42 protein-coding genes and 1 tRNA gene (1 of these 43 running past the window's edge) are annotated in these 57,671 nt (G+C 41.7%); 26 read left to right on the top strand and 17 right to left on the bottom strand.

Annotated elements, in window-relative coordinates:
* On the bottom strand, positions 1-203 hold the 5' end (the start) of the coding sequence (gene glgA, locus I8748_RS33045) for a glycogen synthase GlgA (protein ID WP_198128698.1). Its footprint begins 1,276 nt before the window's first position; 203 of the gene's 1,479 nt are visible here — the first part of the coding sequence; it begins with the start codon at positions 201-203; its stop codon lies off the left edge, out of view.
* A 557-nt stretch (positions 204-760) separates the two neighbouring features.
* Between glgA and I8748_RS33040 the strand changes: the two genes are divergently transcribed.
* Complete coding sequence (locus I8748_RS33040) at positions 761-3,028, top strand: DUF1796 family putative cysteine peptidase (RefSeq protein ID WP_198128697.1); 2,268 nt, start codon at positions 761-763, stop codon at positions 3,026-3,028.
* 108 nt (positions 3,029-3,136) lie between these two features.
* On the opposite strand, the gene I8748_RS33035 is transcribed toward I8748_RS33040, so the two are convergent.
* Positions 3,137-3,511: a DUF433 domain-containing protein gene (locus I8748_RS33035; RefSeq protein WP_198128696.1), complete on the bottom strand. Its 375-nt coding sequence runs from the start codon at positions 3,509-3,511 to the stop codon at positions 3,137-3,139.
* Positions 3,512-3,672: 161 nt separating this feature from the next.
* Here I8748_RS33035 and I8748_RS33030 point away from each other — a divergent pair, with 161 nt between their 5' ends.
* Entirely contained in the window at positions 3,673-4,551 is an 879-nt protein-coding gene (locus tag I8748_RS33030; RefSeq protein ID WP_198128695.1) for a DUF6615 family protein, read from the top strand.
* Positions 4,552-4,621: 70 nt separating this feature from the next.
* Here the strand turns inward: I8748_RS33030 and I8748_RS33025 are convergent, their stop codons facing one another.
* Positions 4,622-6,106 (bottom strand): acyl-CoA synthetase, encoded by a 1,485-nt coding sequence (locus I8748_RS33025; protein ID WP_198128694.1) that lies wholly within the window; start codon positions 6,104-6,106, stop codon positions 4,622-4,624.
* A 607-nt stretch (positions 6,107-6,713) separates the two neighbouring features.
* On the opposite strand from I8748_RS33025, the gene I8748_RS33020 reads away from it, so the two are divergent.
* From I8748_RS33020 to I8748_RS33010, 3 genes are all read left to right on the top strand, one after another.
* Entirely contained in the window at positions 6,714-7,385 is a 672-nt protein-coding gene (locus I8748_RS33020) for a PEP-CTERM sorting domain-containing protein (RefSeq protein ID WP_198128693.1), read from the top strand.
* A 310-nt stretch (positions 7,386-7,695) separates the two neighbouring features.
* A complete protein-coding gene (locus tag I8748_RS33015) occupies positions 7,696-10,221 on the top strand; it encodes a cyclic nucleotide-binding domain-containing protein (protein ID WP_198128692.1) in 2,526 nt (841 codons plus the stop codon).
* A 93-nt stretch (positions 10,222-10,314) separates the two neighbouring features.
* On the top strand, positions 10,315-10,845 hold the full coding sequence (locus I8748_RS33010; protein WP_198128691.1) for a cysteine hydrolase: 531 nt from the start codon (positions 10,315-10,317) through the stop codon (positions 10,843-10,845).
* A 233-nt stretch (positions 10,846-11,078) separates the two neighbouring features.
* On the opposite strand, the gene I8748_RS33005 is transcribed toward I8748_RS33010, so the two are convergent.
* Both I8748_RS33005 and I8748_RS33000 read right to left on the bottom strand, forming a co-directional pair.
* Entirely contained in the window at positions 11,079-13,235 is a 2,157-nt protein-coding gene (locus I8748_RS33005) for a polyribonucleotide nucleotidyltransferase (protein ID WP_198128690.1), read from the bottom strand.
* Positions 13,236-13,334: 99 nt separating this feature from the next.
* Complete coding sequence (locus I8748_RS33000; RefSeq protein WP_198128689.1) at positions 13,335-13,883, bottom strand: GNAT family N-acetyltransferase; 549 nt, start codon at positions 13,881-13,883, stop codon at positions 13,335-13,337.
* 143 nt (positions 13,884-14,026) lie between these two features.
* Between I8748_RS33000 and I8748_RS32995 the strand changes: the two genes are divergently transcribed.
* The 3 genes from I8748_RS32995 to I8748_RS32985 all read left to right on the top strand — a co-directional run bounded on the left by I8748_RS32995 (position 14,027) and on the right by I8748_RS32985 (position 19,410).
* The gene (locus I8748_RS32995) at positions 14,027-17,398 is read left to right on the top strand and encodes a DEAD/DEAH box helicase (RefSeq protein ID WP_225896629.1); all 3,372 of its coding nucleotides are present in this window, start codon (positions 14,027-14,029) and stop codon (positions 17,396-17,398) included.
* A 69-nt stretch (positions 17,399-17,467) separates the two neighbouring features.
* On the top strand, positions 17,468-18,304 hold the full coding sequence (locus I8748_RS32990; RefSeq protein ID WP_198128780.1) for an SWIM zinc finger family protein: 837 nt from the start codon (positions 17,468-17,470) through the stop codon (positions 18,302-18,304).
* A gap of 101 nt (positions 18,305-18,405) precedes the next feature.
* A complete protein-coding gene (locus I8748_RS32985) occupies positions 18,406-19,410 on the top strand; it encodes a DPP IV N-terminal domain-containing protein (protein WP_214662862.1) in 1,005 nt (334 codons plus the stop codon).
* A 98-nt stretch (positions 19,411-19,508) separates the two neighbouring features.
* Here the strand turns inward: I8748_RS32985 and psbC are convergent, their stop codons facing one another.
* Together psbC and psbD are read right to left on the bottom strand one after the other, a co-directional pair.
* Positions 19,509-20,897 carry a photosystem II reaction center protein CP43 gene (gene psbC / locus I8748_RS32980; RefSeq protein WP_198128687.1) on the bottom strand — a complete coding sequence of 463 codons (1,389 nt, stop codon included), beginning with the start codon at positions 20,895-20,897 and terminating at the stop codon, positions 19,509-19,511.
* The gene (psbD, locus tag I8748_RS32975) at positions 20,881-21,936 is read right to left on the bottom strand and encodes a photosystem II D2 protein (photosystem q(a) protein) (protein ID WP_198128686.1); all 1,056 of its coding nucleotides are present in this window, start codon (positions 21,934-21,936) and stop codon (positions 20,881-20,883) included. The genes psbC and psbD overlap by 17 nt, the downstream gene beginning before the upstream one ends.
* 518 nt (positions 21,937-22,454) lie before the next feature.
* Here psbD and I8748_RS32970 point away from each other — a divergent pair.
* From I8748_RS32970 to I8748_RS32945, 6 genes are all read left to right on the top strand, one after another.
* Positions 22,455-23,051, top strand: coding sequence for a photosystem I assembly protein Ycf4 (locus I8748_RS32970; RefSeq protein ID WP_198128685.1), 597 nt, complete (start codon positions 22,455-22,457; stop codon positions 23,049-23,051).
* 206 nt (positions 23,052-23,257) lie between these two features.
* Positions 23,258-24,049 (top strand): peptidylprolyl isomerase, encoded by a 792-nt coding sequence (locus I8748_RS32965; RefSeq protein ID WP_198128684.1) that lies wholly within the window; start codon positions 23,258-23,260, stop codon positions 24,047-24,049.
* Positions 24,050-24,163: 114 nt separating this feature from the next.
* Positions 24,164-25,312 carry a beta-ketoacyl-ACP synthase gene (locus I8748_RS32960; RefSeq protein ID WP_198128683.1) on the top strand — a complete coding sequence of 383 codons (1,149 nt, stop codon included), beginning with the start codon at positions 24,164-24,166 and terminating at the stop codon, positions 25,310-25,312.
* Between the two features lie 94 nt (positions 25,313-25,406).
* Positions 25,407-25,745: a carbon dioxide-concentrating mechanism protein CcmK gene (locus I8748_RS32955; protein WP_198128682.1), complete on the top strand. Its 339-nt coding sequence runs from the start codon at positions 25,407-25,409 to the stop codon at positions 25,743-25,745.
* Positions 25,746-25,909: 164 nt separating this feature from the next.
* Positions 25,910-27,079, top strand: a complete 1,170-nt coding sequence (locus I8748_RS32950) for a pyridoxal phosphate-dependent aminotransferase (RefSeq protein ID WP_198128681.1) — start codon at positions 25,910-25,912, stop codon at positions 27,077-27,079.
* A gap of 64 nt (positions 27,080-27,143) precedes the next feature.
* Positions 27,144-27,581: a secondary thiamine-phosphate synthase enzyme YjbQ gene (locus I8748_RS32945; RefSeq protein WP_198128680.1), complete on the top strand. Its 438-nt coding sequence runs from the start codon at positions 27,144-27,146 to the stop codon at positions 27,579-27,581.
* 126 nt (positions 27,582-27,707) lie between these two features.
* Here I8748_RS32945 and I8748_RS32940 read toward each other — a convergent pair whose 3' ends face one another.
* Positions 27,708-28,385 carry an SDR family oxidoreductase gene (locus I8748_RS32940; RefSeq protein WP_198128679.1) on the bottom strand — a complete coding sequence of 226 codons (678 nt, stop codon included), beginning with the start codon at positions 28,383-28,385 and terminating at the stop codon, positions 27,708-27,710.
* Between the two features lie 136 nt (positions 28,386-28,521).
* Positions 28,522-29,508 (bottom strand): alpha/beta hydrolase family protein, encoded by a 987-nt coding sequence (locus I8748_RS32935; protein WP_198128678.1) that lies wholly within the window; start codon positions 29,506-29,508, stop codon positions 28,522-28,524.
* Positions 29,509-30,025: 517 nt separating this feature from the next.
* On the opposite strand from I8748_RS32935, the gene I8748_RS32930 reads away from it, so the two are divergent.
* The 3 genes from I8748_RS32930 to I8748_RS32920 all read left to right on the top strand — a co-directional run bounded on the left by I8748_RS32930 (position 30,026) and on the right by I8748_RS32920 (position 35,968).
* Complete coding sequence (locus I8748_RS32930; protein ID WP_225896628.1) at positions 30,026-31,828, top strand: WD40 repeat domain-containing protein; 1,803 nt, start codon at positions 30,026-30,028, stop codon at positions 31,826-31,828.
* 91 nt (positions 31,829-31,919) lie between these two features.
* Entirely contained in the window at positions 31,920-32,063 is a 144-nt protein-coding gene (locus I8748_RS32925; protein WP_198128677.1) for a hypothetical protein, read from the top strand.
* Positions 32,064-32,566: 503 nt separating this feature from the next.
* The gene (locus I8748_RS32920) at positions 32,567-35,968 is read left to right on the top strand and encodes a pentapeptide repeat-containing protein (RefSeq protein ID WP_198128676.1); all 3,402 of its coding nucleotides are present in this window, start codon (positions 32,567-32,569) and stop codon (positions 35,966-35,968) included.
* 481 nt (positions 35,969-36,449) lie between these two features.
* On the opposite strand, the gene I8748_RS32915 is transcribed toward I8748_RS32920, so the two are convergent.
* Entirely contained in the window at positions 36,450-36,968 is a 519-nt protein-coding gene (locus tag I8748_RS32915; RefSeq protein ID WP_198128675.1) for a phosphoribosyltransferase, read from the bottom strand.
* A 70-nt stretch (positions 36,969-37,038) separates the two neighbouring features.
* Between I8748_RS32915 and I8748_RS32910 the strand changes: the two genes are divergently transcribed.
* The 3 genes from I8748_RS32910 to I8748_RS32900 all read left to right on the top strand — a co-directional run bounded on the left by I8748_RS32910 (position 37,039) and on the right by I8748_RS32900 (position 39,915).
* Positions 37,039-38,484, top strand: a complete 1,446-nt coding sequence (locus I8748_RS32910; RefSeq protein WP_198128674.1) for an MFS transporter — start codon at positions 37,039-37,041, stop codon at positions 38,482-38,484.
* A 37-nt stretch (positions 38,485-38,521) separates the two neighbouring features.
* Positions 38,522-38,662: a TniQ family protein gene (locus I8748_RS32905; protein ID WP_198128673.1), complete on the top strand. Its 141-nt coding sequence runs from the start codon at positions 38,522-38,524 to the stop codon at positions 38,660-38,662.
* A 62-nt stretch (positions 38,663-38,724) separates the two neighbouring features.
* Positions 38,725-39,915, top strand: coding sequence for an SUMF1/EgtB/PvdO family nonheme iron enzyme (locus I8748_RS32900; protein ID WP_198128672.1), 1,191 nt, complete (start codon positions 38,725-38,727; stop codon positions 39,913-39,915).
* A gap of 10 nt (positions 39,916-39,925) precedes the next feature.
* Here I8748_RS32900 and I8748_RS32895 read toward each other — a convergent pair whose 3' ends face one another.
* Positions 39,926-43,276: an AAA domain-containing protein gene (locus tag I8748_RS32895; protein WP_198128671.1), complete on the bottom strand. Its 3,351-nt coding sequence runs from the start codon at positions 43,274-43,276 to the stop codon at positions 39,926-39,928.
* Between the two features lie 204 nt (positions 43,277-43,480).
* Between I8748_RS32895 and I8748_RS32890 the strand changes: the two genes are divergently transcribed.
* Together I8748_RS32890 and I8748_RS32885 are read left to right on the top strand one after the other, a co-directional pair.
* Entirely contained in the window at positions 43,481-43,759 is a 279-nt protein-coding gene (locus I8748_RS32890; RefSeq protein ID WP_198128670.1) for a hypothetical protein, read from the top strand.
* Between the two features lie 3 nt (positions 43,760-43,762).
* Positions 43,763-44,224 carry an HNH endonuclease gene (locus I8748_RS32885; protein ID WP_198128669.1) on the top strand — a complete coding sequence of 154 codons (462 nt, stop codon included), beginning with the start codon at positions 43,763-43,765 and terminating at the stop codon, positions 44,222-44,224.
* Positions 44,225-44,355: 131 nt separating this feature from the next.
* Here the strand turns inward: I8748_RS32885 and I8748_RS32880 are convergent, their stop codons facing one another.
* The 4 genes from I8748_RS32880 to I8748_RS32865 all read right to left on the bottom strand — a co-directional run bounded on the left by I8748_RS32880 (position 44,356) and on the right by I8748_RS32865 (position 51,009).
* Entirely contained in the window at positions 44,356-48,345 is a 3,990-nt protein-coding gene (locus tag I8748_RS32880) for an NACHT domain-containing protein (RefSeq protein ID WP_198128668.1), read from the bottom strand.
* Positions 48,346-48,370: 25 nt separating this feature from the next.
* Entirely contained in the window at positions 48,371-49,342 is a 972-nt protein-coding gene (locus tag I8748_RS32875; protein WP_198128667.1) for a caspase family protein, read from the bottom strand.
* Positions 49,343-49,388: 46 nt separating this feature from the next.
* Positions 49,389-50,306, bottom strand: coding sequence for a hypothetical protein (locus tag I8748_RS32870; RefSeq protein ID WP_198128666.1), 918 nt, complete (start codon positions 50,304-50,306; stop codon positions 49,389-49,391).
* Positions 50,307-50,935: 629 nt separating this feature from the next.
* Positions 50,936-51,009: transfer RNA gene (locus I8748_RS32865), tRNA-Pro, on the bottom strand.
* A 147-nt stretch (positions 51,010-51,156) separates the two neighbouring features.
* Here I8748_RS32865 and lipA point away from each other — a divergent pair.
* The 4 genes from lipA (at position 51,157) to I8748_RS32845 (ending at position 55,681) form a co-directional block, all read left to right on the top strand.
* Complete coding sequence (gene lipA, locus I8748_RS32860) at positions 51,157-52,038, top strand: lipoyl synthase (protein ID WP_198128665.1); 882 nt, start codon at positions 51,157-51,159, stop codon at positions 52,036-52,038.
* Between the two features lie 127 nt (positions 52,039-52,165).
* Positions 52,166-53,092 (top strand): NAD(P)H-dependent glycerol-3-phosphate dehydrogenase, encoded by a 927-nt coding sequence (locus I8748_RS32855; protein WP_198128778.1) that lies wholly within the window; start codon positions 52,166-52,168, stop codon positions 53,090-53,092.
* Between the two features lie 560 nt (positions 53,093-53,652).
* Positions 53,653-54,903: an RNA polymerase sigma factor SigC gene (gene sigC, locus I8748_RS32850; protein ID WP_198128664.1), complete on the top strand. Its 1,251-nt coding sequence runs from the start codon at positions 53,653-53,655 to the stop codon at positions 54,901-54,903.
* Positions 54,904-55,225: 322 nt separating this feature from the next.
* Complete coding sequence (locus tag I8748_RS32845) at positions 55,226-55,681, top strand: Fur family transcriptional regulator (RefSeq protein ID WP_096551500.1); 456 nt, start codon at positions 55,226-55,228, stop codon at positions 55,679-55,681.
* Between the two features lie 252 nt (positions 55,682-55,933).
* On the opposite strand, the gene I8748_RS32840 is transcribed toward I8748_RS32845, so the two are convergent.
* Together I8748_RS32840 and I8748_RS32835 are read right to left on the bottom strand one after the other, a co-directional pair.
* Positions 55,934-57,067, bottom strand: a complete 1,134-nt coding sequence (locus I8748_RS32840; RefSeq protein WP_198128663.1) for a peptidoglycan-binding domain-containing protein — start codon at positions 57,065-57,067, stop codon at positions 55,934-55,936.
* Positions 57,068-57,089: 22 nt separating this feature from the next.
* Positions 57,090-57,671: cobaltochelatase subunit CobN (locus I8748_RS32835; protein WP_198128662.1), on the bottom strand; the 582-nt coding region annotated here is incomplete at its 5' end.

Here is a 57,671-nt window from a genome sequence, read left to right as displayed (position 1 = left end):
CCATACCAGGGTACCGACAAGTTGAGGTAGGCATCATGCAGTCCCCAAATATGGTCGTAGCGCATACAATCATACTTGGGTAGAATCAGTTCTACACAATTTCCCCTAATCTCTAATTCCCGACTCAATCCGTAAACGACATCCCCTAAACCTCCTGCTTTAATCACAGGAGCGCATTCCGAGGCAATCTGTACTATGTACATTAGTAGTCCTCGCTTTACAAAACTTTATTCGTACTCTATATATCAGTACATGAAAAATGTACTCATTGACAAGCGAGTGCTTGAATGATAGCCAAAAAAAGTTATACAGAAACCCCAGAAGGTTAATTTAACGCAAAGGGTGAATAACTGGATGTAGAAATGCCTGTAGTGTAACGATCGCATTGAAAAAGCGATCGCAGTTTTTAATCTGTGAAGATTTCAACACTTCTTCCATAGTAGATGCTGGTAATATTTTTTGCTAAGGCAGCCCCAAGCTAGTCAAGCGGTTATTGATGTGAGACGATTGCAACTAATACCCATCTCTCAGCCAGTCAAAAATATTTACATTCCCCGTAAAAGGGATTAGGGATTGGGGATTAGGGATTAGGGTAAGGTGCAAATTTATGATTATATTTGTATCTCTTTCCTAGTACCCAGTCGCCAGTCCCTAATCTCCAGTACCACCAACGGCGTTCCTAAAGACGCTAACTTGCAGTATCGTGGGGGACTCTGCGCCGCGATTAGTTGAAACTACTATATATATCAGGAACAAATCTATGTATCGATTTCAGATCATTGCCAACACCCAAATGGGCGAATCCATCGGTATTGTCGGTTCTATTCCTGAGTTAGGAATGTGGGATGTCACTAAATGTGTCCCCCTCCGTACAAATCGTGATCGCTATCCTTTATGGTGGACAGACAGAGAAATCGACATTCAGCCGTCTTTGGACTCAGCAGAACCCCGGAGAGTTGAATACAAGTATGTACGTTTTGATGCTAATGGCAACGTGCGCTGGGAAGCTCTAGGGCCAAACCGCTGGATACCCATTGACCCTGCCGATCAGTCCAGCACTATTGTTGTGGATGATGGCGCATTCGGTTATTTGCAGCCTTATCCATTTGGATACATTGAGGGGTCTGCTGTCAAGATGCCCCCGGCTCAAGGGTCGCAAGGTCTAAAAATCGTGGTGATTGGCAGTTCCGTGGCATTCGGTTATAAAGCCTGGTTGTTTAAAGGTTGGGTTTGGCTGTTGGCACAGACTTTGCAGGAAAAATATGGACACCAACTCGTCAATGTGTCGGAGGCGGGGACAAATGTTACTAGCACGATCGCCCGCTTTCCTTCAGTTGTCACGCCAGAAAAACCCGATATAGTAATTATTGCTTTATCTCTAGGTAACGAAGGCTTAGCCCACTGTCCCCCTCATCAACGACGGGCAGTACAACGGCGGTTTGAAAGTGGTTTGCAGCAGTTGGTGAAAATGACACGGGAAATAGTAGCACGCCCGATTTTAGGCGGAGTCTATCCCAATAACGACTATTGGCCCGAACATTACTGGCTACTCAAAGAGACACACAACCGCCTGTTAAATTGGGGTGTTCCAGTACTGGATTGGTTAGCAGCAGTGGATAATGGGCAAGGACGCTGGAAAGACGGCATATCCTCCGATCCGGCTCACCCCAACACTATCGGTCACCGCCTCATGTATGAAGCGATTAACCTGGACTTGTTCGACATCGACAAAGGCGAATTAGCACAAGAAAAACAACGCTTCCAAAAGCCGAATCAAGTCTTTGTCTACGCTGACAAGGCGGGCTTCCAAATCTCTGCCAATATCGAAGAGAAGCGTTTGCGGATCAGCAATTCATCACCAAACAGCTACACCATTGCTCCCTATTGGCAAGAACTGCAAACAACATTACAAACTCAGGCAGGATTGATACCTGGGATCTACCTTGCCAAGTATGCACAACAAGGAACACTCCCCTTTTTTGCTGTGCAAGAAAATGGGGCGATCGCAACTACAATGGAAATCCCCTCTGGTGCAGACTTAGAATACAGCGCCGCCTTCAATCTGTTTGCACCGAACAACTCACAACTTTTTTTCTATGACGGGCATCTAGGGATTTTGCAAGCAGACAAGCACCACCTGTGGGTGATTAACGAATCAGATCACGAGTATAATGTACATCCCATGTGGAAGGAGGTACGTAGCGCCCTCAAAGCCATGCCAGAGGGTGTCTATGAAGACCCGCTGCATCCTGATATTCCCTTCCGTACTATGATGATTGGTAAACAAGGGCTAGAAAGCCGGGTGAAAATCCCAGCCAAGTCTGCTGTACTGTTTCAATATAAATGTCAATTATCAGACATTAGCCGGGTGGCGATTATCCCGTTGGGCGATCGCTGTGCAGTGCGAATGATGCTGTACAAGATGGAGTACGACGGCCCCGCCTTTCCCTTTGATTTAACACGCACCACCAATATTGCAGATATCGCAGATATCATCGAAAACGGTTTTTATGATATGTGGAACCCTAGTTATCTGCATTACAATTCATATATAGGCAGAATCTACCACAGCAAGTGGACAGGTTTATCGTTTGCCCATGAAGTTGAAGACACAGATAACGCTGCCTACGATATGTCTCCTGTGTTTGAGAGGATGCGCCAGCGCTACACCGCACGTTCTGAAAGGTTTTGGTACACAGTCAAAAACTGCGACAAGGCGCTTTTCGTCCGCACAGGTCTTGCCGATCGCGGTGGCGTGATTGATCTGGTTAGCAAGCTGGAAAAACAATGCCAAGGCAAGCCATTTCACCTTTTGCTGCTTTCTCCCCAGCCATCTGATCAGTTTCTCGACATTCCCAATGTGCTACATCACGATGTGGAATTTAATCCCGATCGCATGTATGACGACTTGGCACACTGGATGTACTGCACAGAGGTGATGCGCGAAATTTTAGAATCCCTTGGGGTGTCTAGCAAAAACCTCTTCTGGTGTCCGCCAAATCCCCCAAAGGAATTAGAAACTAAGTAGGGAAAGATGAGGAGGATGAGGGAGCAAAATCTCCCTTCATCTTCCTCATTTTGACTATTGTTATCTGAAGCAGTTGGGGGCGATCATTATAATGCGCGACTAAAAAAATCATGGTTGGGGCTGATGCCGTGCCTTCGATGCCTGAAGTTTTTCCCAGGCGGCTTCTAGACCTGGTGGTGGTGGTAAGGTGGCAATTTGGGCAACCCGTTCACGATTTTGTTCTTCATAGTACTGCCGAAGTTCCTCAGCTTCCCTAAGAACAACTTGGTACTCGGCTTCAATTTCAGCCCGATGCGTCTCTATGTAGGAAAGTGCAGCATCAATTTGTTCTTCTGTCAAGTCAAACAAAGAGCGAATAAATTTAGCAGGGTACTGGGCAGTTACATAGTCCATCACGTCGTAGAGGGTGATGCGCGTTCCCGCTATTGTCAGTCCGTGTTCTGTACGGATGATGGCTGTATGTCCATCTGATGCCAAAGTCATATTTACTAGTTTCTATGAAACTAATCCTATAATATACCTCTGCAAAAACAAGGTGAGCAATTGTCCAACTTCTTTTCTGTGATCTTTGCCAGGTAAGCATCGAACACTTTAACAGCAGATAGGGAATACTAAAGCTGTCGCTCAATTTCTACATCTTTGATATGCGTCCAACTCTATGTGATACTTTCAAAAAACGTTCTTCTTCAACATGGAATATGCTAGCCAAAGGGCGTTCTGTAGATTGCCAAATTGGTGAACAAACTTTAACAGATATAAATATTCTTCAGCTAAAAATTAGCCATTCCTCAGAAATTTACAATCATACATTCTCTACAAATGACGAAGGGTTATACGGTGCTGATTGGGAGTGGTGGTTTACTGATTATCGTAGAAAAAAATGGCTAGGTTTTCTAGTACAAGCTAAAGTTATTGATTTTGATACAAACTCTTTTAAACATCTCCATTATCGAAAAAATTCAAGTTCACTATATCAATGTGAGTTGCTGATAAAACATGCTCTAGAAAGTCAAACTCGACTTATTCCTTTGTACTGTTTTTACTCAAACTGGTATGCCAACTACTATCCTGAAGATGAGAGCTATGGTTGTTCAATTCTTTCTGCTTTTGCAGTTCGCTATTTACAAAGCAAGAAAAGCAAACCAAAAAATTTGAAATTTTTACTTAAATACATGACTCCTTGGGATAAATTAGTATGTTGTGATGGAAATCAACTCGCTGATTTGCCAAGTAGAGTTCTTAATAATTGGAAAAACCTTATTCGTCCAATTGAGGAAGAAATTGTTGGCGAAATTGACGAAACTAATAGTGATATCTTGAATTATGAGCTACCTTATTATCGAAGCATTTATAATAATATTCAATTACTAGATAAGCCACCTGAATATGTACAGTTACTACTTGACAACGAGTTAGTAGATCAACCTAACCTAAATCCGCGAACGCTCACGGTATTTCAAGAGCGGGATAGAGCAACAGATAACAATAATGAGTCAATGGATGAGGAAAATCTAGGCTTTTAAAAGTCTTCTACAATGTTTAGTATTCATCTACTATTTTCAAAGCCTCAGTTATACACTGGGGCTTTAAGGTTTAACGAAATAGCTCAACCACTGTCGGCTTAGTCACTTTCCCCATTGCGTTGCGGGGTAATTCTGCAACTAACAAAATTTGGGTTGGTACTTTGTAAACTGCTAATTGCTCTTTTGCCCAACTCCTGAAAGATTCTAATGTTAAACTGCGTTCTGGTTGCAAGACTAAAGCAGCACAAACTCTCTCACCCCACTCTGCATCAGCAATGCCAACCACTGCACATTCAGTAATATCTGGATGGGTTCTTAGCACTTCCTCAATTTCCAAAGCTGAAACTTTATAGCCTCCGGTTTTGATGATATCCACGCTCATCCTACCGAGAATGCGGTAGTTGCCGTTTTCAACTACGGCGAGATCACCAGTACAAAACCAGCCATCTTGGAAAGCTTTTGCAGTTGCTTGGGGATTTTGCCAATATTCTAAAAATACTGTGGGGCCTTTGACTTGGATTTCTCCTGGTGTACCTGGTGGAACTAATTCTCCGTTGTCATCCACTAATCTGACTTCCACCCCTGGCAATGGCTGACCGACATATCCTGCTGACCGTTGACCATGTAAAGGGTTCGATAGTGCCATACCAATTTCAGTCATTCCGTAGCGTTCCAGTAGAAAATGACCGCTGATATTCTGCCACTTTTCCAAGACTTGAACTGGTAAGGCTGCTGAACCAGAAACCATCAGGCGCATTTTGGCACAGCCTGCTGACATGCTTTTTTGGGAATCACTAGAAGCAGCTGACCAAGCGGCAATCAATTTGACATAAATTGTCGGTACTGCCATAAATAGGGTTAAGTCACCCTGAGAAATTCGCTGCCATACAATTTCAGCATCAAATTTGCTCAACATGTGACATTCCGCCCCAGCCCATAAAGCACATGTGAGAACGTTGATAATGCCATGAATATGATGTAGTGGTAGTACATGTAAAATGCGATCGCTTGATATCCATTCCCAAGCGGTGATTAAGCTAGTGACTTGCGCTTGAATATTCTCATGGGTTGTAACTACACCCTTGGGTTTACCTGTTGTACCGCTGGTGTAGAGAATTAAGGCGCGTCTTGTGATATCTATTTCTGGTAGGCGACTAACATCAGATGGCAGAGTATCTGAGGTGAGGATAAATCGTAAATTTTTTTCTGTGGCGATCGCTCGCAGTATACCCTCAAAATTAGGATGGGCAACAATTATCGATGCTCCTGAATTTGTAATCACATACTCTAATTCTGGTCGTGGGTGGGAAACACACAGAGGTACCGCTATACCGCCAGCACGCCAAATCCCCCACTGAGTAGCTACATACTCAAACCCAGGCGGGATGAGAAAAGCGACTCGCTGCTCTTGTAAATCTTCTGCATTCTCCAGAAGGCTTGTGGCAATTTGACTAGAGGTGTCAAGCAAATCCCGATAGCTAAATGCTTTGTCGGTTGTAACTATTGCTATGTTCTCGTTGTGTTCTTCAGCACGAGTAATCAATGGGAGATTCACGTTGTTTTGCCGCTTTAGGATTGATGAAGTCTAGTTACTGAAAGCATATAGCAATCCCAATTCAGATGTATAGCAAAGTGCTGAGTGCTGATACTAAGTTGCAGTTTGACGTAGTACGATTTCTTCCCCTCTGCTCCCCTGCTCCGAAAGCTCCCCTGCTCCGAAAGCTCCCCTGCTCCCAAAGCTACTATCTCTAAATTCAACTTGTTATTAATTGGCATTTTGCTGGCAAGCTTACCAGCTTCTAGTTGCAAAAGTTGTTGAGCGATCGCGAATTTGATTCAAAGCGAGGTTATGCAGAACAAATGAGAAAACAATGTTTGATAATGTAAGTTCATGGTTTCATTATTTCTCTTTTTTCTGTTTATTAGCAATATTTTATTAGGTTTTATATACTAACACATAATATTAGTCTTTGACTTGCCTATTTTATAGCAATTATCTAAAAATAATTCTATAAATATTAACTGATTAACCTTGAAATCAAAACTCAGTACATTTAAAATATTTTGTAATAGTTGTAAACAAAGATTTTGCTAATACGCTTGGTGATTTCAAGACTCGCTATTAGCAGAATTATTATTGGTTTTTACAGATAGAAAAAATTATGTTTAATTCACATACTGCTTGGCTTATTCCCTTAACCTTAACTATAGTTAGTTTCGGGTCAAACATAGAACGTGCAACAGCAGAAACTACTAAAACTTATACATTTAATGCTGACTACAAGACCTTAGTAACCATTGATACTAGTTACAGACCTGACTTGGATATTATCAGAGCAACTATCACAGGTGAAAGTGTTGAACCTGCCCCTTATGGTTTGAATTTCTTTACTAGCAATACTTACGGTAAGCTTGAATCCAGTGACAATGCCTCAATAATTAAATATACATTTAATTCAGATCCAACTGTGTTTGGTTTAACAGACGCACCACTACTTTATGACAGGTATTATGGCGGAGCCAATGAGTTATTTGGAAGAGCAAGTGATAGCGCTGAAATTAACTTTGTACAAGAAACTATTAAGGGTGGTGGTACAATCAGCATCTTTGGCGGAACAGGCTTATTCAAGAATGCTACAGGCACAATAAGTTTTACAGAAGAAGATAAGCTGAATCTGTCGGGATCTCCTTCTGAGGGTTTAGCGAAACTGACATTCACCTTGCAAACTCCCCAGTCAGTTCCAGAACCAACAGCAACCACAACCTTAATTGGTATGGGATTAATTGGCGCAGGTTTAATTCTAAAACGATGCCGCTATAAAACATTCTTGTAAATTAATAGAGGAATGGGTAAATTGTTTCTCACCAAAATAGTGTGTGGGGTGTAGGTAAAGATTTTACAGCACTCCACATAGTACAAGCCTCTCCCTGAAGGGAGAAACAAAAAATTCAACCGAGTATGCAAACTCAATGTGTTTTGGCTTAACTACTGCGACTGAAAAAAACAGCTGCAAGCACGATTAAACCTAGAAGTACCAAGGGAACCCAGAGATTAGGCAGATCTGACAAACTCATCAGGCAGCTCTTTTGACATTTGTTTCAGGGATAATTCCTTTATACAGCAGCCTGAACGGAGAAAAGACAATGACATCTCCAGAAATAGTCACGTGGCTACAAGAACGCACGACTTTAGGAATTCTCTCACCTGAAGTTTTGGATGCGATCGCCCAAGTGATAGAAGCACAAGTTGTACCAGCGCAAAAAGACTTAGTAAGCGAAGGTACTTCCCCAAAAGCGCTTTACATTATTGTAGAAGGTCAACTCGAAAGCAATACTGACAATAAAAGTAACTCAGATTTTGCTTGTGGATACTTACCCGGAGCAGTCATTCACCTCCAAGAATTACTCTTGGATGAGTTAACTCCATTGACAATTACCGCTGTCACAGAATCTCATGTGTGGGTTGTACCTGCGGCTGAATTTCGCGCTTTAGTCAGCCAATACCCGGAAATTGCTCAGGCTTTTTCTCGTAAATTGGCTCAAGAATTAGCTGAGGTAACGTCTGCATTATCTTATGAACAAGAACGTTCCATAGCCTTGCGACCATATTTAGTCACCAAGGCGCAACGGGGAATTGTGGGGACAAGTCGCTACGCCGTGCGTCTGCGGGAGCAAATTCGAGAAGCTGCTGCTGATGGTAAGTCTGTGGATATTTTTGGGGAACCAGGCTTAGAAAAAGATAATATAGCCGCCCTTATTCACTACGGTTCTCCCAAGCGGCGAGAACCAATTATTAAAGTCAACTGTGGAATTCTGCAAGCTAGCGGCGCTGATTTATTCGGTCGTGCTGGAGGCAAACCAGGGCTATTAGAATGGCTGGGAGAAGGCAGTTTAATTCTGAACAACATCCAAGAAATACCGCCAGAGTTATTACCATTAATTAAACAGTTGGTAGAAACGGGTATATATACCCCTGTGACTCGTCCTGAAGCACTGGCTGCTGAACCTCGCCATAGTAAAGCACGTATTCTGATTGTTTCCGAAAAATCGGAGTCAATAATTGAACGTTGTGTTGGTCATGTTATCAAAGTACCGCCGCTACGAGTACGGAAAACTGATATTAAAGCTCAGGTAGAATATTACAGTAGTCTCTACGTTCGAGCTAGAGGTCTGCCTAAACCGCACATCACTCCAGAAGCTTTGCGTCGCTTGCAGTCCTATGATTTCCCTGGCAATCTCAAAGAGTTGAAAAACCTGGTAGAACGGGCGATTGTACAAGCAGGAGAAAGCCAGGAGTTAACAGAAGAAATCTTTTGGTCAGCCGACCCCAAAAAAAAGCAATTTCGCGTCAATTTGTTGAATGCTTATCCTGGTTGGCGGCGGTTTTTGCGTAGTTCTTGGTGGCCCGATCGCATTAATTATGGTTTTACTGTCGCAGCGTTTGCTATTATCGTCGCAGTGTTATTTATTGGCCCGCAAACACGCGATCGCAATTTAGCTTTAAATCTATTTTGGGCTTGGTGGTGGCCTTTCTTTTTGTTTCTATTTCCCTTTTTAGGTCGTGTATGGTGTGCTGTCTGTCCCTTCATGATTTACGGGGAAATTACGCAAAAGCTATCACTATGGCTGTGGCCTAGACAACTCAAACGCTGGCCCAGAGAGAAAGCGGAAAAATGGGGCGGCTGGTTTGTATTTGGGCTATTTACCCTGATTTTCTTATGGGAAGAACTCTGGCATTTAGAAAATACCGCCTACCTTAGCGCTTGTTTGCTACTATTAATTACGGCTGGCGCGATGATTTTCTCTGCCATTTTTGAACGGCGGTTTTGGTGTCGCTATCTTTGCCCCATTGGCGGTATGAATGGTTTATTTGCCAAACTTTCCATGACTGAACTCAGGGCGCAGCAAGGTATCTGTTCAGCAAGTTGCAATACTTATCAGTGTTACAAGGGAGGGCCACAAAAGGGCGAAGGTATGGAAACCAATGGATGTCCCTTGTACTCTCACCCTGCACAGTTAGAAGATAACAAAGATTGCGTGCTGTGCATGACTTGTCTAAAAGCTTGTCCTCACCGTTCCGTCGAGTTCAATTTGCGTCCCCCTGGTATTGAACTGTGGACAACTCATGTACCCCATAAATATGAAGTAGCATTGTTGTTTTTGTTGTTAGGTGGAATATATCTGCATCGCTTGCCAGAGATATTATCTGTGTTAGAGTTGCCAGTCGATTTAACTAATTTTTGGCAACATTTAGGATTATCACTGATAGCTTTGATTATCCCTGCGGTAGTAGCATTTTTGGCATATGGCTTGATGCAACTAATTAAATTTGGGTGTAAGCCTAGACCATTTGTAGAACTTGCCTATGGCTATTTACCGTTAGTTTTAGGAGGTAATTTGGCTCACTATCTGCGTTTAGGTTTGGGTGAAGGTGGGCGGATTTTGCCAGTGACATTTGCTACCTTTGGTTTGAGCGGTGAACAATTGCCTGTATTGGTTGCTCATCCGGCTGTAATGGCTTTTCTGCAAGGTACAACTTTAATTTTTTCAGTATTTTTGTCTATAGTGTTAGCACAAAAAATTGCGCGTCAGCCACTGAGAACTCTGCTTTGGCAACATTTAGCTGCGATCGCTTTGGGTGCTAGTATGTGGGCAATTATCGTGTTTTGACATTCTCCCCTTTCCCTATGAAGGAAGGGGGTTAGGTTTCAATGAATTTAACGTTTTGTGAAATACTTTTGAAACATCTTCTTATATTCCTGAATGAAATCTTGTCTATTTATCATTGATATTCAAAATGGATTTATCACTCAAAATACAATCCATATTCTACCTAGGGTGAAATTTTTATTAGAGCAAAATATCTTTGAGTATGTCATATTCACAAGATTTATAAATACGCCTAACAGCCCTTATGTTAAATATCTAAATTGGCATGAATTTATTTCACCAATTGAGCAAAAAATTGTAGGTGAAATTGAACCATTTGCCCAAATAATTGTTGATAAAACTATATATACTGCTTGTAACCAAGAGACACTGGATTTGCTAAATCAAATGAAGATACAAAAAGTATTTATTTGTGGAATAGATACTGATTCTTGTGTTTTAAAAACTGCTATTGATTTTTTTGAAAAAAATATTAACCCTTATGTTTTAGAATATTATTCAGCATCGACAGGAGGTGATAAGCTTCACCAAGCAGCTATTTTAGTATTAAGTCAGATGATTGGAATAAATAATATTGTAACTGAACCTCTTGATAGGAATAATATAAACAAATACTTAATGTAGCTGTTGTCTATTTTTTGTTTCTGGTCATACACACTTGATGGTTCAAGCGATCGCGGAAGGAGTCAGGGCGATCGCTTATAATAGGATGACTGCAATCTGCCGTTAATTGTATTATTTTTTTACAATTTATATATATGACAATACTAGATGCAGAATGTGGGTTAAAAAGCTACGGCGATGCCTACTATAAAGGCATCGCGGATTTTAGATCAAATCTAAAATCCTAAATCGATTTATCGATTCACTGCCGCAGCTTCCCGCGCCGCAGCTGCCTGATCTGGGTGGATACCCAAGCGTGTGAGATTAATCCGTCCTTTATTGTCAATCTCACGCACTTTGACAATCACTTCATCTCCGACTGCTACTTCATCTTCAACTTTGCCAACGCGGTAGTCAGCTAATTGAGAAATGTGGATCATGCCTTCTTTGCCAGGCAGAAATTCCACAAATGCACCAATAGGGATAATCCGAGTCACACGACCAACGTAGACATCGCCTTCATGTAACTTACGAGTCATGCCTTGGATGATGTTGCGGGCTTTCTTCGCCTTGCCTTCATCCAAAGCTGAAATTGTCACCGTACCATCATCTTCGATGTCAATTTTGGCTCCCGTTTCTTCGGTGATGCCTTTAATTGTCTTGCCTCCGGGGCCGATGACCAGACCAATCATGTCTGGATCAATCTTAATGGTCAACAGACGTGGAGCATAAGGTGAAGTTTCTGTGCGTGGTTGGTCAATTGTTTGCAGCATTTTTTCCAAAATGTGCAACCTGGCTGATTTCGCTTGGTGGACAGCTTGGGCAATAACGTCTATGGACAAACCGGAGATTTTCATATCCATTTGCAAGGCGGTAATGCCAGTGTCCGTCCCGGCGACTTTGAAGTCCATGTCACCCAGAAAGTCTTCAATCCCCTGGATGTCAGTTAAAACTCTGACTTCTTCCCCTTCTTTAATTAAACCCATAGCCGCACCGCTAACAGGTTTAATAATTGGCACACCAGCATCCATCAATGCCAAGGTGGAACCGCACACCGAACCCATGGAGGTGGAACCGTTGGAAGAAAGCACTTCCGAAACCACCCGAATCACGTAGGGAAATTCTTCTTTTGGTGGTAGCACAGGTAACAGCGCTCGTTCAGCTAAAGCACCATGACCAATTTCCCGTCTTCCTGGCGCACGCAACGGCTTGGTTTCGCCAACAGAGAAGGGGGGGAAGTTGTAATGGTGTAAGTAACGTTTCGATTGGTCTACTTGCAGGTCATCGTTGAGGTTTTGGGCATCTCCTGGTGTACCAAGGGTACAAGCAGATAATACCTGGGTGAGTCCGCGATTAAATAAACCGCTGCCGTGGACTCGTTTGGGTAAAACATCAACTAGACAAGAAACAGGGCGCACTTCATCAAGTTTGCGGCCATCAACACGAACGTTGTCTTCGATGATTTGACGGCGCATCAACTTTTTGGTGATGTCTTTAAAAGTGTTACCCAGTGCTTTACTATCTGTGGTAGCAGCAACTCGAATAGGGTCTTCTTCTGGAAGTTCACCGATCGCAGTTTCGATTTGTTCTTTGACGACATCCAAAGCTGCATCACGTTCGGGTTTGGTAAATTCAAATTGCGACAAAATTTTCTTAATCTCATCGCTGGCGCGATCGCGGATATAATTTTCCAGCGTTGGGTCTACTTCTGGTGGTGCTTGCTGCACGATTTCTAGACCTAGTTCTGCCACTAAATCTTGCTGTGCTTTGATTAAATCTCGCACTGCTTCGTAGCCAAAATCAATCGCTTCAATAATATCTCGCTCTGGTAATTGATTGGCTCCCGCCTCCACCATGATCACGCCATGTGGTGAACCTGCTACTACCAGATCCAAATCTCCAGCTTCAATTTCTGCATAGGTGGGGTTAATCACAAAATCATCCCCCACCAAGCCGACCCGCACTGCTGCCATTGGCCCATCAAAAGGAATTTGGGCGATGAGGGTAGCAATGGAAGCACCAGTCACAGCTAGTACATCAGGTGGTACTAGTTCGTCCATGGACAAAGTTAAGGCAACTATTTGCAGGTCGTCCCGCAACCATGAAGGAAACAAAGGACGCAGGGGACGGTCGATGAGACGGCTGGTGAGAATTGTTTTTTCTGGTGGGCGGCCTTCCCGTCGCATGATCCCGCCGGGAATCCTACCAGCTGCATACAGTCTTTCTTCATAATCTACTGTGAGGGGAAGAAAATCAATGCCTTCTCTGGCTTGCGATCGCGTAGCCGTCACTAAAACTGCTGTGTCCCCTGATTCTATCAAAACCGACCCACCAGCCTGGGGAGCTAATAGGCCTACCTTCAGTCGAATATCCCTTCCATCGAAGGATATTGACTTATCAACTTCTGCCATTCAGTTTTTTTTCCTTCTCTTTTTCTATTCTCTCTCTGTGGCAATCCTAACATTTATGCACTATGGCTGGCTTTTGTTACATACAAAGGGCAACAAGCCCTAATCGCGCAAAGCGCGATACATCACAAGCGCGTTTACCACTTGTCCATCAGCTAGCTTTGCAGCATGGGGAATGCTTCCAATGATATCAAATCCCAAAGATTTCCAAAGTTTAATTGAAGGTATATTAGATTCAAATACCAAATTGAACATCACCGCCTCGTATCCCAGGCTAGCGGCTATCAACAACATCGACTCTCCCATGAACCGCCCTATACCCTGACTTCGCAAACCAGGTTGTACAATAAAACCAGCGTTGCAAATATGGCTACACCGACCTGGAAAATTGGGCTTGAGATAAAACGCGCCCAATACTTCTTGTGGTTCGGATGTGGCTTTTTGACCAGATGCCCTAACAACAAAGGCATCTTGACTCAACCAATACGTTGAAAATTCTGCCTGAGAGAGGGGTTGCTTTTGCGGATAGGTCTTACCTTCAAGAATTACATCATTTAATAATGCCCTCACAACCTCCTGTTCTTGAGGCTGCATATAATCTAGTTCTACTGTTGTCCCATTGTTTAAAACTTTATAAAGGGGAAATTTCATTACTACTGATTGTTTATAATGTCTCTTCTATTTAATGTATTTATTTTTTCAGTATCTGCATCAAGATTCATCTGAAAAAATCATCCAAGTAAAAATTCTACTATTTCATTGCTTTAGTTAAAAAAATCTGAGTAGTTTGGCAAATGGCAATTTTACACGGTAATTGGTTACTAAAAAATCAAAATGGTTGTTTATTTATTTGGGGTGAAACTTGGCGATCGCCTGCGGTGAATTTCGATGCGAGTCTGTCGAAAGATATACCAGTAAATCCACTTTCCATGACAGCAGCCGAGTTAGGTGAGTGGTTACGTTTACAAAAAATAACAATTCCCAACTCCATACAACCAGCCGCAGCTGCTGTCACTGTTACTGGGCGAACACGCAAAGCTGTAAGTGCTACTCAAGTAATCCCGACACACTCCCAAATCATTGCTTTACCAACTCATATTCTAGAAAACAGTGACTCAGGAATAGTAACCCTTTCCCCAGTACATTCTGCCAGCTTGGGGTTGGAAACAGACTCACCGCCATATTTACAACCTTGGCGAGTCGAGGGTTTTTGTCTCAACCCAACCGAAGCAATCAAATTTCTCACTTCTATCCCCTTGAATGCTGTTAACGGGGAAGATACTTTTTTAAGTGGTGATTTACGCTTTTGGTCACAAATTGCCCGTTGGAGTCTAGACTTAATCTCACGTTCTAAGTTTTTACCAAACATTCAGCGGCAACTCGACGGTTCTATGATTGCCAAGTGGCAAGTACTACTAGACAGTGCTGTAGACAGCACCCGCCTGGATAAATTTGCAGCGAAAATGCCATTGGGTTGTCGGACTTATCAAGAAAGTGCTGAGTTAAAAGTGCTGAGTGCTGAGTTAGAAGAAAAAGACTCAGCAACGCCACATGCTCCACTTGGGGAAACCCCAAGACCCTTCGGGTTCGGTAGTCCCCCATCGACGGAAACCGCCAAGATGGGGGCTACCTCACCGCAGTGGCTCCTCAGCACTCAGCACTTAGCACTAAATTTTCCAACTGAACCTCAAGAATTATTGCTGGGATTTCTCAACAGTACGATAGATGCCCAAGTGCGAGAGATGGTTGGTTCTCAACCTGTCATTGAAACTAGGGTGATAGCGTCTTTACCACCTGCGGTGCGACAGTGGTTACAAGCTTTAACTAGTGCATCTGGTACAGTCAATGCAGATGCAATAGGGGCGGAACGTCTGGAAGCAGCACTGAAAGCTTGGACTTTGCCGCTACAATACCAATTGGCTGGAAAACCACAGTTTCGTACTTGTTTTCAACTGCTATCGCCGGAAGCTGAGGAAACAGATTGGATTTTGGCGTATTTTCTCCAAGCAACTGACGATCCAGAGTTTGTAGTAGATGCGGCAACTATTTGGGAACATCCAGTTGAACAATTTATTTATCAAAATCGCACAATTGCACAACCCCAAGAAACATTTTTACGGGGATTGGGATTAGCTTCTCGATTGTATCCTGCGATCGCCCCCAGTTTAGAAACCGCATCTCCCCAATCTTGCCGCCTCAACCCGTTACAAGCATATGAGTTTATCAAGTCTGTGGCTTGGAGGTTTGAAGATAGCGGTTTGGGTGTGATTTTACCTCCCAGTTTGGCGAACCGCGAAGGATGGGCGAACCGTTTGGGTTTAAAAATTAGTGCCCAAACCCCAAACACAAAACAAGGACGCTTGGGTTTACAGAGTTTACTGAATTTTCAGTGGCAATTGGCTATTGGCGGACAAACTATTTCCAAAGCCCAATTTGATAGGTTGGTGGCGTTGAATAGTCCACTAGTCGAAATTAATGGTGAATGGGTGGAGTTACGCCCCCAAGATATTAAAACAGCCCAAGCCTTTTTTGCCTCTCGCAAAGACCAAATGTCCCTTTCCTTGGAAGATGCTTTGCGTCTCAGTACAGGAGATACACAGGTAGTAGAAAAATTACCAGTAGTCAGCTTTGAAGCCTCTGGGGCATTGCAAGAATTAATTGGGGCGTTGACAAACAATCAAGCGATCGCACCTTTGCCCACACCAGCCAATTTTAAAGGACAGTTACGACCATATCAAGAACGCGGTGCGGCTTGGCTAGCTTTCCTAGAACGTTGGGGTTTGGGTGCCTGTCTCGCCGACGATATGGGTTTAGGAAAGACCATTCAGTTCATCGCATTTCTCTTACACCTCAAAGAACAAGATGCACTAGAAAAACCAACTTTATTAGTTTGTCCCACTTCTGTTTTAAGTAACTGGGAAAGAGAAGTTAAAAGATTTGCCCCCACACTCAAAGTTTTGCAATATCACGGTGACAAACGCCCGAAAGGTAAAGCCTTTGTAGAAGCAGTCAAAAAACATGATTTAGTGATTACCAGTTACTCACTAATTTACCGGGATATTAAATCATTACAAGGCGTTTCTTGGCAAGCAATTGTTTTAGACGAAGCCCAAAATGTGAAAAACTCCGAAGCAAAACAATCGCAGGCAGTGCGGCAATTAGAAGCAACATTTCGTATTGCTTTGACGGGGACACCAGTAGAGAATCGACTGCAAGAATTGTGGTCAATTTTAGATTTTCTTAATCCTGGTTATTTAGGCAATCGCCAATTTTTTCAACGACGATTTGCCATGCCAATTGAAAAGTATGGTGATGCAGCTTCTTTGAATCAATTACGTTCTTTAGTACAGCCTTTTATTCTGCGGCGTTTGAAAACAGACCGTGAAATCATTCAAGACTTGCCAGATAAGCAAGAAATGACTGTATTTTGTGGACTTACTGCTGAACAAGCTACACTTTATCAACAAGTAGTAGAAGCATCTTTAACAGATATTGAATCTGCGGAAGGATTGCAACGTCGGGGAATGATTTTAGCTTTACTAGTTAAACTTAAACAAATTTGCAATCACCCAGCGCAATATTTAAAAGCTGACTCTTTAGAACAACATCATTCAGCCAAATTACAACGGCTAGAAGAGATGTTAGATGTGGCTTTAGCAGAAGGCGATCGCGCTTTAATTTTCACCCAATTTGCTGAATGGGGCAAGTTGCTCAAACCTCATTTAGAAAAACAGCTAGGAAGAGAAATATTGTTTTTATATGGTAGCACCAGTAAAAAACAACGTGAGGAAATGATTGACCGTTTCCAGCACGACCCTCAAGGCCCTCCAATTATGATTCTTTCTCTCAAAGCTGGTGGAGTAGGACTGAATTTAACAAGAGCAAATCATGTATTTCATTTCGATAGATGGTGGAATCCCGCTGTTGAGAATCAAGCCACAGACAGAGTATTTCGTATTGGTCAAACCCGCAATGTTCAAGTGCATAAATTTGTCTGTACTGGCACTTTAGAAGAGAAAATTCATGACATGATTGAAAGTAAAAAACAACTCGCTGAACAAGTAGTTAGTGCAGGAGAAGAGTGGCTGACTGAAATGGATACAGACCAACTCCGTAACTTACTAATCCTTGACCGCAATGCAATCATTGATGAAGATTCAGAATAAACTCTTCACACTCTTCTCTGCGACTTTGCGTCTCTGCGTGATCAAAAAATATTTATGGTAACAACAACAATGACAAATTACACTCTTCAAGCCAGTCGAGAATGGTGGTCACAAAGATGGCTAGATCTACTCGATTCCTATCGCTTCAAAAAGCGTTTAGAACGAGCGAGAAATTATGCTCGTCAGGGAAACGTCTTGAGTATCGAATTTAAAGGTGCAAAAGTATTAGCTAGAGTACAAGGTAGTGAAGCAGAACCTTACAAAGTTTCTCTATCCCTGAATGCTTTTACTGATGAAGAATGGGGATACGTCATAGAAACAATGTCCCACAAAGCAGTGTTTGCTGCCAAATTATTGGCGGGAGAAATGCCACAAAATATAGAAGAAGTATTCACTACCAACGGACTTTCATTATTTCCTTTTACCTTGGGTGATGTTCACAGTAAATGCTCTTGTCCAGACAAGGTAAACCCTTGTAAACATGTAGGTGCAGTATACTATCAGTTAGGCGATCGCTTCAGTGAAGACCCGTTTGTACTCTTTCAATTACGCGGACGCACCAAAGAACAAATTATCAGTGACTTACGTCAGTTACGCGGCGCTAAAGTGGAAGCTGCTGCACCGGAAACACCTGATACTCAACAACTCATCCCTACTACACAACATTCTGTAAAAATTGCTGATTTCTGGCAATATAATGAGCCGCTAGAGTCATCTCTAGTAGTGATTGCACCATCGAGTAGCGAGACAGTATTAGATACATTGGGAGCAATTCCCCTAGCTAAGGCAGAAGATAATGCAGTCAATTTAACCTCAAGTGACGTGGTAATGAAATATTTGGAGACTGTTTATAAAGAGGTTAGTCAAAAAGCTATTTTAGCAGCAATGAATGTAGGCACAGGGTGAATCAGCTATTTTCATAATTGTATTCAGACATGGAAAAGAATAACCGCATATTAACTACTAAACTAAATAGTTTTATTTATTTTTGCTTATTACTTCTAATCTTGAGCCTGTTTGGCAATTATTTTATTCGCAAAGATAGGGCAAATGCTGAAGAAAAGCTGCCAACAATAACTAACAACCCACCAGGCAATCGATTTCCCGTTTGGTCACCGGATGGTAAGCGAATTGCCTTTGTCTCAGGTAGAGATGGCAATCTGGAAATTTATCTAATGAATGCTGATGGTTCCGGTCAAAGGAACTTAACTAAAAATCCTCTAAGAGATTTTTACCCTACCTGGTCGCCGAATGGCAAGCAAATTGCTTTTGTTTCTGAGTACAATTCAACGATAAATATTTATCTGATGAATGCTGATGGTTCAAAACGGACTCTTTTAACTAAGGACGTAATCCACAATGATTCACCTTCTTGGTCTTCAAATGGACAGCAAATTGCTTTTGCCGGTAGTCGTGGTTTTTATGTGATTAATGCTAATGGTTCAGGGTTAATTCCTTTGCAAGACAATAACTTACCTTTATACCCTGTTTGGTCGCCTGATGGTAAACGGATTCTTCTTGCGAGTAGTGGCTGTAATTTATCTGAGTTTGAAATTTACACAGTAAATGCAGATGGTACGCAAAAAATTAGCCTGTTGAAAAAATCAACTAAAAATTCTATTTATAGACTAGCTTGGTCACCAGATGGTAAACAGATTATTTTTGTGTCCAAAGATTGTCAAAATGACTCAAGTCAACTTTATATAATGAATGCTAACGGTTCAAAATTGCGCCGTCTGCTGAGCATTAATTACTTTATTAATCCTAGTTGGTCACCCAATAGTAAACAGATTGCTTTAGATTTTGATAGCAATATTTACGTAATGAATGCTGACGGTTCAAAACTTACTAATCTAAGCAAAAAATCAAAGCCATCCAAATACTATGATGAACACCCTGTTTGGTCACCGGATGGTAAAAAAATTGCCTTTGAATCTTCTACGTTGGAGTCAGTAGATAACATTTATGTGATGAAAGCAGATGGTTCAGGACGAACTCAGTTAACCAAGTAGGATAGATAAGGCTATCATAAGCAATAGAAAAAAGCTCTTGCTTTTACACAAGAGCTTATAAAGTATTTGATTGTCAGTGATGAAAGAAAATTTGCAGCTTAGTCAAGTTCATTCATGAACAATACTGGCTCAGTCTCACGGTCAATACCTTTCTCGAAACCACCAGCAGCAGCGCGGGCGCGACCAGCGTGCCACAAGTGACCAATCAAGAAGAAGAAGCCTAATACGAAGTGAGAGGTTGCCAACCAAGCGCGGGGAGATACGTAGTTGAAGGAGTTGATTTCAGTAGCCACACCACCCACAGAGTTCAAAGAACCCAAAGGAGCGTGGGTCATGTATTCAGCGGCGCGACGAGCTTGCCAAGGCTGAATATCCTTCTTAATTTTGTCTAAGTCAAGACCGTTAGGGCCACGCAGAGGCTCTAACCAAGGGCCGCGGAAATCCCAGAAGCGCATGGTTTCACCACCGAAGATGATTTCACCTGTAGGAGAGCGCATCAAGTATTTACCTAGACCTGTGGGGCCTTGTGCAGAACCGACGTTAGCACCTAAGCGTTGGTCACGGATTAAGAAAGTAAGGGCTTGAGCTTGAGAAGCTTCAGGGCCAGTAGGGCCAAAGAATTCACTGGGGTAAACAGTGTTGTTATACCAAACCATACAGGAAGCGATGAAGCCCATCAAGGACAAAGCACCCAAGCTGTAGGAGAGGTAAGCTTCACCAGACCAGATGAACGCACGACGTGCCCAGCCAAAAGGCTTGGTGAAGATGTGCCAGATACCGCCAGAAATACAAATTAGAGCAACCCAAATGTGACCGCCGACGACATCTTCTAAGTTATCGACGCTGACAATCCAGCCTTCGCCACCGAAGGGAGACTTAATCAGATAACCGAAGATAACCGCTGGGTTGAGTGTTGGGTTAGTAATGACGCGAACATCACCACCACCAGGTGCCCAGGTGTCGTACAAACCACCGAAGAACATTGCCTTCAGTACCAACAACAGCGCACCGACTCCCAAAATGATCAGGTGGAAACCGATGATGTTGGTCATCTTGTTCTTGTCTTTCCAGTCGTAACCAAAGAAAGAGGAGTACTCTTCTAAGGTTTCTGGGCCACGGACGGCATGATAAATACCACCAAAACCCAATACGGCTGAGGAAATTAGGTGGAGTACACCAACTACAAAGTAGGGGAAGGTGTCGATAACTTCACCACCAGCACCAACACCCCAACCTAAGGTAGCGAGGTGAGGTAGCAAGATTAAGCCCTGCTCGTACATGGGCTTTTCAGGAACGAAGTGAGCGACTTCAAACAAAGTCATCGCTCCGGCCCAGAAGACTATCAAACCAGCATGGGCAACGTGGGCACCAAGTAGTTTACCGGATAGGTTGATTAAGCGAGCATTACCAGACCACCAAGCAAAACCGGTGGATTCCTGGTCGCGTCCGCCGCCTATGATCGAAGATCTATTAGAGAGCGTTACCACGTGGTAGTACCTCTTCAGGGAATACAAATTGTTCGTGAGGCTGGTCTTGAGGAGCCATCCAAGCGCGGATACCCTCGTTCAGCAAAATGTTTTTGGTATAGAAGGTTTCAAATTCTGGGTCTTCTGCTGCCCGCAATTCTTGGGACACGAAGTCATAGGCCCGTAGGTTGAGTGCCAAACCGACAATACCTACAGACGCCATCCACAAGCCTGTAACTGGCACAAACAACATGAAGAAGTGCAGCCAACGCTTGTTGGAGAAAGCAATACCGAAAATCTGTGACCAGAAACGGTTTGCTGTCACCATGGAGTAGGTTTCTTCGGACTGGGTAGGATTGAAAGCGCGGAAGGTGTTGGAGCCTTCACCGTCTTCAAACAAAGTGTTTTCTACAGTTGCACCGTGAATCGCACACAACAGCGCACCACCCAATACACCAGCTACACCCATCATGTGGAAGGGGTTGAGTGTCCAGTTGTGGAACCCTTGTAGGAACAGCAAGAAGCGGAAAATCGCTGCTACTCCGAAGCTGGGTGCAAAGAACCAAGAAGATTGTCCCAAGGGGTACATCAAGAAGACGCTGACAAATACTGCAATGGGAGCAGAGAATGCCAAGGCGTTGTATGGACGGATGCCTACTAGACGGGCAATTTCAAATTGCCGCAACATGAAGCCGATTAAACCAAAGGCTCCGTGTAGGGCTACGAATGGCCACAATCCGCCCAATTGACACCAACGAGTGAAGTCGCCTTGGGCTTCTGGGCCCCACAGCAACAGCAATGAGTGACCCATGCTGTCCGCGGGTGATGATACTGCTACTGTTAAAAAGTTACAGCCTTCTAAGTATGATGACGCTAACCCGTGGGTGTACCAAGAGGTGACGAATGTTGTACCGGTTAGCCAACCGCCTAATGCTAGGAAAGCGCAGGGGAAGAGTAAGATCCCTGACCAGCCTACGAACACGAAGCGATCGCGCTTCAACCAGTCGTCTAGAACGTCAAACCACCCTCTACTGGGGGCGCGTCCAACTGCGATGGTCATCGAACTAAATCCTCTTTTTACTAAAATTGCAACGTTTTGCGAGGAATTAACGTTTTTTTTGACAGTCTCAACAGCTTTCAGACCATTGAGATTCTGAGAATCTACTACCTAAATAGGCTAGTATTTCTCAGGGTTATGTCATTACACGTACCAAAACCTAGTAATCTAGCTTTTGATATCTTAATGCTTCTTAACTTATCACATTAGTTGGGGTTTTTGCCCGAACTACGGAAGTGAATCAGCTATTTAACACAAACCTATTAAATAATATGAATATCAGAAATTTTACAATCTGACACAAGTTTTCTCAGAAATCTTAAAATTAGGGACTGGGGAGATGGGGGGATGAGGGGGATGAGGGGGATGAGGAGATGATGGGGAGAATAACTCAACCCATGCCCCATGCCCAATACCCAATCCCCAATCCCTAATACCCAATTCCCAAACTGAACTTGCAAGACATCCTGGTCAAATGGCAGACTTGACAAAGGGAAGAACTCACAGGCCAAGATAGTTTCATGACGGCATCAACAAAAATTAACAAAGGTGACTCGCCTAATGGCGATAAATCCGCTTCACGCGTCCTGCATCAAAAAGTTCTCGGTTCTCGTAGGTTCAGCAACTACTGGTGGGCAACTGTTGTGACATTGGGAGCCACAGGATTTTTATTGGCTGCCATATCCAGTTACTTAAAAGTAAACTTACTCCTAGTTAGCGATCCAACACAACTGGTATTCGTACCTCAAGGATTGGTGATGGGGTTATATGGTATTGCTGGCTCGCTTTTAGCTTTATACCTGTGGCTAGTGATTTTATGGGATGTAGGAGGTGGCTACAACGATTTTAATCAGGAAACAGGTAGCGTCAAAATTTTTCGTTGGGGATTTCCAGGCAAAAACCGTCGGATTGAGATTGACAGTCGTGTACAAGATGTGCAATCTGTGCGGGTAGACATCAAAGAAGGTATTAATCCCCGTCGCGCACTTTACCTGCGTATTAAAGGGCGGCGAGACATTCCTTTAACACGAGTAGGTCAACCAATACCTTTAACAGAATTAGAAACTCAAGGCGCAGAATTAGCCCGCTTTTTGGGTGTACCTCTAGAGGGACTTTAAGGGAATGCAGAGGCGCAGGGGAGCAGGGGTGTAGGGGCGCAGGGGTGATGAGGTGATGAGGGAGATAAGGGAGAAATAACTTATGCCCAATGCCCAATGCCCAATGCCCAATGCCCCATGCCCAATTCCCAATTCCCAATTCCCAATTCCCAATTCCCAATTCCCCTTGAAAGGATAAGATACTCTGGTTGAGTCAGTAACTGGCAATGCGGTTAAAAGTTTCAAAATTTTTGGTTGTGCTTCTAATGGTCGGTGCTTTGATGTTGGGAGGGTGTTCAACACAACAGGTTAGTTCTAATTCTTCTCCCACCTCTACAGCGACTCAGACAAGCACCACGACGACTACTACTGAAGCAACATCTGTATCTGCAACCACAAGTGAGAGTAATCCAGTAATGAAAGATTTACCACGGCTCGAAGGCAAGGCTACTGTGGTGATGACCGTTAAAGGGTCGCCGATTACTATCGAAGTAGACGGTACCAATGCCCCAATTACAGCCGGTAACTTTGTCGATTTAGTGCAAAAAGGTGTATACGATGGATTAGTTTTCCATCGGGTTGTGCGCGAACCCCAACCGTTCGTAGTTCAAGGCGGCGATCCCCAAAGCAAAGACCCGAAATTTCCAGCAAATAGATTGGGAACGGGTGGTTATATTGAACCAAAAACTGGGAATCAACGGTACATACCTTTAGAAATTAAACCCAAAGGAGAAGCAAGCCCGATTTATGGTAAGACATTCCAAGAAGCGGGTGTAACTAAACCACCACAGTTACAACATAAACAGGGTGCTATTGCAATGGCGCGATCGCAACAGCCTGATTCAGCTTCGTCACAGTTTTACTTTGCTCTAGCTGATTTAGAGTTCCTAGATGGTAATTATGCTGTGTTTGGCTATGTTACCCAAGGCTTTGATGTAGTTAACAAAATTCAACAAGGCGATCGCATTGACTCTGCTAAAGTCACTCAAGGCGCAGAAAACTTGAAAACTCCCGGTTAGGGAGAGATGGGGGGATGGGGTGAAAGAATTCAACATTGTCTAACTCCTAACTCCTAACTCCTAACTCCTAACTCCTAACTCCTAACTCCTAACTCCTAACTCCTAACTCCCAAATTGATTAAAGTTGTTGTTACTGGTATTGGTCTAATCTCCTCGCTAGGTGCAAGCTTAGAGAATAGCTGGCAAAAATTGATAGCGGGTGAATCTGGAATTAAATGGCATCAACCATTTCCAGAATTGGAACCACTGCCTCTAGGCTTGATTGGTAAACAACCAACTAAATTAACAATCCTCACAGAGTCGGTTGTCGCTTCTGCATTAAAAGATGCTGGTTTAGTTCCTCCTTTACCTGATTGTGCTGTGATTATTGGATCGAGTCGCAGCCATCAGGCATCTTGGGAGTCACTAGCACGGCAGATGTACAGCTTAGAAAAAGAGGAAGAAAAATTAGAGAATTGGCTGGATACTTTACCTCACATGAATGCGATCGCAGCCGCACGACAAATCGGTGCAAATGGGATAGTATTGACACCGATGGCAGCTTGTGCAACGGGAATTTGGGCGATCGCTCAAGCAGCTTTTTTGGTGCAAACTGGGCAATGTCAAACAGCGATCGCAGGCGCAGTGGAAGCACCCATTACACCCCTGACTATAGCGGGATTTCAACAAATGGGTGCTTTGGCAAAAACAGGGGCTTATCCCTTTGATTTGCACCGGGAAGGCTTGGTTTTAGGCGAAGGCGCGGCTGTGTTTGTCTTGGAATCGGCAGAGTTGGCAAGGCAGCGTCAGGCAAAAATTTATGGTGAAGTTCTTGGGTTTGGCTTGACAACAGATGCTTATCATCCAAACCAGCCAGAACCACAAGGAAAAAGCGCGATCGCTGCTGTTGAACAATGTTTAAAACGTAGTTGTTTGACATCAGCCGATATTGATTACATTCATGCTCATGGTACAGCTACCCAGCTGAATGACAGCATAGAAAGCATGGTAATACAGCAGTTATTTACGTACAAAGTAGCAGTCAGTTCTACTAAAGGTGCGACAGGGCATACATTAGGAGCATCAGGAGCTTTAGGAATAGCTTTCTCACTTCAGGCTTTACAGCAAAAATTTATACCACCATGTGTAGGATTGCAGAAACCAGAATTTGATTTAGATTTAGTGATGACGACACGTCAACGTCAAATTCAGCGGGCGTTGTGTTTCAGTTTTGGCTTTGGCGGTCAAAATGCTGTTGTAGCTTTGGGAAAGGATAACGGATGACTGATGATTGTTGCAGAAGCTGATTCCAAATCCAAAATCCAAAATCTAAAATCCAAAATCTAAAATGTCCTAAATCTTAAATATTGATGAAAATATGACATTAGCGCTGGGTATGATTGAAGTTTATGGTGTTCCCACAGCAGTGGAAGTCGCAGACGCCATGTGTAAAGCAGCCCGTGTCACCCTTGTTGGTTACGAAAATACTGATTTGGGACGAATTACTGTGTTGATTCGGGGACATGTGGGTGAGGTGAATGTGGCTATAGCAGCAGGATTAAAGGCAGTGCTAAGAGTTAATGGAGGAGAGTTACTTTCCAATCACATTATTCCTCGTCCCCATGAAAACTTAGAATATGTTTTACCGATTCATCTTAGCGCCAATGTCGAACAGTTCAGCGCAGATATCACATTTCCCCCGCCTCTGTCAGCGTAAACAGATGTTAGTTGTCAGTTGTCAGTTGTTAGTTGCTATTGACCACTGACTAATGACTAATGACTAATGATTAGTTGTCAGTTGTTAGTTGCTATTGACCACTGACCACTGACCACTGACCACTGACCACTGACCACTGACCACTGACTATTGACTAATGACTAATGACTAATTTAATCTCTCGTATGCAGGCGGTGCAATCGCCAATTATTCCAGTGGTTGGAGAACTCATTAAAAAGTCTCCTGGAACCATATCTTTAGGACAAGGTGTGGTTTCTTACAGTCCGCCACCTGAAGCAATAGAACTTTTGCCTCAGTTCCTCGCGGAACCAACTAATAATTTATACAAAGCAGTAGAGGGTATTCCTCCTTTATTAACAGCACTGGCAGCAAAATTATCAGATTTTAATGGTATTGAAATCAACAAAGGAAACTGCATTTTTGTCACAGCGGGAAGCAACATGGCATTCATGAATGCCATTCTTGCTATTACTAGCCCAGGTGACGAAGTTATTTTGAATACCCCTTACTATTTCAATCACGAAATGGCGATCGCAATGGCGGGTTGTCGTGCAATATTAGTGGAAACCGATGAAAATTACCAGTTGCGTCCTGAAGCCATTGCCCAAGCAATTACCCCAAAAACACGCGCAGTGGTGACAATTTCACCGAATAATCCTACAGGAGTTGTCTATTCAGAAACTGCATTACACCAAGTTAATCAAATGTGTGGCGATCGCAAGATTTATCATATTAGCGATGAAGCCTATGAATACTTCACCTATAACGGGGTAAAACATGTTTCTCCCGGTGCATTTGCTGGTAGTAACGAACACACCATTTCTCTTTATAGCCTTTCTAAAGCATACGGTTTTGCTAGTTGGCGCATCGGCTATATGGTGATTCCTCAAAACTTACTTGTCGCCGTCAAAAAAGTTCAGGACACGATTTTGATTTGTCCACCAGTAGTTTCTCAGTATGCAGCTTTAGGGGCATTGCAAGCTAAAGACGACTATTTAAGAGAAAATATTGGTGCGATCGCCCAAGTGCGAGAATTAGTACTTGCATCCCTCAATCAACTACAAAACTTATGTAGCATTACTCCTGCCAATGGCGCTTTCTATTTTTTCCTTAAAGTTCATACCCAGATGGATGCTTTTAAATTAGTTGAAAGATTAATTCAAGAACATAAAGTAGCTGTTATTCCTGGTACAACATTTGGCATGGAAAATAAATGTTATTTGCGAGTTGCTTATGGTGCTTTGCAAAAAGATACAGTAAAAGAAGGTATAGAAAGATTAGTACGAGGTTTGCAAACAATACTGAAAAATTAAGATTTGGAATTTGGAAATAAATATTAAACTTTATTCATGTGCTGTCTTTATATAAAGTTGAAAAATGCCGATTATTAATAAATTAATTGAAATTGAAACTAACCAGGGCATTAATATTCGTAATATTACGCCACAAATTCAAGATTTGATTACCTCAACATCAATTAAGAATGGTCAAGTCTTAGTTTTTTCTCGGCACACTACAACGGCTTTAGCTATCAACGAAAACGAAATCAGATTACTAGAGGATGTCAAAGTATTCTTGCAAAAACTAGCGCCTGAGTCAGACAAATATTTACATAACGATTTGCATTTGAGAGATGTACCAGAAGACGAACCCATTAATGCTCATTCTCACTTAATGGCAATGATGTTATCTACCAGTGAGGTCATTCCGATTGTGGATGGTAAATTAGCTTTAGGAACTTGGCAATCTGTTTTGTTTTTTGAACTCGATGGGCCTCGTAAAAGAACTGTATTTATTCAAATTTCTGGAGAATGAAAAGTTAATAATTTTCAACTCTTTTTCTGGCTTTTTACCTTTGTGTCTTCGTGTCTTAGTGGTTCATAAATCATTTTTTTAACCACGAAGGCACAAAGACACTAAGAAATGAAAGGGCTATTCTTATTAATCTAAAGTAAACTCTGTAAACTCTGCTTGTCCGTACATCATATTTTTGTCTACAGCTGAGAGAACTTTATTATTTGTGCGGTCAGAATTGAGAGAACGGACAACTAACTGTGCAACATCTGCACGATGAATTGTACCAGCAATGCGCGGATATTCAGTTAAAATTCCATTGCCTGTTGCGGGTTCTGACTTTAATCCACCAGGGCGGATGATAGTGTAGGTGAGTCCACTGGCAATTAAGTGTTTTTCAGCTTTGTCTTTTTCAATTAAAACAAACCTCAGTGTTTCTAAAGCTTGGGGAGGCAAAGCATTAGCACTATTACCTGTGCCAATGGAAGTCACAAGAATGAACTTTTGCACTCCAGCTTTGACTGCTGCATCAATCAGATTTTTATTACCCAGAAAATCAGCCCTTTCACCGTCTGCGGGTAAACCGCCAATAGTACTGATAACTGCGTGGATAGGTTCATCTGCCAATATTGCACGTTCGACATCACCTACATTCAAAGCATCTCCCAAAGCAACCTGAATACCGCTTGCTTCAAGTTCAGCAGCAGCAGCTTCAGTTCTTAAAAGTGCTTTGACTTTGAGATTTTGTGCTGTCAAGTATTTAGCGACTTCTCGACCAACACCACGACTCGCCCCAGCCAGAAAAATGTAAGATGCACTAGTCATATCAATTTTGGATTTGAGATTTTGGATTATTTATTGAAATCTATTGGCAAGTCAAATTAAAACAAATTTATACTTTGAACGCTATCTCCTTTATTAAACTTCCATTCCCAATTCCCAATTCCCAATTCCCAATTCATCATTTACGCTCAAAGGATTTTATCAGATGATTGGTACTATTAAGTAACTGGTCAAGCTTTTGGTATGCACCTGGTTCTTGGCGAACATAACTATCAATAAATAAACCAATGATTTCAGCCATCAGTGAACGGAAATTTTCTTGTGGTTGGGTGGCGGGGAAGTCGAGATAGGGTCTAGCTGTAGTGGAGTCTATGGTATCAGCCATCGAAAAGTGATTTGCCCCTTCCAAGAGTACCAGATAGCTGTCATTTCTGCCGCCAGCGATCGCTTCTTGGAATGTACGTATAACTGAAGTAGTAGCATCGCCGACACTTACACCATAACGGTAGCTGCTGTTAGCAATCACCCCATCACAAGTTCCTCCCATGAGTAACATGGGTAAGGAGTCTGGTAAAGGCAAAATGGTACCTGCTTCATATCCCATGGCTACCCCTCCAGCAGTATGTGCGCCATAAGCAAAAGACGCCACAACTTGGTCAAAAAAGCGAGGATCGGCGCTTTCAATTGCGACTCGACCACCAACAGAGTGTCCACCTAAAATGATTCTTTGTAAGTCTAGCGTCCCAGCTAAAATCCCCTCATTCTGTAACTGTTCTAGTTTAGATAACAGCGCAGGCAAAGCCGAGGCAGTGGGAGCAGTACCATAGACTTGTGGATGCCATGCTGCAACATCGACTCCAGGTGTGAGACTAATTATCCCTGGCATTACTTCTGCAACCCAGTTAAAGATAACTACCACCAGTCCGCGTTCTGCTAGTTTAACCGCCAGCCATTGATATAGTTGAGCATCACAATTAGCACCGTTGAAGAAAATCACCACTGGGAAAGGAGCCTGTTCTGGATTCACAGGTATAATTCCCATATCTTTTTCTAGATCAGTTCCCAACATTTTTGCTGGGTAAAAAATTTTCAGATGAATTAAATCGTAAGGTGATTGGCTAGACTGAACAACTTTCGCAGCTTCAAAAAAAGCACGAATCTGCATTTGCTGTTTCCTTTGCACATAACAGTTACAATTAGCAATTGTAACTATCATCGATAATATATAAGATTCCTGATTTAGGATTACTTACGCTAGAGCGTGTTATGTAACTCACCAAACGGAATCTGATGTGTATAAACTTTAATAGGGTATTTGGGTTGGCGATCGCCTGATACAATTTTTGATTTAAGATTATCAAAGTCGCACCCTAATTATTTGTGAATCTCTAGTCGCTGCATCGTTGGGAGTCCCTCTCAAATCATACTCTCGTTTGCAGATAGAACTGTTAGCCCAGAAACAGTATCTCTTTCTCTAGGTTCGTTAGAATTGATTGACATCATCTCAATTCTCTATACCTCAGTCCTATCATTCAGTAAAGTGCTTAAACACTGTATATTTTTATGCCCAATAGAAACACTTCTCATAACTGTGTTCTATTAGACTGCGAGTATCACTGAATTTTTAATTAACTAGAGGATATAAACTTGAGTAGTTACAATTGGTATGGCTTACCTTAGGTATGCAACATTGTGCCGCTGGAATGCAGATGGATTGGATTAGCTTGCTTAAAGCTCAACAAGCCGACTTCCTTCAACGTGTCAAAAAACCCAAAACTTACGATTTATCTTTGCTGGAAAGTCAAGTTAAAGGTTGCCACAGTGAGTTTATGGCATTTTGGGGTGAACCATTGGCAAAAATCCTCGATTTTTCTCGCCAACAAGCCGAAATTCTCGCCAAAAATCCGCCTCCCATACCACCGGAATATCCTGAACCTCCCGACTGGGTGATTCCTTTTCCCAAATATTTCCAGCGCCAAGCAGAAGATTATCTTTTGCGAGAACAAATTGTTGAGCGAGTCATGGCGGAACGGCTGGGAAAGTTGGTGAATAAGGTGCCACAAGACAGCTTGCAAAACATGGTTTTGGATGACGAGGGAAATTTGCGAGGCGAAAGTAAGTTTACTTATTTACTTGCAGATAACCCAAAGATAACTATTCAAGTTTGTGTGGCTGATGGAGAAAGTTTTAACGGAATTAAAAAAGATAAAATTAGGTGGTCGATTACTCAAGAAGATTTGAGAAATCACCAAGTATTAATTTTTCTATGTTTGTTCTATCCATCTAATGGTAAATTCGGCTACGAAAAACATGCAGTGATTACCGGATTTTTACCTAGCGTTCAAGTTGAATTGACAGAGGCAAAAATTCAGGTAAGTCCTAGTAAATTGTTGTATGCCGGAGGTTTGAGTTGGTATTTAGAAACACTAAATAATAAAAATGTTGCTAAAAAAGATACATTGTCATTAGTTGATGAGAGAGCGATCGCAGAGTCAATACAGACTGTAGCATCAGAGCATCCCCGCAAAGAGATCATTGGTGATTGGGAATGCTGGCAGACATTAAAAGGTCACACTAGAGGCATTAATTGCCTTGCCTTTAGTTCTAGGTGTAAAAATGGCACAACCTCGCCCATCTTAGCAAGTGGTAGTCGTGGCGAGACAAAGTTATGGGATTTAACCAAGGGTGAATTAATAGATACATTATCAGAGTATCCTTGGGTAGTATCCGGCTTAGTGGATCAAGTGAATTCATTAGCTTTTAGTCCAGACGGACAGACATTAGTTAGTGGCGGTGGTGACTCCACAATTAAGATTTGGCATGTAGGTGCATTGGATTTGATAGATATCCTGCACAAACATAATGGAGTAGTGCGGTGTGTTGCTTTTACGCCAGATGGACGGATGATAGCAACGGGTGGAGATGACAGGAGAATTTTATTTTGGGATTTGATGCGCCGTCAAGTTGCGATCGCTCTTTCATTAGATGATACAGCTGCCCATTCCCTAGCTTTAAGTAGAGATGGGCAAACATTAATTACAGGTAGCTACCGCAAAATCAAAGTTTGGCAAAATCCACTTCAGATCAAGACCAAAAATTTAAAAGATGTAGAACCACTGCATACCCTCATGGGACATTCTCACATCGTTGGTTCCTTAGCCATGAGTGCAGATGGTAAACTGCTCGTCAGTGGCAGTTGGGATCACACAATTAAAATTTGGTACTTAGAGACAGGGAGATTAATTCGCACACTCAAAGGACATACAGACAGAGTATATGCGATCGCACTCAGTCCCGACGAGCAAATTATCGCCAGTGGTAGCGCAGATAAAACCATCAAATTGTGGCATTTAGAAACCGGAGAACTGCTAGCCACCTTCACAGGACATAACAACATAGTTACAGCATTAGCCTTCACAGCTTCCGGCGAAATGTTAGTGAGTGGTAGTTTGGATAAGACAATTAAAATTTGGCAACGCAGTTAGAGGAAAATTCAGGAAATATGTTGACTGATGACTGATGACTGATAACTGATGACAACGCGTTAACGAGTCTTTAATACTCGCTGATGAGGCTTTGAACACAATTCATCGACCTCAGAACACCATCGATGAGGCTTTGAACACGACTCATCGACCTCACAACACCATTAATGAAGCTTTGAACACGACTCATCGACCTCAGAACACCATCGATGAGGCTTTGAACACGACTCATTGACCTCAAAACACCATCGTTGAAGCTTTGAACACGACTCATCGACCTCAAAACACCATCAACCAGCCTTTAATATCAAGTTCGCTTAATTACTTATTAAACCCACTGAACCCCACCCCACCAAAGCTACGCTTTGTTTCCCCTCCCCGTGAACGGGGAGGGGTTAGGGGTGGGGTGCAATGACTGTGGGAACTATAACTAATTAACCGGACTTGATATAACACACGTAAATAACAAACCTTAAAAACTCTCCGCGCCTCTGCGCGATGGCAGTCGCTACAACGGGGGGAACCCCCGCAACGCGCTGCCTCCTCTGCGTGAAAATTCACAACCCACTCATAGCCATTCCCACCCAGTCAACCGAATTATATACAATAACTATTCAGTTACCCACACTCAGCCACACCAAATTAATACAGACAGATAAACAAAATTTTGGCTGCTTGACCCTGAGTAAAGTAACACCAGTGCATTTTTAGCAAATTGATGGTATTGGGGAATAGTCAATGGCGATGACAAAGCTGTGGAAATTCTTAAGAAACATTCAAGAATTGAACTGGACACAAAACGTAGAAGTAACAAAGACAGGAACCGAAGCTGCAAAAGCCGTCTTTGACTTAGCAAAAGCCGTTAAAGAACAAAAACCCAACCTGCAAGACTTCAAACCTTACGTAGAACAGATTTCATCACTATTAGATATATTTAATAGTCCTCTAGGACAAATTACCAAAGAAGCGATTCCCTTTGCATCCATCGCCATTACCATACTCAAGCTAATTTTTGATGCTACAAAAAAAGAGCCAAGCTTAGAAAGCTGTGTGATACTGGTTAGTCAAGTAGCCTATATAGAAAGTTTTCAGGCAATTCTCCAACAAGAACCGCAATTACAAGAGAAAATTAACCAAGACCAAAAAGCTTCAGATGCTTTAGCTTCCCAAATTAGGAAATTAGGCGAACAAGAATTTGACGAACGCGAAGCGAAAAAAGCAATTCTCTATTTTCACGAAACTCAACTAGCAGAAGCATTCAACCAGATATTACAGCTACGCTTGCAAGAAGCAGGTTTAACAGAAACAGAAGCAACCAACTTAACTGCACGAGTAGCGCGAAAGACCGATGAATACATGCAAGACGCATTAGTACAAATCGGTGATAAAGTCAAGCAGTTGGTGCAATGGTATAGCGTTGGAGGCAAAGAAAAACTAGAAAAGAATCTCAATATTGAAGATTATTTAGAACAAATCATCAAACCGAAGCCAGAAGAAAACATTTTTGATGAAACTCACATCACCTTTCGGGATTTGTATGTACCTCTGCAAATCAAGGAACTCCATGATGAAAACAATGCAATTTATCAAATAGAGGAATATGTTAAAGCAATACTTGACAACCTAGACCAAAATCAACAGAAACAAGTTTTATTTATTCAAGGCGAAGCCGGACGCGGTAAAAGTGTCTTTTGTCGGATGTTCGCCGACAAAGTACGGCAAGAATTGCACCCTAGCTTTACCCCAATTCTGATTCGCTTGCGGGAACTGCGAGTACTTAAGGATAACCTCACGGATACCTTAGAAAACTATTTAGAAAATGTTGATTTTGTTAAAAGTGATGACGGCTGGCTGACAGATAAAAATACCAGATTTTTGTTTTTACTCGATGGCTTTGATGAGTTGTTGTTAGAAGGCAGAACAAGCGGCGGCTTGAAAGAATTTCTAGAACAGGTAGAGAAATTTCAGAAAGATAACCTTTGCCATCATCAATTTATAGTTACAGGTCGTCCCCTAGCGCTACAAGGAATTGACCGCTTGCTTTCACAAACAAAAAGCTTGAAGCGTGTAGAACTTCAGCCAATGGATGATGCAATTAGGGAAACATGGCTGAAGAAATGGGAGGATAAAGTAGGGACACAGGAAGCTAATGATTTTCAGCAATTTTTGCAAGCTTGTCCTGATGAAATTAAAAATAAATTAGCAAGAGAACCCTTACTGCTTTATTTATTAGCACGGATGCACCGAGAGCAGCGTCTTAATGTGCAAATGTTTGCAGACGCAAAGGGAATCCAGGCGAAAATCCGCATCTATGATGAATCGGTGAAATGGGTATTAGAAAAACAACGTGAAAGTGAAAGTCAAAATGATAACTTGCGCTTGACTAAATTAGAAAGCGAAGATTTGCGAGAGTTTTTAACTGAAGCTGCTTTGTGCGTGGTGCAGTCGGGAAATGAAACTGCAAAAGTGGCAATGTTAGAAACACGGCTTAAAGACGGTAAAAGCCCAGCAGCAGAATTAATTCAAAAAGCTCGACAGGAGAATTATTTTGATAAAAATCAACAAGATAAGTTACTTAATAATTTGTTGACTGCATTTTACATCAAACCTGCGTCAGGTGATAAAGGCGGTTCTGTAGAGTTTGTCCACAAAAGTTTTGGCGAGTTTTTATTTGCAGAACGTTTAATAGAAAGTTTTGTAGATTGGACAACGAAAGTAGCCAAGCGTCAGCGCGAAGATGATTTGGTTACAACAAGTGTAATGGATGGGCAGATTTATGATTTATTAGGCTATGGAAATTTAACGCGTGAGATTGTCGAATATTTGATGGGTTTGTTGGCTGAGAGTTCAGAATTTAACGATGTTGAACGCTTGCAAAAACTATTTCAAAGATTAGAGTATTTTTACTTTCGTTGGAGCGATGGGGAATTTATTGATGCAGAAGATGCAAATTTGCCCCAGATGAAGAAAAAACAATTAAGGGAGCAATTACCAGATAGAGAAAATCACTTAGGACTGCGACAGGTGGACGTTTACACAGGGCTGAATGTGATGATTTTACTGCTAAAGTTACATCGTTATGCCCAAACAAAAGACGAACTCAAAGACAAAATCAGCTTTCACCCCTGTGGTAAGCCTAATAGTAATGAGTTTGACTCAGAACGCTTGCTCCGTATTATCGGTTATAGTCAGTGCTTGGGTGTCTCTGGTTTTAACAACAACTTAAGATTATTTCTAGGCGGTGCCGACCTCAGCGGTGCTTACCTCAGCGGTGCCGACCTTAGCGATGCTTACCTCAGTCGTGCCAACCTCAGCGATGCCTACCTCAGTGGTGCCAACCTCAGCGGTGCCGACCTCAGCGGTGTCAACCTCAACGATGCCTACCTCAGCCGTGCCAGCCTCAGCCTTGCTAACCTCACCGATGCCAACCTCACCGATGCCAAACTCAGCCTTGCTAACCTCAGCCTTGCCAACCTCAGCGGTGCCAACCTCACCGATGCCAAACTCAGAGATGCCAATCTCAGCGGTGTCGACCTTACCTGTGCGTACCTCAGCGATGCCGACCTCAGCGGTGCCAACCTCAGCCGTACCAACCTCAGCGGTGCCAACCTACAAGCAGTTCTATGGGACAGTCAGACAAAGTGGCTCAATGCTGAAGGGTTGCATGAAGTAGTAAATGTATCTCAAGAGTTGGCGCAAGACTCAGCTTTTGCAGCTGCGGTTTCTTGGAAGCAGGGCATCAGTTGGGTGAAAGAAGGCAAAATTGAAGAAGCAAAGAAAGCTTTCAGCCAAGCCCTAAAACATCAACCTACTTTGAATGACTCTGCCGAATATTGGAATAGTATCTGCTGGTTTGGCAGTGTACACAGTCATGCTAAAGGAGTTCTCCCCGTTTGTGAAAAAGCTGTCTCCCTTGACCCTGAAAATAAATTTTATCAAGACAGTCGGGGGCTGGCTAAAGCACTTACAGGCGACTTGGTTGGGGCATTAGCAGACTTTCAGGCTGCTATAGACAGTGGCGCACTTAATTATTCAGAAGATGTGAAGCGGCGGAGGCTACGCTGGATAGAAGCACTCAAATCAGGTAATAATCCCCTCACGCCAGAGGAATTAGAGGAACTGCGACAGGCTGAGGGATAGATGACATCGAGTCCGGTTAATTAGTTATGCTCTTGCTGTGGGATTTTATTTACCTGTGGGGTGGCATGGATTTTGCAGTTGCGTTTGCCTTCTGATACTAAGTTGCAGTTTGAAGTAGTACGATTTCTTCCCCTCTGCTCCCCTGCTCCCCTGCTCCCCTGCTCCCTAAGCTACTATCTCTGAATGCAACTTGCTATGAGGTCGGCATTGCTATCTTTTCTGATGCGGAGAGTAGCCATTTTGACAACTCCTTTTGTCCTTGTCCCTACTCCCCCAATACGGTTCGGATAAGCATTTTAAACTCACAATAGGGTTTGGGGAAAAGGTTACTGGGCTTGGGTTAAAGGTTTTTCTTCCCCTTTTCCCTTTCCCCTTTCCCCTTTAACCGAACCGTATTGCCTACTCCCCTACTCTACCTCTTCTTGTCTACTTTTTCCTTAAGTTGACACCAATGCCCCCTCATCCCCCCATCCCCCCATCCTCAGCACGGCTGACTCACCTTCGCCGCCAGTTCTGCGGGGTTCATATGCTCATAATGTTCAAAGGGTTGATGAATCCAGGGGTTATCAGGCAAGTAATCGACATAGTAATCGGGTGCGATGACCGAACAAGCTTTATACCAAATAACAGCGGTGCGAATTTCTTCAATTGGGCGATCGCTATTTTGCTTTAACCAAGGAATAGTCTGCTGGAGTGTCACCCCAGAGTCTACCAAGTCATCTACCAAGAGAATACGCGAACCTAATTTTTCGGCTGTCATAGTTAAGTGGCGAGAAAATGTTAAACTACCTCTTTCTTGTTTACCAGGGCCACTGTAAGAAGATGTTGCTAAAATTGCCAACGGCTGCTCGTATATCCGGGAGAGAATGTCTCCTACCCGTAGTCCCCCTCTGGCGAGACAGATAATCTGATTGAATTGCCAACCAGATTCATAAATCTGGGCAGCCAGTTGTTCAATTTTTTGGTGATAATCTGACCAAGAAACGTAAAGGTCTGGCATAAAAAAATTGATTTCCAGGTAATACTAAGGCAACCGCAAACTTTCTATTGTAGTATGAGCGCAAGATATTATGAACGATGCTGCTGATGGCAATGCCCAAAATCACTCTGAAAGCGAAAAACTAGACCTTGGTACTAAAATTGCTTTCGGTGCTGGAGATTTGGGAACAGCCATAACTGCGATGGTCGGCATTTCTTATTTATCACCGTTTTTGACAGATGTAGCTGGTTTAAATCCCAACTTAGCAGGACGCACCCAACTGGTAGGTAAAGTGTGGGATGCGGTCAACGATCCGATGGTGGGGGTATTGAGCGATCGCACTCAAAGCAGCCAGGGAAGGCGCTATCCTTGGATAATTTGGGGCGCTGTTCCCTTTGGGATTTTCTTTTTTTTGCAGTGGATTGTCCCTCACTTCAGCAATAATGAGACTGTAAATAATTGGGGTTTATTTTGGTATTACACTGCTATTTCAATCTTATTTAACGCTTTTTACACAGTTGTTAATTTACCATATACTGCACTCACAGCGGAACTAACCCAAGATTACGACGAACGCACCAGCCTCAACAGTTTTCGCTTTTCCTTTTCTATCGGTGGTAGTATTTTCGCCATACTTTTGGCTTTAGTCATTTCCTTATTAATTCCCAATAACGGCAAACTACAATATATATTCTTGGGGGCCATCTGTGGATTTATCTCTGTTTTGCCATTGTACTGGTGTGTTTGGGGAACTAAAAAACGCGCCCAAGCAGTAGCACGGTTACACCCAGAAACAGAACAAACAGTTTCTATTCCCTTATGGCAACAACTAAGAATTGCTTTTAGTAATCGTGCTTTCTTATTTGTGGTTGGGATTTATCTATGTTCTTGGTTGAGTGTGCAATTAACTGCTGCAATTATTCCCTACTTTGTCACTAGTTGGATGCGATTGCCACAATGGCACTTTAACTTAGTGCTGTTGACAGTCCAGGGAACGGCTATGTCCATGCTGTTTGTTTGGAGTGCCATTAGTAAACGTGTTGGCAAACAAACCGTTTACTACATGGGAATGGCTTTGTGGATTATCGCCCAAGCTGGACTGTTTTTCTTGCAGCCTGGTCAAATTACATTAATGTATATTTTTGCACTGATGGCAGGTTTTGGTGTTTCTACAGCTTATCTTGTTCCTTGGTCAATGTTACCCGATGTCGTTGAACTAGATGAACTCAAAACAGGACAGCGACGCGAGGGTATTTTCTACAGTTTCATGGTATTTCTGCAAAAAATCTGTTTAGGGATTGCAGTTAATATTGTGTTGCAAAGATTAGGTGCAGCTGGGTATATTAAGCCGACACCAGATATCCCAATACCCATTCAACCAAACGCTGTATTAGATGTAATTCGTGTTTCCATTGGCCCTCTACCCACCATTGCTTTAGTTTGTGGCATGGTTCTCACCTATTTTTACCCAATTACCCGCGAAATGCACGCAGAAATCCTGCTAAAACTCAAAGAACGCCAGGAAAAAAGAAATTAATTAGCTCAATAGCAATCGATCACCATAGGGTATGACCATGAAATCCAGACCAATTAGGTTATGTGGTGCTTGCTATGCAGAAGTACCTTATCACCGCATTGAATGGCAGTTTAAAGACAAAATGAAATGCGATCGCCACCAATTACCTCTGTTAACCCGTAAGGTTGCCGAAATTTGAACTGTTTGGTATGATGCCAGTGCTGTCAAGGGGAAAGTGCTGCTAACAATTAGTTTGCCACTATGCCACATTTTCCTACATCTGATGAGTTAATAAAAATACTTGACCGTATCCTAGACGGTAGTCGAAATGAAAATGATATCAATTTACTACGGCAATGTCTGAGGAGAGTTAACGGTCAAAATCAGGTGCAGTTAGCAAATAATATTGTTAACATTGCCGAAGGAAATGGAGTTCATATTGGCGATCGCATCACCTACCAAGGTGCTATAGACGAAGAAACAAAGACAATTCTCCGCCAGTTACAACAAATCCTCCAGGAAAGCCAAGTTTCGATTTCGTCTAATTTTTCTCCTCAAACCCCAACTGAAAAGTTTTTAGTCAACACTAATTCACATAAGCAAGTTAGCCCACTACCGTCAGAGCTTAATATTTTCGAGTTTGAAGTGGTAACTGTAGATCATAAAGGAAAAGAAACCAAGCGTTACCGTACACAAGCTGAGTATTTTGTAGAAGATTTAGGAAATAGTGTTGTACTGGAAATGGTTTCCATTCCAGGTGGTAATTTTCCAATGGGTGCATCACGAGAGGAAGAAGCATCACAAGAAGATGAACGTCCTCAACATTTAGTTAATATAAAATCCTTCTTTATAGGTAGATATCCTATTACCCAAAGACAGTGGAGAGCTATTGCAAACTTCCCAAAAATTAACCACTACCTCAAACCTGATCCATCCTGTTTTAACGGCGATAATTTACCTGTAGAACGAGTTTCTTGGTATGATGCACTAGAGTTTTGTGAGCGACTGTCGCAGAAAACAGGAAGGCAATATCGCTTACCCAGTGAAGCTGAATGGGAATATGCTTGTCGTGCTAGAACCTCAACGCCATTCCATTTTGGTCAAGTAATTACAGATAAATTAGCCAATTATTGCGGTAAAAACGACAATATAAATAGCATTAATCGCCAATGTACAACAGAAGTTGGTAGTTTTCCAGCTAATACTTTTGGGTTATACGATATGCATGGGTTAGTTTGGGAGTGGTGCGCTGATTATGAACACGATAACTATCAAGGCGCACCATTAGATGGTAGTGTATGGGTAGATGATGGAAATGAAGAATATAGAATTTTGCGTGGTGGTTCTTGGGGTCATCCTGTAAATTTATGTCGTTCTACATCTCGCTTTTCTGAAGCTGCAACCACAAAGGACAAGCAAATTGGATTCCGGGTTGTCTGCTCTTTGATCTAAAAATTTTTGACTATTGTGAAATTAATTGATAAATTTTTGCTTTTATACTCTCAATAGAAGATAACTCAGAAAATTGTACACTTGTTTCTTGGCGAATTTGAGGTTTAATATTTAACGATGTCCTGCCACATTGCGCTCTGTAAGGGTGAGAAAGCCAATTCCAAGTTCCTATAATAGCCAGTTTCGTATCACGTACCAAAATTCTTTCATTTGTTCCTCTACTTTCTATATGTTTTCCTTCTCCTAAACGAATTAATTGTGAACCTGGATATTGTGAGAATAAATGTCTCAGCTTATTCTCAATTGTGGGATCATTATTATCATTCTCCTCGTTACCTTTATTTCCGTAAACTACTGTTACTTTAACTCTTCTTTCTAAAACTGAAACAACCTCTTTACCAAACAGTTTTGATTCACTTCCCCTAATCCAAGGTGTGACAATTATCAATTCTTCCTCTGCTTGGTCGATAGCTTCTCTAAAAATTCTTAAATGATCGCAATCATAAACTAAAATAGTACCAGGTTCTGCTTTAGGAATTTCTTCTGCTGATTTATACTCTAATACAACTCCATACTCTCGAATATGTTCAACAAGTTGCCGAGTCAGGTTTCCTTTTTCTAGTCTGTAAAGATTACCAACTAAAATAAATAATTCTTTAGCTCTTGATACAGCAACATTTAAAAGATTTGGTCGTTTGTTAATCCAGTAAACATTATCTTGGGGTTGACATACTTTTGTAGATAGGATAATTACTTTTTTCTCAGAGCCTTGAAAAGTGTGAACTGTGCCAACAGATTTTAAGTCTAATTGAGAGAATTTTTTTGTTAATTTTTCTCTCAACGCAGCAGCATGAACTTTAAAAGGGGAAATAACGCCTATATCTTTTACTGAGTAACCTTGTTTAACTAAATGCTCAATTATCTCACATACAGCAGTAACTTCTTCTTCATTAACATTATTGCGGATCTTACCTTCAACATCATAAGCAATTAAGTGCGACTCTACTAAAGAATTGACTGGTGCTGTTTTGATTTCTAAATCATAGTCAGCAATAGCATTGCAATATTGAATAATACTAGGCTGACAACGGTAATGTTCTTTCAAAAGAATTCCTTTACCCTTATCTTCACCTTCTCCACTTGCACCAGCAGCACGATGATAAGCCGTAGCACTATACTCCTCTTCTGGACTGTAACGATGGTAATCAATGTCAGTTAATCCTCTATTAATAAACGCTGTTTGGCGATAATCTTCGCGTCTTTGCTTACTCAAAGTAATAATAGGTTCAATTTGTAGAGGATCACCAACAATAATAGCTTTGCGCGATCGCACTAATAATGGAAAAGCCTTATGTTGGTCAATCATTCCCGCTTCGTCTATGATTGTGCGGTCAACACATTCCTGAATCCAGGGAATCATTTTGCGGATTGAATGCAATGTGCAAGTGATTACCGGAAAAATTAAGCTAAGATATTTAATATGTTCATCTAAGTTTTCCGCAAGCTTAGATTTCGACTTCCAATCTCCTGAAAGAAGACTATAATAAAGTTCTAGAGTTAGTTTGATGTTTTGTTTATTGTAGAGTGCTTGTTGAATAAGAAATTTACGCGATAGCTTAAATAGTTCTTTGTGCTGATCATGGAATTTTTGGTTAAAGGAAGTATAAAAATTTTCTAGTGGATTAGCCAAGCTAATCTCTAATAACTGGAATTCCTCTAAAGCATTACGCTTCTGCTGAGTTATCTTATCTCTCTCCTTATATTTTACCTCTAATCTTTTTTGTACATTTTTTAACTCACCTGCCTGATCTATTCTTTCTCTAACTAAGCCTGCTTGTCGAATTAAATCAGCGCGATTAGTAGGTGGTTCTATAGGGAAAATAGTTATAGATGTTTGTGCTATGGCTGATTGACAAGCTGAATTTAGCTCACGCAAAATACGTTCTTCCGTTTTTCCAGTCAGCCAACGCCAAAAGCGAACCCACCAATTTAATCTACCTTCAGGTAGCAGTGATTTAGCTTTTTTAAAATGCTGTTCTATTATGCTGTACGCTTCTATTGGTAGTTGATTGTACTGTGATAAATCTCTAGCTCGTTGCTGAAAAGGAATTAAAGCAGATATAATTTCATCTAAATTCTGTTGCAGTGTTTGAATCTGAACCGAAAGATATTCATATCTTTGTGTATCTAAGTCCCGTTGCTGTCGTAATTTTAAATATCTAGACTCTTCTGCTAATAATTCATCTTTAATTTGTTTGATTTGTTGTTTTAATGAATTATTTATTTGTCCATCAAAGCTATTTTTTTGTAAAAAATTAATAGCTTGTCGTAATTTTGCAATAGCTCCATTATCTGATTCAAGATTATCTTTCTTTCCGCCTTTGAGATAAAATAGTTTATCTTGTGAAACTTTATCCAGCTCCTCAATAACATTATCAACTGCTTGATTATTAGCACTGCTGACTACTGTTAGATTATTGATATCCTGACCAATTTCAATTAAATCGAGTGCGCGTTTAACTACCTGTTGAGCAATAACATGAAGAATCAGAGTAGTTTTACCCGAACCAGGTGGGCCTTGTACAGATGTTATCGGTTCACTTTGAGCGTGTTTGAGTGCTTTTGATTGTGAATTAGTCGGTGCGTGAGTTGGGAAAGCTCCCATGTAGATAACTTCTTCTTTTGCAGGCTTAGGTTCACCAAACAAATATTCAAACCCAGGATGTCCTTTTGAGCAATTTTTCGAGCCTGATTTAATCTCTTTTAAGTCTTGCCGGAGATTATAATTATATGCCGCTCCTGTAAACTCAAATAAATAAGGCTGACGTTGAATTTGTTCACGAGAGCGACGGGGAATAACAACCTGTTCCATCCAATTCTGATAGCTATCAAATGTTAGCTTAAAAGTAGTTTCTAGAAAAATTCGTAGCCCATCTTGAGTAATCAATTTTTCACACTGTTCATCATCCAATCCCAGAAACGTGCTTAAATTGTCTCCAGCTTCTATCAGTATTAAGCTATCTAAGTTCCACCCTTGTGCTTGATACTCCCCCTTGAGGATAGATGTAACGTCTAAGCTAAACAGAGGACAAAGATAAGATTTTCCCTTTTCTACATCTAAAACTTGGGGAAAGGATAAAACCCATACTGCCTCTTGTAGAGTATTTTGCCTTTGCTTAACTTTTTGCTGTAATTCTGAAAACGTGGCTTGCTCAATTAATAAATGGTCACGTACTAGCTTTACACCACGCTGTTTGACTTTATCGCTGTTGGTTTCAACCCTGGCTTTACTGTATTCATCTAAATTAATGTAGTCTAACCAAGCGTTGAGAATAGCATCTACCTTACTAGCTATGTTCAAAACTACCTCCCAGTTGTTGTACTGGTTTTAGTGTTACATTATCCCTTTACTTAGATGCTAAGGTAATTTGTGACACTAAAAATGTTTAAACTTATACAATTTGGTTAAAATGCTTAAATCAGCAAGCAATGTTTACAACGGACTACGCCTACGCACCTTTGAGCTAAAATCAAACTACTCATCGATTAACTTTCTGGCACTGCCATGAGCATCTCTCAGCCACCGAAACTATCTTGTTTACCAACAAAGCTACCCATTGATGGCGCAGTGCGGATTGATTTAGAGGAAGGTATTCCAGTTTTTCGAGCATCCAGCACTGTCCAAAGTCGCGTTGAAGAACTATTGACAAAACAGCAAGAAACTTCACTCAGTACAGAAGAAGAACAAGAACTTGATTGCTACGAAGAAATTGATGATTATTTAAGCTTTGTTAATCGTACAATTCGTAATTTATCTATTGCGTCAACTCAGCCAGCATCGTAAATTGTGTCCTCTCGTAGTAAAGTCCCTGAAGCTATCCAAAAGCAGGTACGTCAACGAGCCAAGTACCTATGTGAGTATTGCCATGCCTCTGAACAATGGCAGTATGTACAGTTCACGGTAGACCATGTTATGCCCTTGTCATTGGGTGGAACAGATAATTTGGAAAATCTGGCGTTGGCTTGCTTTCACTGCAATCGCAGAAAGACAAATCGGTTGACTGCAACTGACCCTCTATCTGGAGAAGAAGTTTCATTATTTAATCCACGACAGTGTAACTGGAGTGAGCATTTTATTTGGTCTACCAATGGACTATTAATTGTGGGTTTGACAGCTATAGGACGAGCAACAATCACCGCATTAACTTTGAACCGGGAACGGGTGATCAATATTCGTGAGGCTGATAAAGAAATAGGTCGGCATCCACCAACGGATGATCCAATGCAAACAAAATTTGAGCAAGGCTAATAGGAAAGAGCTTCACAGATGCTTTCGTTTCCGCTTGTTATACTACAGATGAGGGTAATGTGCATCACATTGTAGGTAAAATCACCTTGCAATCTGGGTGGTGGATCGCCATCCATGTATAAAGTTAAATCTCAATCTTTTATCGGTGAACTCGATGGACTGACACGGTTGATAATTCCCTCAGAACTTTTAATTTCGCTGTTTATAAGCAGATGTACTTGACTGTATTCAGTAATACCTAAATTTGAGCGAGAAGCAAAACCCTCAACACAGTGTTTTTCTGCTAGAACAGTCCAAATTAAAGCTAAATCATTTTTTTTCATAAATTCTTCAATATACTCTTTATTAACCAGTAAAGTAGAGATCCCTGGCTCAAGTATTGAGGGATCATTAAAGCAGAGATGACCAGATATGGATTTATAGCCACTGATTGAATCCCACTGCAAATCATCTGATTCAAAAAATATTGTTGCAGGAACTAATACACTAAAGCTGTCTTCCTGATAAGCATCAAAATCCCTTTCAAAGAGTATTGAATTAGCTGTTGGTACTATAGACCATGATCTTTCTGAATCTCTCATTCTTGCTGAACCATACTGCTCAAAATACTGAATAAACGGTATACCCCAAGGATATTCACCTAAAAAGCCTTGGGATAAAGAATGCCCCTCTGGCATCCACCTCCCCATAAAGTGTTGCTCACAAAGCCAAGTCCAACAATTTTCTGCTTCATTTTTTGGAACGAGATAACTTCTAATTTGCATCCAACACATCCGGTAAGGATATCCATCCTCAAAATCTTGATTGTTTGGTTTAGAGTTCCATTCTGGATACGATTCTAAAATCAGCCAATTTTTGCCATTATTAGGATTTACTACTGTTAGCATTGCAGAAGAATTTGGAAAATCATTGCTGTCTAGCCATTCTGCATCAGACAGATTGGTGTCTTGCTTTAAGTCATAGTTAACAGGTATCCACCAAGAGTTACATTTAGTAGTTTGAGTTTTTGGTAGTAAAACTGTTGGGTCAATATTTCTCTCATCTAAAGCTTGAAGTTCTGGAATAGATGGTGGTGAATCCCATTGTGAGCTTTTTATCTCAAGATGGTCTGATGCACGCGCAATTATACGATAAAGTGCTATCCATTGGTACTTCTTCCCAATTCTTTCTGCCCAAGAAGGTTTAGCACGTCCTCCACCAAATTTATAAAGTATATGCCCATCAAAACGAGCAAACAAATCACTGGTGTAACCCATATCGAGAATATGCTTAAAAATCCAGCTTTGCGCTTGATAAATTTGAATATGTTTATATTTATCTAACGCACTTGTTACTGTATAAACTGCAAAATCATCGTCCATACAGCTATCGTATAGTTTAGGAAGTTCCTTGCTAGAATCGCTGTATTTTTCAATCCAGTCTTTTTCAGGATAATTTAGTGGCCATTCGCTTTCATAAGGTGGTCTAAATTGCTCTGGTTTAATGTCATCTGGTAGTTGATTACGGTGATTTGATAGTTCCAATATTAACCTAGCGTAATCCCTAACCATTGCATTTTGAGGAAGATTTTTATTGCTAAAAAATATTTCGTAAACAGTAACAGATGTTGCCTTTATTGCATAATTATTATTAGCTCTAATCAATGAACCATAAGCAGCAGCTAAACATCGCTCTATTACATATTCATCATCTATTTGGCTAAAACGCCTAATAATAAATGGCCATTGTAGAGGATGGTCTTCCATAATTCTGACCATTGCCTTGGTTGCATAGTCCCGAACACGTCTATCTGAAGCAACGCAGAGCCAAGACAGTTGAATTACCCAAAGTTCTGCGGTTTGGTCTGAGACTGATCCAAGATTAGCCTTTAACGCCCATCGCAACAATCTATCAACACCTTTGAGTTGGCCATAAGTCCCATAAAAATAAGGACATAATGCAGCATCTCTAACAGGCATTGAAATAGATGCAAAAAATTCATGAAACCAGACAGAGTTGAGAGGATGTCCTATTCTGGTACTTAAAGCAAATAAAGCCTCCATTGTTGATGCAAATGTTTGTTTATGGTGTAGTGCCTGTTCCACAATCAAGGCTGTTGTCTGTGTAAAAGAAGTGATAGCTCGCCAAGTTAGGGACTCCATAACAACTAATGTTATTTCTGTGGGATACGAAGCAAAGCTAACTACCTCAGTCAGTTCCACTCCGTATTTTTCGGGAATTTGTATGGCTAGTGCTTCCAAAAGACCACGATTTTTTCGTAATGCTGCCTCATCAACAACTGAGAAATTAAGTAACCCACCAGAGGCAAATGCTAAGTGTAAAGAGTCTTCAGAAATTTCTTCTAAGTATTTTTCCGCTAAAAGTTGGTCAGCAAAACGCTCAAAACTAAAGCGAATTGCATCTTGGGGTTTTTTCTGCGAAGAAGTTACTACTCTATCCTCGCTAATAATACCTTCCCGAATCATTTGGTCGAATAAAGATGATGACCTCTGAACTGAAGGTTTGATTAAATCAACCAATTCTTTTGCTTGTTCCCAAGGTAGCCATGTTGTCTCAATTGCTGACATTGCTGACACTAGACTGTTTAATGCTTTTTGTAAACATTTTTCTTTGGGATAATAGTCAAGTATCCTAGCCAGCTTTTTATTCTTACTATCCAGTAAATACTGAATCACTTCACTAATTCCAAGCATACCATCAGGTAGTATTCGGACACCTGCATCTTTGAGGGATTCACATACAAGACGTAAAAACAGAGGATTAAAAAACTCAGGTTGCATGAGCGGCATCGAAGGCGGCTCTAATTCATAAAACCGGAAGAAATCAAAACAAGCATCAAACTCAACCCCTTCAAATCCTTTATGTTCTACTATAGGTAGATTTATATTAGGAGCGATAATATCTTCTAAATAAGTAGAACGACAAGATATACATAATCTGAGCCAAGGATATCGTGATATTTGCTCAATTAATGATGCTAAATGCGTGTACCAAGTATCTCGTGGACGAGTTTCGTTTAGGGCATCAATAAAGATAATCAAGGGGTAGTTAGTTGACTGACTAATTGCATTAAGTGCCGCAAGAAGCTCATCACGGGATATAGCTGCACTTATTCCCAAAATTTGACGAATTTGTTGCCATGGCTCACCTTGTGTAAACTGTTCTCCCAGTAAAACAATACTTCTTAATCCTCGTTTTTGTCGGTCAAGGGCTATGTCACAAATTGCATGGGTTTTACCTATTCCCGCAGAACCAATGAGCAGCATTCCCACAGACATAGGGAGTATAGCTGTAGGTTCATTTAGCCAATTACGGAGTTCTTCGAGAACTTTAATTACATCGCGTGCAGAATCTATATGTTGAGCAGGGAACGAAAGTTGATATTCCGCCATAAACTGGCGAAATCCAGCCGATTCAGCCATTCCTTTCCCATGCTTTTCTTCTACATCCTCTATAGCAGTAGACAAACATTCTTCTGCTAATTCAAATGCTTGATTAACTAAATTTTTTAAATTATTAATTAGGGTTATTTCATGTTCTGTGATGAGAAAGCGGTTTAAATAATTCCTAATCTCGCTCAGGGTTTTAGTTAAAGATTCAGCACTTTCTCTAGATTGAACTGGAAATTCTGGAGTTGCAGGATCTGGACTTGATTTCCTTATACCATGTGACCATTGCTTGATCGCATCAGATACTTTTGTGATTAAGTTTTGTACGGTAGCCTGCCATTGTGGTGTTCTACCCAAAGCTTCAAATGTAATAGATATAGGAACATCTACAGTTAATTCAGGTGTATATCTTGGTTCCGCAGTCTTAGCAGCATCATTAAGCTGATTGGCAAACCACTCATTATCCAGATTTAGAGGGTTGACTATTTTGAGTGTTTTTAACTTTTCTTGTAAAAACTGTTTAATAGCTTCAACATCAGCACCTTGGGAAATGATATTGCCAAACTGGCTATCTTTTACTTGGTTAACATTATTTATGGTCTGGGCAAATTGCAAAATTATACTACGGTCATGACCTTCAAATACTTGACAGATATTTTCAATTTCCTCAACTGTTGCACTATTTACTGCTAGTTTTTCAGCAAGTATCTTCAATTCATCTGGTGTAAGCATTTTTTATTTTTCTTTCCACCACAAGTTAGTTTTTGTGAATGACATTACCAAAATGACCACCATTAGCTTCGTTAATGTTATAGATTTGTTGTGCGTACTGGCTGATGTTATCGGCAATTTTATTAATTTTTTGTGTTGCTTCAGGCTTCACTTCTTCCCATCCTTTATCGGGTAAACCCTTACCACCGAGAAGCTTGGCAATTACAAAATCCCCTCCAGTGATATCGTTGTAAGGAACTTGCTCCACTTTATATAACTGACGCGCAGTTTCAGGTACTGCTTTGCCAAGGTGATTCATGATATTAGAAACTCTAACTTCTTTATCACCTGGTTTGTTTCCCGCACCTTGCAAAGCTTCCAGAAAATGATAAGTGTAAATACTAATTGTTTCATCTTTTACCCAGTAAGACTTTTGCTCACCTTCAGAGGAAGTGAAAACTACTCTGCCTTTCCCTTGTTTCAACTCATCAATTAAACCTTTGGATGGTGCAACTCGGATAAAATCATCAAACTCTTCATCAAGTTCTAAATCAGCGTCTTTAGAAGTTGCCATTCCTGCTGCGTGACAACTATCAATTACAACTAATAAACGTTCAGATTGAATTTGGCGTAATGCGGATGTAAAATCTTCTGCTGATAGTGCTGAACTAGCGATTTTAGTGGGTTTAATGTCATGCTGCAATAAATAATATTGTTTTGTGGTTTTATCTACCCAGCCATGTCCTGAATAATAAACAAATACCGTAGCACCAGGGTCAGATTGTGCTTTTTCTTTTAACCAATTTAATCCATCCAAAATACCTGTCTTTGTTGCATTTTTGTTATTTAGTACCCGAATATGATCTTGGTTATCAGGATAAGCACATAGATCGGGGTCAATTAAAGCAGCATAGATTGCCTGGGTATCTTTGACAGTCACAGGTAAAGATAATTTACTATAAGCAGACTCACCAACACCAATTAATAACGCATAACCGTGAGTAAATTTCTCAGTCATTTCCATCTTGTCCTATCAATTAAGTGGCTAATCCAAAATAATCTAGTTATTCTTCGTACCGACTAATACGGAATATTACGTAGTTGTAAGGTAGTTGAGAATTGTCTGCTTTATGGACAATTGCTCCTACCTCTGGTTTGTAAATCCATTTGTTCCAGTCAATGACTGTTTCATCAGCAACTTGCACAGCAATATAATTACCTTCAGCTAGGCGACAACCCATTGCTGAATCTTCAAAATCTAGTCCCAGGTAAAATTTTTGTACAGCGACATTTTCATGGCGTTGGGCGAGTAATTTTACAACTCCTAAAGTAATTTCTGTAAATGGTGCGATCGCTGGTTGAGTAGTGGTTAAAAGTTTAAGTCCACTTTGAAAAGGTGAAGATTCTAATGCTGCTAATATTGTCTTATCTTGCTCATTTTTCACATTTACTGTTGAGCATTCAAAGGCTAATCCCTGTGAACCAACATTTAAACCAATAAAAACAGGGTAGCCAGCAATACCAGCAGATTGTCTCTCTTGCACCCGGTAGGTTTGACTGAAGCTGACTGATTCTTGGGTATTAGCTAGCTGATTCCTTACAGCAAAAGTAATCAGGACATTATGTGTTCCTCCACCAGGATACTTTTCAATGTGGAGGCGGTCTAAGCGAATATTGATGCGGTTGTTTTTAAGGCTATTGTCGGGTTGGATTGCACTAGGATGTTTGATGGGTTGAGGTTGTATTGAACCTGAGTTATAAGGCGCGATGTAACCAAACTTGTGTGTTGCATACATCCAGGGTTGGTCTTGAATTAAGTTTAAAAACTCTAAAATGCCTTTATCAAAGCCTTCTAAATTAGAATGCCCTACAACAATGCTTTGCACATCAGGGTCTTTCATCTGTTGCAGTTTTGCAGCTATCCATTCAGGATCTTCAGATTCGCTAATAGCCTTAATGTCCTCAAATACACTACTCAGCATTTTGCTTTCCCATTAAGAAATATAAACTTTGATAGCATAAGTTTTGTAGCAGGGGATTTATACGGTTAGCTAACTGCTTAATCTTAGACCATACAATTATGAATACGGTAAATTAGCTCAATTCTTCTGATTTTTTTCAGATTTTGTTTTAGCTAGATACTTAAAAATCTGGTGGTTTAAGATTAAAGGCTGGGTGTGGGGAAAGGGGGATTTTCATAAATCTTGTTATATACAACAAGGTGAAATGAGCCTTCGATTCATTAAGTTGAAAGAAGAATTTTTTGATTTTAGTTACCAAAATCATTGATTTCAACAACCATTCCGGCTAGGGGTGGGTTGAAAGACATTGTTTTTGAACCATTGGTGCGAACGAATACCACACTTCAACAACCATTACAGTTAGAAGTGGATTAAGAAGAATATTTGAAGCATTCAAATTTTTTTGAGAGGGTTGAAAGGCGCACTTCGTTCGGGAATATTCCAACATTTGTGAGTGTATTATAGATATGCTGGAGTCAACTCCACCTAAAATATCGGCGACATTAATATGTTAAGACGACATTTAAATCGTTAATAAAGACAAGAATCTGTTAACGATGACAAATAATTAGTTAATCGACAACAATAAATCGGGATGACTGGATTCGAACCAGCGGCCCCTTCGTCCCGAACGAAGTGCGCTACCAAGCTGCGCTACATCCCGCCATAAAAATGGCATTATCCCATTAGCATATCATAAATAATGGGAAATCAAACAACTATATCTATATATATAGATGACTAACTGACTTCAATAAGGGCTTTGCTTGCTAGGATAAGATTTGTATAACTTCAGTGGTAAAAGCGGATTGTGACTGTAAAACCAGACTGGTTGCGGGTGAAAGCGCCTCAGTGGCAGCGTGTTGGTAACGTTAAAGAAGTTTTGCGGGATTTAGCGCTCAATACGGTTTGTGAGGAAGCGTCCTGTCCCAATATTGGTGAGTGCTTCCAAGCTGGAACTGCCACATTTTTGATTATGGGGCCAGCTTGCACACGTGCCTGTCCCTACTGTGATATAGACTTTGAGAAAAAACCTCAACCTTTAGACCCCACCGAACCAGAACGACTAGCCGAAGCTGTTCGCCGCATGAAACTCAATCATGTGGTAATCACTTCTGTAAACCGAGATGATTTGCCAGATGGTGGTGCATCCCAGTTTGTCAAATGTATTGCAGCGGTTCGCAGCGTCTCACCCCACACCACAATTGAGGTGCTAATTCCTGACTTGTGCGGTAACTGGAATGCATTAGAGATAATTCTCATAGCTGCGCCAGAAGTCTTAAACCACAACACAGAAACTGTACCCCGCCTATATCGTCGGGTGCGTCCCCAAGGAAATTACGATCGCACACTGGAATTATTGCAGCGATCGCGCCAAATTGCGCCTTGGGTATATACCAAATCCGGGATCATGGTTGGACTTGGTGAAACTGAAAAAGAAATCCGCCAAGTCATGGAAGATTTACGAAAAGTAGATTGTGATATCTTGACAATTGGGCAATACCTGCAACCCAGCCAAAAACACTTGAAAGTAGACGAATTTATTCACCCAGAACAATTTGCTGCTTGGCAGGCATTCGGTGAACAACTGGGATTTTTACAAGTTGTATCTTCACCATTGACCAGAAGCTCATACCATGCAGAACAAGTGAGAGAATTAATGGAACGCTATCCCAGAGAAGTTAGGAGTTAAAAGTTAGGAGTTAGGAGTTAACATTTATTTCTTCCTCATCCCCCTCATCCCCCCATCCCCCCTGCTCCCCTGCCTAAATCCTGAGTGGTTATAAACAAATGCTAAGTTCACAGTGGTATTGATATCGGTGCAAGAAACTACCATAGCAATTTTGGGTGCAGGTGCTTGGGGTGCATCTTTGGCAAATCTAGCAGCAGCAAATGGTCATGCTGTGCGTGTGTGGTCGCGTCGGGGGCCCTCCACTCTCGAAGCAGTTCTAGAAGATGCCCAAATAGTCGTGTCTGCAATATCAATGAAAGGTGTTAGGGATGTAGCTTCCCAAGTACAATCTTTACCCCTATTAAAAGAAACAATTTTTGTCACAGCCACCAAAGGCTTAGATCCTCAAACCACCAGCACGCCTTCGCAAATTTGGCAAACAGCATTTCCGAACCATCCTGTAGTTGTGCTGTCAGGCCCTAATTTATCTGAAGAAATTCAACAATCTTTACCAGCCGCTACGGTAGTAGCCAGTAGTGTAGCCATTGCCGCTGAACTAACGCAGCTGGTATTTTCTTCCCATCGTTTTCGAGTATATACCAATCCCGATCCCGTGGGAGTAGAACTGGGAGGAACACTGAAGAACGTAATTGCGATCGCAGCTGGTGTATGCGATGGTTTACAACTAGGAACCAATGCCAAAGCTGCTTTAGTCACCCGTGGGCTTACGGAAATAATTCGCATCGGCAATTTTTGGGGCGCAAAGACGGAAACATTTTACGGTTTATCGGGTCTAGGAGATCTGTTAGCAACCTGCAATAGTCCTCTAAGTCGCAATTATCAAGTCGGCTACCAGATGGCAGGTGGTAAAACACTTACAGCAATTCTTTTCAATTTGCCAGGAACCGCTGAGGGAGTCAATACTTGCCAGGTTTTAATGCGACTAGCCAAGCAACAAAATATTACTATGCCGATTACCGAGCAAGTTTACCGATTACTTCAGGGTGAAGTGACACCGCGACAAGCACTTGATGAACTGATGCTGCGAGATATCAAGCCAGAATACAACTATTAACACTCATCCGTTATTCAGTCATCCGTTATCATTCGTGCGTAACTACTAACTTCCCCTTTCAAACCTATCACCTCTGACTACTCCCTAATAATCCTGAGAAAAAAATTAGTAAATCGTCAGGATATTACTTCTACCCACATGTAGATATGACTATAGCAACGATAAACATTATTTTACTTAAATATGTTTATACCATTTACAAACTTAATAATTAATAACTACAAAGTTGAAATGCTGACTAGGTAGTTGGGAATTTAAAACCTATCTGTAGATTTGAATAGCTATTGGTTCAATCAGACGCTCAGCAGCCGAATTAGTTCGGTATTAATGTTGGGAAAATAACCAATACAGTTTTTTTGTAAAAAACTGTATTGAAATCTTCTACCGTGTTAGTTCATCTAAAATCACGGGAACAATAGCAACAGTTGATTAGCTAACCCTTCGGGTGACGCTCGCAAGCTCGCTAACCCTGCGCTAACGCAGTCGCCTAGGTCGGGAAGCCCTCCTACAGCGCTGACTCACCGTAATCTATTGTTACCTGGAGCCATTGAGACAATTTTATGCCAGCAACATCTTTTTATCCAGAGGCCGCCTTCAATACCCAAAAATCTCGCCAGGTTTTGGAACCGGATCTCACAGTTGATGACAGTGAGTTGTCGGTAGATGATCTACAGGAGCTGGAGATAGCTGCTGCTGATCCTGCTAACTTTGCTAGTAGTGCTAACCGTCGCAGTACAGATTTAGTACGTCTGTATCTTCAGGAAATTGGTCGAGTTCGGTTGTTGGGGCGCGATGAAGAAGTTTCAGAAGCGCAAAAAGTTCAGCGGTATTTGCGGATGCGGATAGTACTTGCTAATGCTGCAAAACAAGGCGATGAAGTAGTTTCACCTTATCTGCGCTTAATTGAAGTTCAAGAACGTCTAGCATCAGAATTAGGACATCGCCCTTCTTTGGAAAGGTGGGCTGCGACTGCTGGTGTCAACCTGTCAGACCTCAAGCCAATTTTGTCAGAAGGCAAACGCCGTTGGGCAGAAATTGCCAAGATGACAGTGGAAGAACTTGATCAAATTCAAGCTCAAGGACTGCAAGCAAAAGAACACATGATTAAGGCTAATTTGCGCCTAGTGGTGTCTGTTGCGAAGAAGTATCAAAATCGCGGTTTGGAACTGCTAGATTTAGTTCAAGAAGGGACACTTGGTTTAGAGCGAGCTGTAGAGAAATTTGACCCTACTAAGGGATATCGCTTTAGCACCTACGCTTATTGGTGGATTCGTCAAGGAATTACCCGAGCGATCGCTACTTCTAGCCGCACGATTCGCCTACCTGTCCATATTACCGAAAAATTAAACAAAATTAAAAAGGCTCAACGCAAAATTGCTCAAGAAAAAGGTCGCACCCCCACTCTTGAAGACCTAGCCATTGAGTTAGACATGACTCCTACTCAAGTACGAGAAGTTTTGTTAAGAGTGCCTCGTTCTGTGTCGCTCGAAACTAAGGTAGGAAAGGATAAAGACACTGAGTTAGGTGAATTACTAGAAACCGATAGTGTAACTCCTGAAGAAATGTTAATGCGAGAATCTTTACAAAGAGACTTGCAAAATCTCTTGGCTGATTTAACTAGCCGCGAACGGGATGTAATCCTGATGCGGTTTGGCTTAGCAGATGGTCATCCTTACTCACTAGCAGAAATTGGACGCGCCCTCGACTTATCACGGGAACGAGTACGCCAAATTGAATCTAAAGCTTTGCAAAAGCTACGTCAACCCAAGCGACGCAACCTCATTCGCGACTATTTGGAGTCTCTAAGTTAGTTTATGGTCATTCGTCATTTGTCATTTGTCGTGAGAAAACTGCAAACGACAAATGACTAGGGACAAAGGCCTAATTTGATCCCCATGTTCACAGGTTGGTTGCAGCTTATAGGCAATAATTTGCATTTAGCTGAACTGAAATTTTCTTTACTTTTTTCCAAATCCCCAAAGGACGGGGATCGCTATTACCTAATTGCTGATCGAGATTTTTTCAATTAGTCCTGAGCATTCTATAATTATTGTCAATAAGCAATGATTGTTGCAAGTAGCTCCAAATATTTGTTATATTCTCAACTAATGGGCTTTGTTGAGAAAAACTAGTATGACTGTCTACACCACTACTTCACTCAAAGCAGAATTAAACGAAAGAGGCTGGCGTTTAACTCCCCAACGTGAAACAATTCTACACATTTTTCAAGAACTTCCGCAAGGGGAACATCTCAGTGCTGAGGATCTTTATCACCGACTAGAGGGCGATGGCGAAGGAATTAGTCTCTCAACTATCTATCGGACTTTGAAGTTGATGGCGCGGATGGGGATTTTGCGGGAATTAGAACTCGGAGAAGGCCATAAGCATTACGAGATTAACCAGCCATACCCCCATCATCACCATCACCTAATTTGTGTGAGATGCAACGCCACCATTGAGTTCAAAAATGACTCTATTTTGAAAATTGGTGCAAAAACTGCTCAAAAAGAAGGCTATCACTTGCTTGACTGTCAAATGACAATTCACGCAGTATGTCCCAAGTGCCAACGGGCACTGATGCCAGTGTAGCACTTGGGTTGGGTAACAAAGCGAAGTTACTCAAGTCAACCAATTTAGGATTTTAGATTTGTTCCACCCACAAAGAAAAGCGAGTGCGACAGCTGCACAACAGGCGTCAAGCGGCGTTCGGGGATAAACCAAAAAAACAATCCAAAATCCAAAATTGGCACGGTCAATTAATAATTTGAGCAATTTCCTATTTGTTGTGATCGGAGGCAAGCAATTAGTTGGTGACTAGTACTGACCAAGCCTAAGCGGATGCTAAAAGCGTCCGCTTCTAATATCACTCAGACTGATACCGTAGTATTCTTGGGCTTGCTTAATTGCTTTTTTCGTGTCATCTGCCATCACTCCGTTCAGCTGACCTTTATAAAAGCCTTTTTCTTGTAGTCGCCTTTGGATTTCCAGGACACTAAACTCACTCTTGGAAGCAGTCTTAACTAAGTCATATAGCTTAGCTCTGGTAGTGGGGCCAGCGACGCCACTTGCACTCAAGTAATTAGCTGCCTGAAATCGGCGTACAGCATCTGTTGTGTAGGGGCCAAAATAGCCGTTTGGTTCTCCCTCTAAATATCCCGCTTTGATTAAATGTTCTTGAAGAACTCTGACTGCTTCACCGCGATCGCCCAGACGGAGTTTATCTCGCTCAACTACTGGTTTGGTGGCAGGATCTTCCCCATAACCAACTCCCGGTTGCGGTAATTTTGTCTTTGTTGCTGGCCCAACAACACCATCAACATCTAATTTGTAAGCGTCTTGAAACCGCTTGACAGCTTCTTCGGTAATTGGGCCAAATATTCCTGTGGCATTACCGTAATAAAAACCTGCGACTCGCAACTGTTCTTGCAAAGCCCTAACATCTTCACCTTCATCGCCTTTGGCAAGATAGTTGGGACTACGGCGCTTGTTGGTTACTGAACTAGTGGTGCTGGTTGTTTTGACAGTTGTACTGGCAGTACTCACTTTTTGAGCTTGTGTACTCGCAGTGGCAACTTTGGTAGGACGCCAGTTTTCTAATTTTTGCAGAGTGCTTGTTCCGACAATGCCGTCAACTGGTAAACCGGCGGCTTGTTGGAAGCGTCGCACAGCATCTTCTGTGGGAAAGTCGTATATTTGGGTGATGTTAGCTCGATAAAAACCTATTTGTTGCAGCTTTTGTTGCAAACTTCTGACAGAAGGCCCTTGATCGCCCCTTTCTAGTGCTATGGCGCTACTCACAGCGCTGAGAATAGATAAGGTGAGAGCAAGGGGCAACATATGCTTCCAAGCCCTACTGGAAAGTCGTTTCCAGTCTGGTGCAGATGCTCCCTTGAGCAAAGTGCCCAGCGATACTAATTCACTGGATTCGCTGTCTTCATAGGCGAAAGCTAGGTGCAAATACGCAAGATTGTCCATATTTATGTCTTACACCACTCTTTTATTCAACGGCTGCTTCAGCTTGATGTACTAAGTTTCGTAAAGTATCTATTGTCTGTATATTTACATCCTGCCATAAACCGCGCTGAGATGCTTCTAATAATTTTTCAGCAATATCACGCAGAGCATAAGGATTATTGTACAGAATAAATTCCGACACAAGTGGATCAAGCAAATAAGCCTGGACGATACCCTGATACATGTAGTCTTCCACACACTTTGTTGTGGCATCGTAGGCGAATAAAAAATCCACCGTTGCTGCCATTTCAAATGCACCTTTGTAACCGTGACGCATCATTCCTGCAATCCACTTGGGATTAACTACGCGAGAACGATATACCCGTGCAATTTCTGCTCGGAGTTGGCGGACGCGTGGTTGAGCAGGAATAGAATTATCTCCAAAGTAGGTTTGGGGATTTTTTCCTTGGATAGAACGTACTGCGGCTGTTAAACCACCCTGAAATTGGTAATAATCATCAGAATCGAGTAAATCGTGTTCGCGGTTATCTTGATTATGTAAAACAATTTGCATTTGTGCTAGGCGTTGCTTAAAGGCTTCGGGGTTGGGGAAGGGGGATGAGGG

The organism is Amazonocrinis nigriterrae CENA67, assembly GCF_016056305.1.
Lineage (GTDB): Bacteria > Cyanobacteriota > Cyanobacteriia > Cyanobacteriales > Nostocaceae > Amazonocrinis > Amazonocrinis nigriterrae.
The sequence above is the reverse complement of the archived record's forward strand: the minus strand, read 5'-3'. Positions and strand labels throughout refer to the sequence as shown.

Coding starts and splice junctions, on each gene's coding strand:
- I8748_RS33040 (WP_198128697.1), top strand. CDS start 761: ATGTATCGATTTCAGATCATTGCCAACACCCAAATGGGCGAATCCATC.
- I8748_RS33035 (WP_198128696.1), bottom strand. CDS start 3,511: ATGACTTTGGCATCAGATGGACATACAGCCATCATCCGTACAGAACAC.
- I8748_RS33030 (WP_198128695.1), top strand. CDS start 3,673: ATGCGTCCAACTCTATGTGATACTTTCAAAAAACGTTCTTCTTCAACA.
- I8748_RS33020 (WP_198128693.1), top strand. CDS start 6,714: ATGTTTAATTCACATACTGCTTGGCTTATTCCCTTAACCTTAACTATA.
- I8748_RS33015 (WP_198128692.1), top strand. CDS start 7,696: ATGACATCTCCAGAAATAGTCACGTGGCTACAAGAACGCACGACTTTA.
- I8748_RS33010 (WP_198128691.1), top strand. CDS start 10,315: ATGAAATCTTGTCTATTTATCATTGATATTCAAAATGGATTTATCACT.
- I8748_RS33005 (WP_198128690.1), bottom strand. CDS start 13,235: ATGGCAGAAGTTGATAAGTCAATATCCTTCGATGGAAGGGATATTCGA.
- I8748_RS33000 (WP_198128689.1), bottom strand. CDS start 13,883: ATGAAATTTCCCCTTTATAAAGTTTTAAACAATGGGACAACAGTAGAA.
- I8748_RS32995 (WP_225896629.1), top strand. CDS start 14,027: ATGGCAATTTTACACGGTAATTGGTTACTAAAAAATCAAAATGGTTGT.
- I8748_RS32990 (WP_198128780.1), top strand. CDS start 17,468: ATGACAAATTACACTCTTCAAGCCAGTCGAGAATGGTGGTCACAAAGA.
- psbD (WP_198128686.1), bottom strand. CDS start 21,936: ATGACCATCGCAGTTGGACGCGCCCCCAGTAGAGGGTGGTTTGACGTT.
- I8748_RS32970 (WP_198128685.1), top strand. CDS start 22,455: ATGACGGCATCAACAAAAATTAACAAAGGTGACTCGCCTAATGGCGAT.
- I8748_RS32965 (WP_198128684.1), top strand. CDS start 23,258: ATGCGGTTAAAAGTTTCAAAATTTTTGGTTGTGCTTCTAATGGTCGGT.
- I8748_RS32955 (WP_198128682.1), top strand. CDS start 25,407: ATGACATTAGCGCTGGGTATGATTGAAGTTTATGGTGTTCCCACAGCA.
- I8748_RS32950 (WP_198128681.1), top strand. CDS start 25,910: ATGACTAATTTAATCTCTCGTATGCAGGCGGTGCAATCGCCAATTATT.
- I8748_RS32945 (WP_198128680.1), top strand. CDS start 27,144: ATGCCGATTATTAATAAATTAATTGAAATTGAAACTAACCAGGGCATT.
- I8748_RS32940 (WP_198128679.1), bottom strand. CDS start 28,385: ATGACTAGTGCATCTTACATTTTTCTGGCTGGGGCGAGTCGTGGTGTT.
- I8748_RS32935 (WP_198128678.1), bottom strand. CDS start 29,508: ATGCAGATTCGTGCTTTTTTTGAAGCTGCGAAAGTTGTTCAGTCTAGC.
- I8748_RS32930 (WP_225896628.1), top strand. CDS start 30,026: ATGCAACATTGTGCCGCTGGAATGCAGATGGATTGGATTAGCTTGCTT.
- I8748_RS32920 (WP_198128676.1), top strand. CDS start 32,567: ATGGCGATGACAAAGCTGTGGAAATTCTTAAGAAACATTCAAGAATTG.
- I8748_RS32915 (WP_198128675.1), bottom strand. CDS start 36,968: ATGCCAGACCTTTACGTTTCTTGGTCAGATTATCACCAAAAAATTGAA.
- I8748_RS32910 (WP_198128674.1), top strand. CDS start 37,039: ATGAACGATGCTGCTGATGGCAATGCCCAAAATCACTCTGAAAGCGAA.
- I8748_RS32905 (WP_198128673.1), top strand. CDS start 38,522: ATGAAATCCAGACCAATTAGGTTATGTGGTGCTTGCTATGCAGAAGTA.
- I8748_RS32900 (WP_198128672.1), top strand. CDS start 38,725: ATGCCACATTTTCCTACATCTGATGAGTTAATAAAAATACTTGACCGT.
- I8748_RS32890 (WP_198128670.1), top strand. CDS start 43,481: ATGAGCATCTCTCAGCCACCGAAACTATCTTGTTTACCAACAAAGCTA.
- I8748_RS32880 (WP_198128668.1), bottom strand. CDS start 48,345: ATGCTTACACCAGATGAATTGAAGATACTTGCTGAAAAACTAGCAGTA.
- I8748_RS32875 (WP_198128667.1), bottom strand. CDS start 49,342: ATGACTGAGAAATTTACTCACGGTTATGCGTTATTAATTGGTGTTGGT.
- I8748_RS32870 (WP_198128666.1), bottom strand. CDS start 50,306: ATGCTGAGTAGTGTATTTGAGGACATTAAGGCTATTAGCGAATCTGAA.
- sigC (WP_198128664.1), top strand. CDS start 53,653: ATGCCAGCAACATCTTTTTATCCAGAGGCCGCCTTCAATACCCAAAAA.
- I8748_RS32845 (WP_096551500.1), top strand. CDS start 55,226: ATGACTGTCTACACCACTACTTCACTCAAAGCAGAATTAAACGAAAGA.
- I8748_RS32840 (WP_198128663.1), bottom strand. CDS start 57,067: ATGGACAATCTTGCGTATTTGCACCTAGCTTTCGCCTATGAAGACAGC.